Origin of the sequence: Novosphingobium sp. YAF33, from assembly GCF_052113265.1 — a bacterium.
In the GTDB taxonomy this organism is placed as follows: Bacteria; Pseudomonadota; Alphaproteobacteria; order Sphingomonadales; family Sphingomonadaceae; genus Novosphingobium.
The window spans coordinates 1-54,702 of record NZ_JBFRCW010000015.1 but is presented as its reverse complement, the minus strand read 5'-3'; the positions used below and the strand labels follow the sequence as shown (position 1 = coordinate 54,702).

At 65.8% G+C, this 54,702-nt stretch carries 55 protein-coding genes and 2 tRNA genes (1 of these 57 only partly in view); 25 read left to right on the top strand and 32 right to left on the bottom strand.

The annotated features are described in order from the left end of the window. Positions 1-603, top strand: the 3' portion of a protein-coding gene (locus AB4Z00_RS22745; RefSeq protein ID WP_442047348.1) for a hypothetical protein. The gene continues 231 nt to the left of window position 1, outside the view; only the last 603 of its 834 coding nucleotides appear in the window; the start codon falls outside the window, past its left edge; its stop codon occupies positions 601-603. Between the two features lie 159 nt (positions 604-762). Here the strand turns inward: AB4Z00_RS22745 and AB4Z00_RS22740 are convergent, their stop codons facing one another. The 4 genes from AB4Z00_RS22740 to AB4Z00_RS22725 all read right to left on the bottom strand — a co-directional run bounded on the left by AB4Z00_RS22740 (position 763) and on the right by AB4Z00_RS22725 (position 3,525). Continuing rightward, a complete protein-coding gene (locus AB4Z00_RS22740; RefSeq protein WP_132263636.1) occupies positions 763-1,035 on the bottom strand; it encodes an HU family DNA-binding protein in 273 nt (90 codons plus the stop codon). A 399-nt stretch (positions 1,036-1,434) separates the two neighbouring features. Beyond that, complete coding sequence (gene rplS / locus AB4Z00_RS22735; protein ID WP_132263638.1) at positions 1,435-1,803, bottom strand: 50S ribosomal protein L19; 369 nt, start codon at positions 1,801-1,803, stop codon at positions 1,435-1,437. Further along, positions 1,800-2,546 carry a tRNA (guanosine(37)-N1)-methyltransferase TrmD gene (trmD, locus tag AB4Z00_RS22730; RefSeq protein WP_132263640.1) on the bottom strand — a complete coding sequence of 249 codons (747 nt, stop codon included), beginning with the start codon at positions 2,544-2,546 and terminating at the stop codon, positions 1,800-1,802. The genes rplS and trmD overlap by 4 nt, the downstream gene beginning before the upstream one ends. Positions 2,547-2,607: 61 nt before the next feature. After that, positions 2,608-3,525, bottom strand: coding sequence for a LysR substrate-binding domain-containing protein (locus AB4Z00_RS22725; RefSeq protein ID WP_442047347.1), 918 nt, complete (start codon positions 3,523-3,525; stop codon positions 2,608-2,610). Positions 3,526-3,626: 101 nt separating this feature from the next. Here AB4Z00_RS22725 and AB4Z00_RS22720 point away from each other — a divergent pair, with 101 nt between their 5' ends. Beyond that, the gene (locus AB4Z00_RS22720; RefSeq protein WP_442047346.1) at positions 3,627-3,926 is read left to right on the top strand and encodes a hypothetical protein; all 300 of its coding nucleotides are present in this window, start codon (positions 3,627-3,629) and stop codon (positions 3,924-3,926) included. A 63-nt stretch (positions 3,927-3,989) separates the two neighbouring features. On the opposite strand, the gene rimM is transcribed toward AB4Z00_RS22720, so the two are convergent. The 5 genes from rimM to AB4Z00_RS22695 form a co-directional block, all read right to left on the bottom strand. Then, positions 3,990-4,499 carry a ribosome maturation factor RimM gene (rimM, locus tag AB4Z00_RS22715; RefSeq protein WP_132263644.1) on the bottom strand — a complete coding sequence of 170 codons (510 nt, stop codon included), beginning with the start codon at positions 4,497-4,499 and terminating at the stop codon, positions 3,990-3,992. Between the two features lie 18 nt (positions 4,500-4,517). Then, complete coding sequence (gene rpsP, locus AB4Z00_RS22710; RefSeq protein ID WP_132263646.1) at positions 4,518-4,946, bottom strand: 30S ribosomal protein S16; 429 nt, start codon at positions 4,944-4,946, stop codon at positions 4,518-4,520. Between the two features lie 30 nt (positions 4,947-4,976). Beyond that, complete coding sequence (gene ffh / locus AB4Z00_RS22705; RefSeq protein ID WP_314464444.1) at positions 4,977-6,422, bottom strand: signal recognition particle protein; 1,446 nt, start codon at positions 6,420-6,422, stop codon at positions 4,977-4,979. Between the two features lie 190 nt (positions 6,423-6,612). Beyond that, positions 6,613-6,688 (bottom strand) — tRNA-Ala (locus AB4Z00_RS22700). A 376-nt stretch (positions 6,689-7,064) separates the two neighbouring features. Next, entirely contained in the window at positions 7,065-7,385 is a 321-nt protein-coding gene (locus tag AB4Z00_RS22695; protein WP_132263650.1) for a TIGR02300 family protein, read from the bottom strand. Between the two features lie 204 nt (positions 7,386-7,589). On the opposite strand from AB4Z00_RS22695, the gene aroA reads away from it, so the two are divergent. The 3 genes from aroA to AB4Z00_RS22680 all read left to right on the top strand — a co-directional run bounded on the left by aroA (position 7,590) and on the right by AB4Z00_RS22680 (position 9,981). Continuing rightward, positions 7,590-8,912, top strand: coding sequence for a 3-phosphoshikimate 1-carboxyvinyltransferase (aroA, locus tag AB4Z00_RS22690; protein ID WP_442047368.1), 1,323 nt, complete (start codon positions 7,590-7,592; stop codon positions 8,910-8,912). Positions 8,913-8,978: 66 nt separating this feature from the next. After that, complete coding sequence (locus tag AB4Z00_RS22685) at positions 8,979-9,272, top strand: CBU_0592 family membrane protein (protein ID WP_132263652.1); 294 nt, start codon at positions 8,979-8,981, stop codon at positions 9,270-9,272. A 73-nt stretch (positions 9,273-9,345) separates the two neighbouring features. Beyond that, complete coding sequence (locus AB4Z00_RS22680) at positions 9,346-9,981, top strand: (d)CMP kinase (protein ID WP_442047345.1); 636 nt, start codon at positions 9,346-9,348, stop codon at positions 9,979-9,981. Positions 9,982-10,008: 27 nt separating this feature from the next. Here AB4Z00_RS22680 and AB4Z00_RS22675 read toward each other — a convergent pair whose 3' ends face one another. Continuing rightward, positions 10,009-10,752, bottom strand: a complete 744-nt coding sequence (locus AB4Z00_RS22675; RefSeq protein WP_442047344.1) for an aspartyl/asparaginyl beta-hydroxylase domain-containing protein — start codon at positions 10,750-10,752, stop codon at positions 10,009-10,011. A gap of 409 nt (positions 10,753-11,161) precedes the next feature. Here AB4Z00_RS22675 and rpsA point away from each other — a divergent pair, with 409 nt between their 5' ends. Together rpsA and gloB are read left to right on the top strand one after the other, a co-directional pair. Further along, a complete protein-coding gene (gene rpsA / locus AB4Z00_RS22670) occupies positions 11,162-12,874 on the top strand; it encodes a 30S ribosomal protein S1 (protein WP_132263657.1) in 1,713 nt (570 codons plus the stop codon). A 164-nt stretch (positions 12,875-13,038) separates the two neighbouring features. After that, entirely contained in the window at positions 13,039-13,809 is a 771-nt protein-coding gene (gloB, locus tag AB4Z00_RS22665) for a hydroxyacylglutathione hydrolase (protein ID WP_442047343.1), read from the top strand. A gap of 44 nt (positions 13,810-13,853) precedes the next feature. On the opposite strand, the gene purT is transcribed toward gloB, so the two are convergent. From purT to AB4Z00_RS22615, 10 genes are all read right to left on the bottom strand, one after another. Beyond that, on the bottom strand, positions 13,854-15,020 hold the full coding sequence (gene purT, locus AB4Z00_RS22660) for a formate-dependent phosphoribosylglycinamide formyltransferase (protein WP_442047342.1): 1,167 nt from the start codon (positions 15,018-15,020) through the stop codon (positions 13,854-13,856). Between the two features lie 31 nt (positions 15,021-15,051). Then, positions 15,052-16,410 carry a magnesium transporter gene (gene mgtE / locus AB4Z00_RS22655; RefSeq protein WP_134095384.1) on the bottom strand — a complete coding sequence of 453 codons (1,359 nt, stop codon included), beginning with the start codon at positions 16,408-16,410 and terminating at the stop codon, positions 15,052-15,054. A gap of 281 nt (positions 16,411-16,691) precedes the next feature. After that, positions 16,692-17,300 carry a F0F1 ATP synthase subunit B family protein gene (locus AB4Z00_RS22650; protein ID WP_207912823.1) on the bottom strand — a complete coding sequence of 203 codons (609 nt, stop codon included), beginning with the start codon at positions 17,298-17,300 and terminating at the stop codon, positions 16,692-16,694. Then, positions 17,293-17,787 (bottom strand): F0F1 ATP synthase subunit B family protein, encoded by a 495-nt coding sequence (locus AB4Z00_RS22645; RefSeq protein WP_442047341.1) that lies wholly within the window; start codon positions 17,785-17,787, stop codon positions 17,293-17,295. The genes AB4Z00_RS22650 and AB4Z00_RS22645 overlap by 8 nt, the downstream gene beginning before the upstream one ends. Positions 17,788-17,885: 98 nt before the next feature. Continuing rightward, positions 17,886-18,110, bottom strand: coding sequence for a F0F1 ATP synthase subunit C (locus AB4Z00_RS22640; protein WP_007013775.1), 225 nt, complete (start codon positions 18,108-18,110; stop codon positions 17,886-17,888). A 40-nt stretch (positions 18,111-18,150) separates the two neighbouring features. Then, positions 18,151-18,936 (bottom strand): F0F1 ATP synthase subunit A, encoded by a 786-nt coding sequence (locus AB4Z00_RS22635; RefSeq protein ID WP_021233351.1) that lies wholly within the window; start codon positions 18,934-18,936, stop codon positions 18,151-18,153. A gap of 53 nt (positions 18,937-18,989) precedes the next feature. Continuing rightward, positions 18,990-19,310: an AtpZ/AtpI family protein gene (locus AB4Z00_RS22630; protein ID WP_134095383.1), complete on the bottom strand. Its 321-nt coding sequence runs from the start codon at positions 19,308-19,310 to the stop codon at positions 18,990-18,992. 409 nt (positions 19,311-19,719) lie between these two features. Further along, the gene (locus tag AB4Z00_RS22625) at positions 19,720-20,115 is read right to left on the bottom strand and encodes a YdbL family protein (RefSeq protein ID WP_431566726.1); all 396 of its coding nucleotides are present in this window, start codon (positions 20,113-20,115) and stop codon (positions 19,720-19,722) included. Next, positions 20,115-20,402: a YnbE family lipoprotein gene (locus tag AB4Z00_RS22620; RefSeq protein ID WP_442047340.1), complete on the bottom strand. Its 288-nt coding sequence runs from the start codon at positions 20,400-20,402 to the stop codon at positions 20,115-20,117. The genes AB4Z00_RS22625 and AB4Z00_RS22620 overlap by 1 nt, the downstream gene beginning before the upstream one ends. Further along, entirely contained in the window at positions 20,399-23,629 is a 3,231-nt protein-coding gene (locus AB4Z00_RS22615; protein ID WP_442047367.1) for an intermembrane phospholipid transport protein YdbH family protein, read from the bottom strand. The genes AB4Z00_RS22620 and AB4Z00_RS22615 overlap by 4 nt, the downstream gene beginning before the upstream one ends. Before the next feature lie 44 nt (positions 23,630-23,673). On the opposite strand from AB4Z00_RS22615, the gene radC reads away from it, so the two are divergent. From radC to AB4Z00_RS22600, 3 genes are all read left to right on the top strand, one after another. Then, positions 23,674-24,435 carry a RadC family protein gene (radC, locus tag AB4Z00_RS22610; RefSeq protein ID WP_442047366.1) on the top strand — a complete coding sequence of 254 codons (762 nt, stop codon included), beginning with the start codon at positions 23,674-23,676 and terminating at the stop codon, positions 24,433-24,435. Position 24,436: 1 nt separating this feature from the next. After that, positions 24,437-25,189 carry an NRDE family protein gene (locus AB4Z00_RS22605; RefSeq protein ID WP_442047339.1) on the top strand — a complete coding sequence of 251 codons (753 nt, stop codon included), beginning with the start codon at positions 24,437-24,439 and terminating at the stop codon, positions 25,187-25,189. Between the two features lie 128 nt (positions 25,190-25,317). Beyond that, positions 25,318-26,430 carry an endonuclease/exonuclease/phosphatase family protein gene (locus AB4Z00_RS22600; protein WP_442047338.1) on the top strand — a complete coding sequence of 371 codons (1,113 nt, stop codon included), beginning with the start codon at positions 25,318-25,320 and terminating at the stop codon, positions 26,428-26,430. Between the two features lie 21 nt (positions 26,431-26,451). Here AB4Z00_RS22600 and AB4Z00_RS22595 read toward each other — a convergent pair whose 3' ends face one another. Next, positions 26,452-27,537 carry an alpha/beta fold hydrolase gene (locus tag AB4Z00_RS22595; protein ID WP_442047337.1) on the bottom strand — a complete coding sequence of 362 codons (1,086 nt, stop codon included), beginning with the start codon at positions 27,535-27,537 and terminating at the stop codon, positions 26,452-26,454. A gap of 369 nt (positions 27,538-27,906) precedes the next feature. Here AB4Z00_RS22595 and purB point away from each other — a divergent pair, with 369 nt between their 5' ends. From purB to AB4Z00_RS22575, 4 genes are all read left to right on the top strand, one after another. Next, positions 27,907-29,220 (top strand): adenylosuccinate lyase, encoded by a 1,314-nt coding sequence (gene purB, locus AB4Z00_RS22590; RefSeq protein ID WP_134095376.1) that lies wholly within the window; start codon positions 27,907-27,909, stop codon positions 29,218-29,220. A 92-nt stretch (positions 29,221-29,312) separates the two neighbouring features. Next, positions 29,313-29,672, top strand: a complete 360-nt coding sequence (locus tag AB4Z00_RS22585) for a lipopolysaccharide assembly protein LapA domain-containing protein (RefSeq protein ID WP_134095375.1) — start codon at positions 29,313-29,315, stop codon at positions 29,670-29,672. 4 nt (positions 29,673-29,676) lie between these two features. Then, entirely contained in the window at positions 29,677-30,354 is a 678-nt protein-coding gene (gene pyrF / locus AB4Z00_RS22580) for an orotidine-5'-phosphate decarboxylase (protein WP_442047336.1), read from the top strand. A 263-nt stretch (positions 30,355-30,617) separates the two neighbouring features. Next, complete coding sequence (locus AB4Z00_RS22575; RefSeq protein ID WP_442047335.1) at positions 30,618-31,376, top strand: SIMPL domain-containing protein; 759 nt, start codon at positions 30,618-30,620, stop codon at positions 31,374-31,376. 22 nt (positions 31,377-31,398) lie between these two features. Here AB4Z00_RS22575 and AB4Z00_RS22570 read toward each other — a convergent pair whose 3' ends face one another. After that, positions 31,399-31,824, bottom strand: coding sequence for a DUF4019 domain-containing protein (locus AB4Z00_RS22570; protein ID WP_442047334.1), 426 nt, complete (start codon positions 31,822-31,824; stop codon positions 31,399-31,401). Positions 31,825-31,882: 58 nt separating this feature from the next. Between AB4Z00_RS22570 and AB4Z00_RS22565 the strand changes: the two genes are divergently transcribed. Continuing rightward, positions 31,883-32,524 (top strand): phosphoribosylanthranilate isomerase, encoded by a 642-nt coding sequence (locus AB4Z00_RS22565; protein ID WP_314464478.1) that lies wholly within the window; start codon positions 31,883-31,885, stop codon positions 32,522-32,524. A gap of 180 nt (positions 32,525-32,704) precedes the next feature. Here the strand turns inward: AB4Z00_RS22565 and AB4Z00_RS22560 are convergent, their stop codons facing one another. Further along, positions 32,705-33,172, bottom strand: a complete 468-nt coding sequence (locus tag AB4Z00_RS22560) for an outer membrane protein (protein WP_132263700.1) — start codon at positions 33,170-33,172, stop codon at positions 32,705-32,707. 244 nt (positions 33,173-33,416) lie between these two features. Here AB4Z00_RS22560 and trpB point away from each other — a divergent pair, with 244 nt between their 5' ends. The 3 genes from trpB to AB4Z00_RS22545 all read left to right on the top strand — a co-directional run bounded on the left by trpB (position 33,417) and on the right by AB4Z00_RS22545 (position 36,839). After that, positions 33,417-34,658, top strand: coding sequence for a tryptophan synthase subunit beta (gene trpB, locus AB4Z00_RS22555; protein ID WP_132263702.1), 1,242 nt, complete (start codon positions 33,417-33,419; stop codon positions 34,656-34,658). 2 nt (positions 34,659-34,660) lie between these two features. Further along, on the top strand, positions 34,661-35,440 hold the full coding sequence (gene trpA / locus AB4Z00_RS22550) for a tryptophan synthase subunit alpha (RefSeq protein ID WP_442047333.1): 780 nt from the start codon (positions 34,661-34,663) through the stop codon (positions 35,438-35,440). 103 nt (positions 35,441-35,543) lie between these two features. Then, positions 35,544-36,839, top strand: coding sequence for a bifunctional folylpolyglutamate synthase/dihydrofolate synthase (locus tag AB4Z00_RS22545; protein ID WP_442047332.1), 1,296 nt, complete (start codon positions 35,544-35,546; stop codon positions 36,837-36,839). Positions 36,840-36,842: 3 nt separating this feature from the next. Here the strand turns inward: AB4Z00_RS22545 and AB4Z00_RS22540 are convergent, their stop codons facing one another. Continuing rightward, positions 36,843-38,525 (bottom strand): AmpG family muropeptide MFS transporter, encoded by a 1,683-nt coding sequence (locus AB4Z00_RS22540; protein ID WP_442047331.1) that lies wholly within the window; start codon positions 38,523-38,525, stop codon positions 36,843-36,845. A 110-nt stretch (positions 38,526-38,635) separates the two neighbouring features. Between AB4Z00_RS22540 and AB4Z00_RS22535 the strand changes: the two genes are divergently transcribed. Then, the gene (locus AB4Z00_RS22535) at positions 38,636-40,111 is read left to right on the top strand and encodes a pseudouridine synthase (protein WP_442047330.1); all 1,476 of its coding nucleotides are present in this window, start codon (positions 38,636-38,638) and stop codon (positions 40,109-40,111) included. Positions 40,112-40,137: 26 nt separating this feature from the next. Continuing rightward, positions 40,138-40,695, top strand: a complete 558-nt coding sequence (rsmD, locus tag AB4Z00_RS22530; protein ID WP_243654103.1) for a 16S rRNA (guanine(966)-N(2))-methyltransferase RsmD — start codon at positions 40,138-40,140, stop codon at positions 40,693-40,695. Positions 40,696-40,740: 45 nt separating this feature from the next. On the opposite strand, the gene AB4Z00_RS22525 is transcribed toward rsmD, so the two are convergent. Beyond that, positions 40,741-41,415: a hypothetical protein gene (locus AB4Z00_RS22525; RefSeq protein WP_442047329.1), complete on the bottom strand. Its 675-nt coding sequence runs from the start codon at positions 41,413-41,415 to the stop codon at positions 40,741-40,743. Between the two features lie 134 nt (positions 41,416-41,549). On the opposite strand from AB4Z00_RS22525, the gene AB4Z00_RS22520 reads away from it, so the two are divergent. Next, positions 41,550-43,850 carry an ATP-dependent helicase gene (locus AB4Z00_RS22520; RefSeq protein WP_442047328.1) on the top strand — a complete coding sequence of 767 codons (2,301 nt, stop codon included), beginning with the start codon at positions 41,550-41,552 and terminating at the stop codon, positions 43,848-43,850. Between the two features lie 30 nt (positions 43,851-43,880). On the opposite strand, the gene AB4Z00_RS22515 is transcribed toward AB4Z00_RS22520, so the two are convergent. The 3 genes from AB4Z00_RS22515 to AB4Z00_RS22505 all read right to left on the bottom strand — a co-directional run bounded on the left by AB4Z00_RS22515 (position 43,881) and on the right by AB4Z00_RS22505 (position 47,824). Further along, a complete protein-coding gene (locus AB4Z00_RS22515) occupies positions 43,881-45,314 on the bottom strand; it encodes a carboxylesterase/lipase family protein (protein ID WP_442047327.1) in 1,434 nt (477 codons plus the stop codon). A 181-nt stretch (positions 45,315-45,495) separates the two neighbouring features. Then, positions 45,496-46,968: a DEAD/DEAH box helicase gene (locus AB4Z00_RS22510; RefSeq protein WP_442047326.1), complete on the bottom strand. Its 1,473-nt coding sequence runs from the start codon at positions 46,966-46,968 to the stop codon at positions 45,496-45,498. A 247-nt stretch (positions 46,969-47,215) separates the two neighbouring features. Then, positions 47,216-47,824, bottom strand: coding sequence for a hypothetical protein (locus AB4Z00_RS22505; RefSeq protein ID WP_132263716.1), 609 nt, complete (start codon positions 47,822-47,824; stop codon positions 47,216-47,218). 167 nt (positions 47,825-47,991) lie between these two features. Here AB4Z00_RS22505 and AB4Z00_RS22500 point away from each other — a divergent pair, with 167 nt between their 5' ends. Beyond that, a complete protein-coding gene (locus tag AB4Z00_RS22500; protein ID WP_442047325.1) occupies positions 47,992-49,413 on the top strand; it encodes an FAD-binding oxidoreductase in 1,422 nt (473 codons plus the stop codon). A 140-nt stretch (positions 49,414-49,553) separates the two neighbouring features. Further along, positions 49,554-50,324 (top strand): SapC family protein, encoded by a 771-nt coding sequence (locus AB4Z00_RS22495; RefSeq protein ID WP_132263719.1) that lies wholly within the window; start codon positions 49,554-49,556, stop codon positions 50,322-50,324. Between the two features lie 343 nt (positions 50,325-50,667). Here AB4Z00_RS22495 and AB4Z00_RS22490 read toward each other — a convergent pair whose 3' ends face one another. Beyond that, the gene (locus AB4Z00_RS22490; protein WP_442047324.1) at positions 50,668-51,618 is read right to left on the bottom strand and encodes an N-formylglutamate amidohydrolase; all 951 of its coding nucleotides are present in this window, start codon (positions 51,616-51,618) and stop codon (positions 50,668-50,670) included. 177 nt (positions 51,619-51,795) lie between these two features. Between AB4Z00_RS22490 and cpdR the strand changes: the two genes are divergently transcribed. Further along, positions 51,796-52,170 carry a cell cycle two-component system response regulator CpdR gene (gene cpdR, locus AB4Z00_RS22485; RefSeq protein WP_134095451.1) on the top strand — a complete coding sequence of 125 codons (375 nt, stop codon included), beginning with the start codon at positions 51,796-51,798 and terminating at the stop codon, positions 52,168-52,170. Between the two features lie 136 nt (positions 52,171-52,306). Then, a tRNA-Val gene (locus AB4Z00_RS22480) sits at positions 52,307-52,381 on the top strand. A gap of 40 nt (positions 52,382-52,421) precedes the next feature. On the opposite strand, the gene AB4Z00_RS22475 is transcribed toward AB4Z00_RS22480, so the two are convergent. The 3 genes from AB4Z00_RS22475 to AB4Z00_RS22465 form a co-directional block, all read right to left on the bottom strand. Next, positions 52,422-53,741: a tyrosine-type recombinase/integrase gene (locus AB4Z00_RS22475; RefSeq protein ID WP_442047323.1), complete on the bottom strand. Its 1,320-nt coding sequence runs from the start codon at positions 53,739-53,741 to the stop codon at positions 52,422-52,424. A gap of 178 nt (positions 53,742-53,919) precedes the next feature. Then, the gene (locus AB4Z00_RS22470) at positions 53,920-54,291 is read right to left on the bottom strand and encodes a hypothetical protein (protein WP_442047322.1); all 372 of its coding nucleotides are present in this window, start codon (positions 54,289-54,291) and stop codon (positions 53,920-53,922) included. Then, positions 54,288-54,702, bottom strand: a 415-nt coding sequence (locus AB4Z00_RS22465) for a hypothetical protein (protein WP_442047321.1), incomplete at its 5' end; no start/stop codon positions are given. The genes AB4Z00_RS22465 and AB4Z00_RS22470, both read right to left, overlap by 4 nt.

Below are 54,702 nucleotides of genomic sequence, written 5' to 3'. Positions count from 1 at the left end.
GACTACAACGAGCACCCCTGCACCGAGGAGGAACTCGCCCAGCAGAAGACCGATTGGGAGAAGTCCAACGAGGACAAGAAGAAGAGCGATGCCCAGGCCGCGCAAATGCTGCTGGGCGGGCTGGATCCCAGCGACCCGAAAGCCGGGGAGCAAGTGGCCGAGAAGCTCCGCCGCCAGGTCGGTTGGAACAAGGCCGTCTACATGGGAGACGGCAAGTTCGATGTCGATTTCGCGATGACCGGCCGGCTCGACCATGATTTCGCATTCCCGACCATCGAGGGCTTTGCGATGAGCAATCGGTTCGTCCAGCTCTCGCTGCGCCGGGACGGCTCGGTGCGCGTGGATGCCCCCTCGTTCGGCCCCCAGGGCGGCGCGACGGGCATGGGCGCCATGATGAGCGGCCTGGCCAATGAAAAGGAGGGCGACGCCATGCCCGGCACCACCGAGGCCGACGGCACCTTCACCGTGACGACCGATGGCGAGATCCTGGCCAACAACACCGACGAAGGCCCTCAGGCGGCTGCCAATGGCAAGGCGCTCGTGTGGAAGATAGACCCCCGGACGCCCGCCGCACCGACGGCTCTGGTCAAACTGATGCCCTGAACCGGAGAGGGCCGGCGCCTCGGCGCAGGTCCTGCCTGGCCTGGGTCCCGGCGGCATCCTCCGGGAAACAGACCGCTACAACGAAAAACGCCGCGCCAACCCAAAGTTGGCGCGGCGTAATCTTTTCAGCCCGCGAGGCGTAGCAGGCTATAAGGATGCTTAGTTGACAGCGTCCTTGAGGCCCTTGCCGGCCTTGAACTTCGGCTGAGCCGAAGCCTTGATTTCCATCGGTTCGCCGGTGCGCGGGTTGCGGCCGGTCGAGGCCTTGCGCTTGGCAACCGAGAAAGTGCCGAAGCCAACGAGGCGAACTTCGTCGCCGGACTTCAGCGCGCCGGAGATGGCGTCGAACACGCTTTCGACGGCCTTGGTGGCATCGGTACGGGTAAGACCGCTCGAGTCTGCTACGGCGCTGATAAGATCGTTCTTGTTCATTATGGGTACCCCCTAACCTTTCTGTTGAATCGGATGTGTCGGGATATTCGGACTCGCCTCTAAACGCGACGGAATTGAGCGGTTTTTGCGCGCGGTGTCAAAGGCTAAACAAAGCCAAAACTGGCACTTTATCGCGTTTTTCCGCCATTCAGATGACGATTCCTGAATTGTGCAACGCAGCATGATCGACCGTGCGACGCCTGCCCTCTTTCCGAAAGGCGTTGCGTCGAACARCAGAAGGGCCGCGCGGGTTCATTTTGCCGGCGTGGACTGATTCGCTTCGCGGAATCAAGTCGATAACCGTAATTGTCATCCAGGCGGAGACACAAAAAAGGCGGTTCGAAACCGAACCGCCTTTCAAGTTGTCCAGCCTGCAAGAGGCGGACACGATGCCGGAGCTTAGCCCTGGACGTCGTTGATGCGACGCTCGGCGATGCGAGCGCGCTTGCCGGTACGACCGCGCAGGTAGTACAGCTTGGCACGACGCACGACGCCGCGGCGAACCACGGTGATCGAGTCGATGTTCGGCGAGTAGAGCGGGAATACGCGCTCGACGCCTTCGCCGAAGCTCATCTTGCGAACGGTGAAGTTCGAACCCATGCCACGGTTCGAGCGCGCGATGCACACGCCCTCGTAAGCCTGGACGCGGGTACGGGTACCTTCGACAACCTTCACGCCGACGCGGACGGTGTCGCCCGGACGGAAGGTCGGGATTTCCTTGGCGGCCTTGGCAATTTCCTCGGCCTCGATCTGCTGAATCAGGTTCATGAACCTAAGTCCTCGTTTTTGCGCCGCGCACCAGAGGCAGACTGGCCCCGAACGTCACTGCGACGTTCCCAAAGGTCCGGCCTGCGTGACCGTGTATCTTCCTCCGCCTGTTGTTTCCGCCAGGCGGCGATCTTCGCATGATCCCCCGATCGCAGCACTTCAGGGATCGTGCGCCCTTCCCACTCGGTGGGTCGGGTATATTGCGGGTATTCGAGAAGACCGTCCTCAAACGATTCCTCGGTCCCGCTGGAAGCCGCGCCCATTACGCCGGGAAGCAGGCGAATGCAAGCGTCGAGAAGCAGGATCGCCGCGGGTTCGCCGCCGGAAAGCACCGCATCGCCGACCGACATCTCCTCGACGTCGCGGCCCTCGAAAATGCGCTCGTCGAAACCTTCGAACCGGCCGCACAGGATGGTGACGCCGGAGCCCTCCGCCAATTCGCGCACACGGGCCTGCGAGATCGGCTTGCCGCGCGGTGTCATGGCGATGACCGGCGCGGCCGGATTGATGCTGCGGGCATGGTCGATGGCCGCCGCCAGCACATCCACCTTGAGCACCATTCCCGCACCGCCGCCTGCGGGGGTGTCGTCCACGGTGCGATGCTTGTCGGCCGCGAAATCGCGGACATGCACGGGGTTCATGGCCCATTTGCCCTCGGCAAGCGCCCTGCCCGCCAGGCTGACGCCGAGCGAGCCAGGAAACATCTCCGGATAGAGGGTGAGAACGGTGGCGTTGAAAGTCATGCTGTCGCGCAAAGCCCAATTCGGCGGCGGCGACAAGAGGCCGGGCGGGATTTTGTGCCGCTCAGAAGGGTTCCCATACTTCTGGCGGCAGGAAATCCCGGTCGCGCATCACTTCGTCGCGCAGCCATTCCCGAAAGCGTTCCAGCTTGCGGACGCCCACGCGCTGTTCCGGGTGGACCAGCCAATGGCCGGTGCCGGGCAGGAACATCGTCGCGAACGGCTGGACCAGACGCCCCGCCGCCAGGTCCTCGCGCCAGATCAGTGGTGTCATCAGGGCTATGCCGAAGCCTTCGCGGGCCGCGCTGCCTTCCTGGAGCTGGTTGTCGAACATGAAGCCTCGCCGGGACGGCGGCGGCGGCGTTCCCACGCCGGCGGCCGCGAACCAGGCCGCCCACCAAGGATCGTTGGGGGCGAAGCGCTCCACCGCCAGCAAGTCTTCCGGCCGCGTGATCTTGTGGCGCTCCAGGAAATTCGGTGCACAGATCGGCGAATAGTGCTGCCGGAACAGGAATTCGCTGCGCAGCCCCTCCCAACGTCCCGCGCCGCCCCGGATCGCGGCATCGTAGTTCGAAGTCGCGAAATCGATCACTTCGTTCGAAAGCGACATGCGGACGGCAATGTCGGGATGGCGGAGCTGAAAGCGGCCGATGCGCGTGCTGAGCCAGCTTGCGCCAAGCGATACCGAGGCATTGATCGCCAGCACGTCCTCTTCTTCGCTGCGAACGGCGGCGAAAGCATCCGTCATCGCGGCAAACGCACCGGACAGCGCGGGCAACAGCCTGCGCCCGACATCCGATAGCCGCGCCCGGCCCTTCTCCCGCACGAACAGCGGCTTGCCGACCCGGTCTTCCAACTGCTTGATCTGATAGGAAATGGCCGCCTGACTCATGCCCAGTTCCTCGGCGGCACGGGAGAAATTCTCGTGCCGGCCCGCGGCTTCGAATGCGCGAACGGCGGTCAGGGGCGGCAGGCGGTCCATGGCCCGACGATAAGGCAGCCTTATGGCTGCTACCAGAGGGTTTGTTGGCAAAGAGGCGCTGCGACGCGCAGATTCCGGATATCCGAAGGAGGAACCGGACAATGCAGGACGAACATTTCATGCGCCAATGGAACGCCGGCCATGCCCGGTTTTCCGAAGATGCGGATCGCGGCCTCGTAACGCTCGCCGCCAAGGCCAAGCGCCTGCCCGGCTGGATCGGGCGCAAGGCGCGGCTGGAAACTGCGCTGGCACGGAAGGCGAGGCTGACGACCATCGCCATTCTAGCAGGCGTATTGGCCGGCTCCAGTCTGGCGGCCGTAACGCCGCTGATCGCCCCGACTGATGGCAATCAGGCCCCGCGGCAAGCCGCACAGCCCTGCACCGACCCCGCGCTCGCCTGAGGAACCCTCGCCTGAGGAACCAAGGCCCCTGACGCAGAAAGGCCGCCCGGAGGCGGCCTTTCCTTATTCTTCCGCAAAGGCGGCGTTGACCACCACCCGTTCGTGATCCCATTCGGGCACGGCGGCCGGGCTCATCGGCACCATGAAGCGGCGCCGCTTGCCGTCCTCGCCTGCCGGACGCTCGATCTCGATCACGTCGCCGGCGCCGAAGTTTTCGACCGCTATGCAAGTGCCCAGTTCGTCACCCGCGTCGGAAACGGCGCGCAGGCCCAGCAGGTCGGCGTGGTAATACTCGCCTTCCGCCAGTTCCGGCATCTGCGAGCGCGGAACGGTGAGCGCGGTACCGCGCAGCTTTTCCGCCGCGTTACGATCGAGCACTTCTTCGAAGCGGGCGATCGCGCCGCCCTTGCCGTCATCGCGCACTTTGGTGAGCGTGAGCGTGGAATCGGTGAAGGCGCGGTAGCGCTTGAGCGCCGCCACGCCTTCACCGAACAGCTTGAGGCGAACCTCGCCCGTCACGCCGTGCGCGCCGGTTACGGCAGCAAGCGTGACGGGGCGGTCTTGACCAGCCATCTGGATTCAACCTGAAGCTTAGGCTTCGGTCGATTCCTCGGCAGCTGCTTCGGCAGGCGCTTCTTCAGCGGCCGGAGCGGCTGCAGCAGCAGCGGCAGCTTCTTCAGCTTCACGCAGCTTCTCGGCCTTTTCCTCGGCGCGGTCCTTGGCCTTCTGGCCGGGCTCGCCCTTCTGGGCGTTCACGGTTGCGGCGCGTTCCTTGATGCCGGCCTTGTCGAGCAGACGGGCAACGCGGTCGGTCGGCTGGGCGCCAACGCCGAGCCAGTAACGCACGCGGTCTTCGACCAGGCGCACGCGGTTCTCGTCTTCCTTGGGGAGGACCGGGTTGTAGGTGCCGACCTGCTCAAGATACTTGCCGTCGCGCGGAGCGCGCGAGTTGGAGACGACGATCTTGTAATAAGGACGCTTCTTCGCGCCACCGCGCGACAGACGGATCGAAACGGACATTGCTCTACCTTTCCTTCAAATCTTCGAGAATTACTTTTTCAGAAACTTGCTGAGATCGGGACCACCGAGGCCCGGCATGCCGCCGGCGCCCCCACCCATGCCGCCGCCAAGCCCGGGCATGGCAGCATCGAGGCCGCCTTTTCCGAACATCGCGGCAAGGCCCTTGAGGCCGCCCATCTTCTTGATCTGCTTCATGGCCTTGGACATCTCCTGGTGCATTTTCAGGAGCTTGTTGACGTCCTGCACCTGGGTGCCCGAGCCATTGGCGACGCGAATCTTGCGCTTGGCGTTGAGCAGCGCGGGATTGACGCGCTCCTTCTGCGTCATCGAGCCGATGATCGCATCCATGCGCAGCAACACGCGATCATCCATGCCCGAAGCCTGCATCGCCGCCTTGGCCTTCTTCATGCCCGGCATCATGCCGGCCAGCGCGCCAAGGCCGCCCATCTTCTGCATCTGGCCCAGCTGCATGCGCAGGTCGTTCATGTCGAACTTGCCCTGCTCCATGCGCTTGGCCAGCGCTTCGGCGTCCTCGACCTTGACCGCTTCGGCGGCCTTCTCGACGATGGAGACGATGTCGCCCATGCCGAGAATGCGGTTGGCGACGCGGCTGGGGTGGAAGACCTCGAGGGCCTCCATCTTCTCGCCGGTGCCTGCGAACTTGATCGGCTTGCCGGTGACGGCGCGCATCGACAGCGCCGCACCGCCGCGCGCATCACCGTCCATACGGGTGAGCACGACGCCGGTGAGATCGACTTCGCCGGAGAACGACTGCGCGACGTTGACCGCGTCCTGACCCGTCAGCGAGTCGACCACGAGCAGCGTCTCACGCGGAGTCGCGATGGCGGCAACCGCCTTCATCTCGTCCATGAGCTGCTGGTCGACGTGGAGGCGACCCGCCGTGTCGAGCATCAGCACGTCGACGGCCTGGAGCCTGGCCGACTGCATCGCGCGGGTGGCGATCTCGGTCGGCTGCTGGCCCGGGATGATCGGCAGCGTGGCGACGCCGACCTGCTCGCCCAGGACGCGAAGCTGTTCCTGCGCGGCCGGACGGTTGACGTCCAGCGAGGCCATCAGGACCTTCTTGCCCTGCTTCTCACGAAGGAGGCGGGCGATCTTGGCCGTGCTGGTGGTCTTGCCCGAGCCCTGGAGGCCGACCATCATGATGACGACCGGGGGCGCGGCATTGAGGTCGAGTTCAGCGGTCTCTTCGCCGCCAAGCATCTCGATCAGGGCATCGTTGACGATCTTGACGACCTGCTGGCCGGGCGTGACCGAGCGCAGCACCGAGTGGCCCACGGCCTTCTCGGTAACCTGGTCGATGAAGCGGCGCACGACGGGAAGCGCGACATCGGCTTCGAGCAGCGCGATGCGCACTTCGCGCATGGCATCGCGAACGTCCTGCTCCTTGAGCGCGCCGCGACCGCGCAGCTTGTCGAAAACGCCACCAAGACGATCCGAAAGGGAGTCAAACATTCTCGCTCCTAACGTCACTCGCGGCGAACATGCCAAAATTCCTCATCGACGGGTCGAACCGCCAGAACGCCAAAAACGCCGGTGGGCGAAACCTCGCTGACCGGCGTGACGGGACGTTATGCGAAAAACGCCGGCGGACGAAACCTCGTCAGCCAGCGTGTCGCGTTCCCGCGAAACTGCAATGTTGAAATGGTGGAGCCTAGCGGGATCGAACCGCTGACCTCCTGCATGCCATGCAGGCGCTCTCCCAGCTGAGCTAAGGCCCCAATCATTTCATCGGATCGATCCTGGGAGGTCCGATCCGTTTCCGTCACGGCGACTTGCGCCTCCGCTTGGGAGGCCGCCCTCTAGATTGGGTTCACCGGACTGGCAAGAGGAATTTTTCACGGGCCTGTCATTTTCCGGAAAGCGGCCCGAAAGCGCACCCCCGCCCCTCTGCAGTGTCCTTCGCTTCCCGGCCTTTGCCCTTCGTCATTGAGAGGAGGTGAAGCCGATGAAGCAATCCAGAGCGGTGTAGGGTGCCCCTGGATTGCTTCGCCATGCTCGCAATGACGAAGGATGGAATCGAATCTGGCGGACCAAAACGAGAAAGGGCGCGACCGCCGAAGCGCCGCGCCCTTTTCCTTGAACTCGATCCGAGGATTACTCGTCGCGGTCGCCGTCGTCGTCGCCGGCACCGATGCCGAGATCGTCGTCACCGCCGAGGTCGACGTCGTTGTCCGGCGAATCGCCGTCGTCGTCGATATCCAGATCTTCTTCGGCCAGATCCGAATCTTCGGTCTCGACCACTTCCTTCTTCTGGATTTCCTCATAGGGAATCGGCTGCTTGGACTTCAGCACCGGCTCCGGGTGCCACGAATGGCCGCACTCGATGCAGGTGACCGGGTCGTCCTTGCCCAGGTCGTAGAAGCGGGTGCCGCATTTCGGGCAGCCGTGCTTGGCGCCCCACTCAGGCTTTGCCATGAAATGTCCTCATATTGCCCGCTCGAAAGGAACGGGCGTGAATTTCGTATCTTGATGGGAGGGCCGGCGCGCAAAATCAAGCGTCCCGGCACCATCAGGGCGCGCGCCTTGCCATAGGCCGCACCCGCTGTCAAAAGCCCGGCGATTTTGCGCCCCTCCAGTATCGAGAGAAGCACGCCCGTGAGCCACGACGACACCACCCCCATGCGCCCCCGCCGTTTCCTGCCCGCAGGACCGCTCAAGGGCAAGATCCGCGTGCCGGGTGACAAGTCGATCAGCCACCGCTCGATCATGCTGGGCGCACTGGCCGTGGGCGAAACGCGCGTGACCGGCCTGCTGGAAGGCGAGGACGTGCTGGCCACCGCCGCCGCCATGCGCGCCATGGGCGCCACGGTGGAACGCGTGGGAGACGGCGAATGGCGGGTGAGCGGCGTGGGCGTGGGCGCCCTGCTCCAGCCCGAAGGCCCGCTCGACATGGGCAACTCCGGCACCTCGACCCGCCTGCTCATGGGCCTGGTCGCCAGCCACCCCATCACTGTCAGCTTCACGGGCGACGGCTCGCTCTCCAAGCGCCCGATGGGCCGCGTGATCGATCCGCTCTCCGAAATGGGCGCAAGTTTCGAAGCCAGCGAAGGAGGCCGCCTCCCGCTGATCGTGCGCGGCGCATCGCCGGCCGTGCCGATCACTTACCGCCTGCCCGTCGCCTCTGCACAAGTGAAGAGCGCGATCCTGCTCGCCGGCCTCAACACCCCCGGCACCACCACCGTGATCGAGCCGGTGCCGACGCGCGACCACTCCGAGCGCATGCTCAAGGGCTTCGGCGCCGACCTCGATGTGACCGTGGAAGCCGACGGCACCCGCGTCATCACCATCAAGGGCGAGGCGGAACTGAAGCCGCAAGTCATCGACGTACCGGGTGACCCCTCCTCCGCCGCTTTCTTCATCGTCGCCGCGCTGGTCACGCCGGGCAGCGAAGTCGTGATCGAGAACGTCGGCCTCAACCCGACGCGCGCGGGCCTTGTCGAAGTGCTGCGCCAGATGGGCGGCAGCATCGCGTTCCTGAACGAGCGCGAAGTCGGCGGAGAGCCGGTGGCGGACCTTCTGGTCAAGCATTCGCAGCTCAAGGGCATCGAAGTCGATCCCGCCATCGCGCCTGCCATGATCGATGAATTCCCCGTGCTCTTCGTGGCGGCGTCGCTTGCCGAGGGCGTCACCGTCACCAGCGGTCTCGACGAACTGCGCGTCAAGGAATCGGATCGCCTCACCGCCATGGCCGTCGCCCTGACGCTGGCCGGCGCGCAGATCGAGGAGCGCGAGGACGGCCTCGTCATCACCGGCACCGGCGGCAAGCCCCTGCCCGCCACGGACAGCGACGCGCAAGTCGTCACCCACCTCGACCACCGCATTGCCATGTCGATGGCGATTGCCGGCCTCGTCAGCAGCGGCGGCGTGGAAGTGGACGACACGCGCCCGATCGCCACCAGCTTCCCCAATTTCGAGGACCTGCTGGCCACGCTGGCCGGATAAGGGCATTCTTGCAGGCTGGCGGCGCCGCGTCCTTCCACGCGGGCGCCCCGCCTGACAGGAGTGTGCATGATCCTCGACCTGCCGCAGTGGCTCAGCAACATCCTCGGCTTCGTGGGCACCGTGTGCTGCGTGATCGCCTATGCCTATGTGACGTACGAGAACAATCCGAACCGCTACCTTCAGCACGGACTGAACTTCGTCGGGGCCGTGCTCCTGCTCATTTCGTTGATGGTCAACGTCAACCTCCCCTCCATCGCGATGGAGGGGCTTTGGGCGATCATCGCCGGCTGGGGCCTGCTGAAGGCCCTGCGATCACGGCGCAGCGCGGACCGGCCATCCGACGAAGCCCGCCTGCCTTGACCTTCGCCCAAACCTACAGCGCCGGCTCGACCAGCCCCTTGCCTTGGCCGCGCCAAGCCGCCAAGAGCCCGCGATGATCATCGCCGTCGACGGACCCACCGCATCGGGCAAAGGCACTATCGCCAAGGCCCTCGCAGAGCATTACGGCCTGCCCCACCTCGATACCGGACTGCTTTACCGCGCCGTCGGCCGCCAGTGCTTCCTCGACGGCGGCAATCCCGACGATCCGGTGGCCGCCCTTGCCGCATGTGCCTTTCCGGACGCATTCCTGAACGACCCGGAACTCCGTTCGGAAGCGAGCGGCGGCCTTGCAAGCCGCGTCTCGATCCACCCCGCGGTGCGGCAGGCCCTGTTCGAACGCCAGCGCAGCTTCGCCACGCAGGCCGGCGGTGCCGTGCTCGACGGGCGAGACATCGGCACGGTGATCGCGCCCGAGGCGGAGGCCAAGCTCTTCGTGACCGCTTCGGTGGAAGCCCGCGCCCAGCGCCGCCATCTCGAAATGGAGGCGCAGGGCCGCGATGTCTCGCTGGATGAGATCGCCGCCGACTTGTCCGCCCGCGACGCCCGCGACCGCGGCCGCAAGGACGCCCCGCTGGTGGCGGCAGATGACGCCGTGCTGCTCGATACGTCCGACCTCGGCCGCGACGCAGCAATCGCCGCGGCCATCGCCGCGGTCGAAGCGCGCGCGCGCCGATCGCCAGCTCTTTGACATCGAGGGCCTCTGGAAGGCGGGCCTTCAATCCCGCGCGCGGTTGCGCCAGCGCTCGACCCCGGCCCGGGCGTCCTGCACGAAGCGCGAACGCCGCACGCCTTCCAGGAACAGGTTGCCCACGATCCACCCTACGGGACCGACCGGGCGCTTGAACTGCACGAGCAGGACGATGCGCGTTTCTTCGCTGTCATTCCTCACTTCGTGGTTGAAGACATCATCGAAAACCAGACACTTGCCTTCCTGCCACTCCAGCCAATCGTCGACCACGCGCATCCGGCACTCCCCGGATTCGCGCGGCACCTGGATGCCGAGGTGGCACGTCAGGAACGCCTTCGAGACGCCGGTGTGGGCCGGCAGGTGCGTCCCTGGAACGAGCACGGAAAAGAATGCCGAATTCAGGCCGGGTATGCGCGAAATCAACTCGGCCGTACGCGGACAGGCCCGGCAATTGGGCTCGTCCCGGTAGCGATAGCCGACCAGGAAGTAGGACCGCCAGCGCCCGGCCGGAGCGATGCGCCGATGGTCGGGTGAAATCGTCGCCAGTGGTGGAACTTCCTCCAGGTCCTGGAGCACGGCCGCAGCTTCCTCGCGGATGGCCTCCCAGTTGTCTTCCAGCAGGCCGGTCCAGCGGAAATTCGCCGGATCGTGAACCGGCACGTCCGGTGCGCGCGAACTGCGGGCAATCCAGCGGTTCGTCCTGGGCTGCATCCATTTCCCGAAACGCAGGATCCAGTTCGGCTTCGGGACCAGCGCCTTGCTGGGGGCCATCGTTGCATCGAGTCTGTCTGGGATCGGTGACGTAGCGTGCTCGGCCATGAAGGCTCCTCGAACGAAGTGTCCCGCGCTCCCCCATATCTCAGGCCGAAGGTCAGGACAGGGCGGGACAATGGCGCTTTTCCGAGGCGGCCACAAGACGGCCGCCCTGCCCGGTTCCGACGGACCGCCGCGATCCGTCGGCGAACCGGGCGGGCCGGCATTTTCCTTGCATTTTGGCGCCCCGGCGCGTAGGGGCCGCCGGTCTGGAAAGCCCTTGCGCTGAAAGGACGCTGCGGCAGGCATCCGGCCCCCGTGGCAGTACGGCCCTTTTGGCCCGCCGCCCGCATGGTGCGGACGCGCGGAGGAAAGACCGGCGGATTCAACCGCCTGGCCGGAAATACGTGAACAGGAAAGACCTTTAATGGCTAGTTCTGCCAATCCGACTCGCGACGATTTCGCGAAAATGCTCGACGACCAGCTCGGCGGCGTCGCCGACGACGGCTTTGAAGGCCGCGTGGTCAAGGGCACCATCACCGCCATCGAAAACGACAAGGCCGTCATCGACGTTGGCCTCAAGAGCGAAGGCCGCGTGCCGCTGCGCGAATTCGCGCGCGGTGAAGGCGAGCATGGCCTGAAGGTCGGTGACGAAGTCGAAGTCTACGTCGACCGCGTCGAGAACGCCGACGGCGAAGCGATGCTGTCGCGCGACCGCGCCCGCCGCGAAGCCGCGTGGGACAAGCTCGAAAACGAATTCGGTGAAGGCAAGCGCGTCGAAGGCGTGATCTTCGGCCGCGTCAAGGGCGGCTTCACCGTCGACCTCGACGGCGCCGTTGCCTTCCTCCCCGGCTCGCAGGTCGACATCCGCCCCGTGCGCGACGTCACCCCGCTGATGGACGTGCCGCAGCCCTTCCAGATCCTGAAGATGGACCGTCGCCGCGGCAATATCGTCGTGTCGCGCCGTGCCGTCCTCGAAGAAACGCGCGCCGAACAGCGCAGCGAGCTGATCGACAAGCTGAGCGAAGGCCAGGTCATCGAAGGCGTCGTCAAGAACATCACCGACTACGGTGCGTTCGTTGACCTCGGCGGCATCGACGGCTTGCTCCATGTCACCGACATGAGCTACAAGCGCGTCAACCACCCGAGCGAAGTGATCGCCATCGGCGACACCGTGAAGGTGCAGATCATCCGCATCAACCAGGACACCCAGCGCATCAGCCTCGGCATGAAGCAGCTGGAAAGCGATCCGTGGGAAGGCGCAGCCGTCAAGTACCCCGTGGGCGCCAAGCTCACCGGCACCGTCACGAACATCACCGAATACGGTGCCTTCGTGGAACTGGAAGCCGGCATCGAGGGCCTTGTCCACGTTTCGGAAATGTCCTGGACCAAGAAGAACGTCCACCCCGGCAAGATCGTCTCGACCTCGCAGGAAGTCGAAGTGGTCGTTCTCGAAGTCGATTCGGACAAGCGCCGCATCTCGCTCGGCCTCAAGCAGGCTCAGCAGAACCCCTGGGAAGCCTTCGCTGAGAAGCACCCCGTCGGTTCGCAGGTTGAAGGCGAAGTCAAGAACGCCACTGAATTCGGCCTGTTCATCGGTCTCGACGGCGACGTCGACGGCATGGTCCACATGTCGGACATCGCCTGGGGCATCTCGGGCGAAGACGCGCTGGCTCTGCACCGCAAGGGCGAGCAGGTTTCGGCCGTTGTTCTCGACGTCGACGTCGAGAAGGAACGCATCAGCCTCGGCATGAAGCAGCTTGAGCGTGGCGCTCCGGCCGCTGGCGGCGTTGCCGCAACCGGCGGCAGCTCGCTGCGTCGTAGCGAAGTCGTCACCGTCACCGTTCTCGAAGTTCGCGACGGCGGCCTGGAAGTCCAGGCTGGCGACGATGGCGCCACCGGCTTCATCAAGCGTTCGGACCTCGGCCGCGACCGCGACGAGCAGCGCCCCGACCGCTTCCAGGTCGGCCAGAAGCTCGACGCCATGGTCACCGGTTTCGATCGTTCGAAGAAGCCGAACTTCTCGGTCAAGGCCCGCCAGCTGGCCGAAGAGAAGGAAGCCGTGGAACAGTACGGTTCGTCGGACTCGGGCGCTTCGCTCGGCGACATCCTCGGCGAAGCCCTCAAGAACCGTTCGTAAGAACGCTTCCGGGCTTCACCGCAAGGTGAACCATCAAAGGCCCGTCCGGAGCAATCCGGGCGGGCTTTTGCTTTTCCGGCGGTCGCCATCGCGCGCGCCCTTTGCTTCCAGGCTCTTTCGCGCACCGCTTCGAAGGCTTACATCGCCCGGCAAGGAGACGCCCGATGCTCGAAGTTCACCAGTTCCCCTGCCTCAGCGACAATTACGGCTATCTGCTGCACGATCCCGTCAGCGGGGAAACCGCCTGCATCGATACGCCCGATGCCGATGAGTACCTCCGCCAGGCCGGGCACAAGGGCTGGCAGATCACGCAGATCTGGAACACGCACTGGCATCCCGACCACGCCGGCGGCAATGCGGCGATCAAGGCCTGCACCAATTGCACGATCACCGCTCCGCTGGACGATGCCGGGAAGATCGAAGGCGTCGACCGGACCGTGTCTCAGGGAGAAGTCGTCACGCTGGGCAACTGGAAGGCCCATGTCATCGACGTAGGCGGCCATACCATGGGCCATTGCGCCTACTACCTACCCGAGGCGCAGATCGCTTTCGTCGGCGATTCCGTCTTTGCGCTGGGCTGCGGGCGCATGTTCGAAGGTCAGCCCGCGCAGTTCTGGGCGAGCCTCCAGCGCATCAAGGCGCTGCCGGTCGACACGATGCTCTACTGTGCCCACGAATATACCGCGGCGAATGCCCGCTTCGCGCTCCATGCCGATCCGGACAATGCCGAGTTGGCCGCTTATGCCGAAGACATCGCGCGCGCGCGCGCGGCGGGCCTGCCCACGGTCCCCACCAAGCTAGGCCGCGAGCTGCTGACGAACCCGTTCCTGCGCGCAGACGCCCCCGCTATCCAGGCGCGGTGGGCGCCGGAGGGCGAGGCCGGGGATGCCGTGGCGACCTTTGCCGCGCTGCGCGAGGCCAAGAACACCTTCTAGCGGCTGTTTCGCGGAGGCAGGGATTTCCCCTGCCCCGCATAGTGCTATTCGTAGACGATCCGCAGTTTCGCGGCGGCTTCCGCAGCGATCCGCCGCGCTTCATCGGTGTCGCTTGCCAGCGCCAGGGCAACACCCATGCGGCGATAGGGCCGCGTCGTGGGCTTGGCGAAGACCCGCAGGTCCACCTCGCCGCCCGGCGTCCCCAGGACATCCGCCATTCCCTCGTAGGCGAAAACCTCGGCCTCGCGGTCGGCCAGGATCACGGCCGAGGCGCTCGGGCCGCGAAGGGTGACTTCGGGGACTGGAAGGCCCAGGATGGCCCGCGCGTGCAGATCGAACTCCGAAAGGTTCTGCGAGATCAGCGTGACCATGCCGGTGTCGTGCGGGCGCGGCGAGAGTTCGGAGAAGATCACGTCTTCGCCTTTCACGAAGAACTCCACGCCGAAGATGCCGTAGCCGCCAAGATCGTCCACGACCTTGCGCGCCATGTCCTGTGCCGCGGCGATCGCCGCGGGCGCCATGGGCGTCGGCTGCCAGGATTCCTGGTAGTCGCCGCGTTCCTGCCGGTGGCCGATCGGCGGGCAGAACGACACGCCCTCGCGGCTGCGCACGGTCAGCAGGGTGATCTCGTAATCGAAATCGACGAACTCCTCGACGATCACCCGGGCCCGGTCGCCGCGCATGTTGGCGACGGCATAGTCCCAGGCCTTCTCCAGATCGGCCGCATCGCGCACGGTGCTCTGGCCCTTGCCCGAAGAGGACATGACCGGCTTGATCACGCAAGGCAGCCCCGTGTGCTCGGCGCCGGACAAGACTTCGCCCAGGTTCTCGGCATAGCGATAGCGCGAGGTGCGCAATCCGAGTTCGGTCGCGGCCACTTCGCGGATGCGGTCGCGGTTCATGGTCATCTGCGTTGCCCGCGCCGATGGCACCACGCAGAAGCCTTCCGCCTCCACTTCCGCCAGCACTTCGGTGCGGATGGCCTCGACTTCGGGCACGATGAAGTCCGGCCGGTGCTTCTCGATGGCGGCGCGCAGCCGCTCCCCGTCAAGCATCGAGAAGACTTCGAAAGCATCGGCCACCTGCATCGCCGGCGCGCCCTCGTAAGCATCGCAGGCCACGACCTCGCAGCCGAGCCGCTTGGCCGAGATCACGAATTCGCGCCCCAGTTCGCCCGAACCGAGCAGCAGGATCTTCGCGGTGAATGGCATGGCGGCCGGTCCTTTCGTTTGGCTTTGCGCCCTAGAGCAGCGTCCCGGAGAGAATCGCAAGAGCGATGGTGAAATAGATCACCAGCCCCGTGACATCGACCAGGGTCGCGACGAACGGTGCGGAGGCGCTGGCCGGATCGAAACCGAGCCTTTGCAACAGGAACGGCAGCATGGATCCGGCCAAGGAGCCGAAAGTGACGATCCCCACCAACCCCGCCGAAACGGTCGTGGCGATCAGCATCCAGTGGCTGCCATAATCATAGAACCCGAGCGCCTGCCAGGCCGCGATCCGGGCGAAGCCGACCGCACCGAGGATCGCACCCAGCACTAGCCCTGCAGGGAGTTCGCGCAAGGCGACGCGCCACCAGTCGCGCAGGCGGACCTGCCCCATGGCGAGCGCCCGGATGATGAGCGACGTCGCCTGGCTGCCGCTGTTACCGCCCGAACTCATGATGAGCGGAATGAACAGCGTGAGCACGACCGCGCGCGCCAGTTCGTCCTCGAAATGCTGCATCGCGCTGGCCGTGAGCATTTCCGAAAGGAACAGCACACTGAGCCACCCTGCCCGCTTGCGGATCATCTCGAAGAACCCGGTCTCCAGATAGGCCCGGTCCAGCGCCTCGACGCCGCCGAATTTCTGCACATCCTCGGTATGTTCGGCGACGAGTGCGTCAAGCACGTCGTCCACGGTGACGATGCCCAGAGGTCGTCCGGCATCGTCGACCACCGGCAGCGCCAGCAGGTCATGACGGCGGATCAGATCGGCCACGACCTCGCGGTCGGTGTCGGGCGTGACGGTGACCGGCTCGCGGTCGCGGGCAAGGTCGATCGCGGGCGAATCGGGCGCCGCGGCGATCAGGCGGCGCAGCGAGATCGTGGCTTCGAGGCGGCCGGCCTCGTCCATGAGGAACACCGAGTAGACGGTCTCTCGGCTGCGTTCGACCGTGCGGATGAGATCGAGCACATCGGCCACGCTGGCCGAAGCCCGCGCCGCGACGAACTCCGTCGTCATCATGCCGCCTGCGCTGTCCTCGGGCCATGCCAGGAGGCTGCGCAGCGACGAGCGCACTTCCGGGGCCAGTGCCGCCAGGATCTGCGCGGCCACGCCCTCATCCATCTCGGCCAGGACGTCCGCCGCGCGGTCCTCGGCCATTTGCGCCACCAGATGAACCGCACGCGGCAGCGGCAGCAAGGCCAGAGCTTCGGCAGCGCCGGTGAATTCGGGGCGGTCGAGCGTCGCCACGGCGCGCACGTCGGCCATGCGGCCAAGCTTGGCGGCGGCCGCCTCGGGCGGCAGCGCCTGAAGCATCTCGACGATATCGGCAATATAGAGCCCGCGCTTGGCGGGACGGGCACCGGCAGTCACGCCGGCGAGGAGGTCGTTCACCATCATCACACCTTTCGTCCGCACGACCCGGGCGGACGACGGCCAGCGAGAACTAGCGGACGACCTCCGGGCGTGCGGTCCTACTGGAACTGTCGCTTGACATGTCCTCGCTTCCTGAAACACCGCAGCAACATTGGCTGCGCGGTCGTCGCTCTGATCCCAAATGCGCGGGGCGTCAACTGCCGATCGGCGCCATGCCGCCCCTAACGTGACCGCAATCGGGACACAAAAAAGCCCCCGCGCAGCGCGCGGAGGCTTTTTTGTTCGATAGCGAACCGGCGGTATCAGATACCGGCGATCGCCTGGTCGACCAGCGCCTTGTCGGCATCGACCGAGTGGTTGGCGCGGATCAGCCCGCTGGCGGCAGCCGCCGCAGCAGCAGCAGCCTGCTGGCGCAGTTCGGTAACGGCCGCGCGTTCGACGGCGCCGATCTTGTCCTGCGCCATCTTTTCGCGGCGGGCGATCACGTCCGTCGTGTCGGCCTGGGCCTTGGCGACGATCGTTTCCGCCTCATGACGGGCATGCTCGAGCAGAGCCGCGGCGTCCTTTTCGGCACCGGCGATCTTGTCGGCATATTCCTTGCGCAGGGCTTCCGCCTCGGCGCGAAGGGTCTTGGCCTCTTCGAGCTGCGCCTTGATCTCGGCGATCTTGCCGTCGAGACCGCCCGAAATCATCTTGGGCAGGCCCTTCCAGACCATGATCGCCAGGAGCACCAGCATCGAGGCGCTGACGACCGCGACCGGCGGGGCGACGCCCAGCAGCAGCGGTTCGGCATGATGCTCGACGCCCTCGTGGGTCTCGGCACCCTGGGTTCCGGCCATCTCGGCAGCCTCGTGCGAGGTGCCTTCGGCAACGACGGTGTCCGTGGTGGACAGCTGCGTGTTGTCAGCCATGGACCAGGTTCTCCTTCACGGCGGAACGAACCGCGCCATCGTCGAGAGTCAGGCCGGCGATGCGGCTGACGATCTCGCGCGTGGCGTCGGCGGCGACGTCCTCGATCTCCGCGGCAGCCGAACGGCGAGCCTGGGAAATGCGGGTTTCGGCTTCGGCGAGCGTGGCGTCGATTGCAACCTGTGCGGTCGCGAGACGCTCCGTCGTGACGGCAGCGGCCTTGGCGCGGGCTTCCGCGATAAGGGTCTGCGCCTCGGCGCGGTTGGCGTTCTCACGCTTGCGCCAGGCTTCCTCCTCCGCATCGGCCTGAGCGCGAGCGCGTTCGGCGGCGGCGAGGTCGTCGGCAATCTGCTTGTCGCGCTGCGCAACCGTATCCATGACCTTGGGAACCATTCCCCGTCCGACGACGAAGAACGTGAAGCCGAAGAAGATCAGCATCCAGAAGATCTGGCTGGAATAGGTCGCGGCTAGCTGTGCGATCTGAGGCATGGGTCAGCCCTGTCTCGAAGTGGCCGGTAGAATTCTTGCGTCCTCTCCGGCCGCCGTACCAAAGGGTTCGGGCAGCCGGAGGGGATCAGTGCGCGCGATCAGGCGAAGATCAGCAGCGCGGCAACGACGAACGACAGCAGGCCGAGAAGTTCGGCGCCGGCGAAGCCGATGAAGAGGCGGCCCTGCTGGGCGTCCGCGGCGCCCGGATTGCGCAGTGCGCCTTCGAGGAACTTGGCGAAAACGCTACCCACGCCGATCGAGGCGAGGCCGCAACCGATAGCAGCGAGACCGGCACCAAGCAGCTTTGCAGCTTCTGCGTCCATTTCAAAAACTCCCTTTGGAAAACTCGAGTGAGACTGAAAATCAGTGAAGGTTCTCTGCGTCGTTCAGATAGACGCAAGTGAGAAGAGCGAAAACGTAGGCCTGGATGCCGGCGACGAGCAGCTCGAGAGCGCAGATGCCGACCATCAGGATGAAGCTGGGCAGCCCGGCGATGGCGAAGAGGCCGATACCGGCATTGCCCGAGCTGATGACGAAGCTCGAAAGAACCTCAAGAAGGACGTGGCCGGCCATCATCGCAACAAAGAGACGCAGGCCGAGGCTGAACGGGCGCACCAGGAAGGAGATCAGTTCCACGCAGAAGATCAGCGGGATCATGATGACCGGAGTGCCGTGCGGCACGAACAGCGAGAAGAAGTGCAGCTTGTGCTTCGCGAAACCGACGATCAGGACGATTGCGAAGGAAAGCACCGCGAGAACGCCCGTGGCCGAGAAGTGGCTGGTGAACGTAAAGGCATGGAGGCCGATCACGCCCAGCGGCAGCAGGCCGAGGAAGTTCGCGAAAAGAATGAACATGAAGAGCGAGAAGATGTACGGAACGTACTTCTTGCCGCCGGGGCCGACGTTGGCAGCCAGCATGCCGTCGATGAAGCCGGTGAAGCTTTCGACTGCCATCTGCCAGCGGCCGGGAACGAGCTGGCGCTTCATGCCGCCAGCGACGAAGAACGCCAGCGTCACGGCGGCGATCGCCATCCACAGCGTGCTGTTGGTGAAGGCGATGTTGTAACCGGCGATGCTCCAGCCTTCCGAGCCGAACAACGGCTGGATGCTGAACTGGTGCATCGGATCGACCTTCGCTTCGGCTGCCACGCGAATATCCCTGTCGCCAATGAACGACAGCGCCCTTACTCACCCCCCTTGGGTCAATCCGGGCGCCGGTTCGAATTCCTGATAATATTCCTGAAGGCGACGAATATTCCTGCGAACATCATCACCATCAGACCCCAGGGCGATGTTCCGGCGAAGTGATCGATCACCCAACCAAGGAACAGACCACCGGCAACCCCGCCGAGCAAGTCGGCCAGGACGCGGTTTCCGGCACGATAGGCATCGTCCGTTTCCGCACCCGCGACCGGCTTTTGACGCTTCACCTCGCGCTCACGAAGGGCTTTCAGCCGATCGTCCAGCGTATCGAGGCGCGCATCTTCGCCAACAGGTTCCCGTGCGGACGGCTCGTCGTTCATGTCAGGTTCCTCCTCCAGGAAAGGATGACGCGTTCAACGGCTGCCCGCCGAGGGCGCCGACCCCTTAGGGTGGGGCTATTCCCGAGTCAACCATGGCGGGACGCGCACGGCAACAGTTGTTCACACGGATACCCGTATGCCCAAGTGCCGAACAGGGCTGGAAAATGGGGCTGGGCCGGCAATACCGCAAGGACGATACCGAAGAAATTCCTCGCAAAAACCACAGCCGCGTCCCGCCCCGGTCAAGCGGCGCGGCGACTTGTCGGTTCAGCGTCGCAGCGCCGTCGTGAAAGAGACACACGAAAAAGGGCGGCTGGATGTCCAACCGCCCTGTCGGGTTCTGCTTTTGGGCCTTCGGCCATGCTCGCTTTCGCCCGGCGCCATTCGGAGGCCGCGCAGGCGCCGCCGATCACGGGCAGCGGGCGTCGCGCTCGGGCGCTCCGGCGCCGCGGGTTTTCCACGATCCGTCGGGCGCCTGGTACTTCTCGCCAGGCTGGGTCTGCGAGATCAGACGGCACGCGGTGGCGAAGGCATATTCCTCGATGGTGCTCTTGCCCGCCGCCTTTTCCGTGTAGATGGCGCGGCGCTTGTTGTTCAGGTCGCGTACCATCGCCTGGACCGCGGCGGACTGGCCGCCGATGACGCCCAGATAGCCGTCCTTCTGCTCACCGACCTGGCCCGCAGAGCGCGCTGCCGCATATGCGGGATCGCGGCCTTCCTGCGCCAGCGCCATGCTGCCGCCGCCAAGAGCCAGGGCCATTGCGCCGATCAGGCCGACGGGTCTGCTGAAAACGGTCTTGCTCATCAGAATACGCCTTCGTTTTCCTTGATCGTGTTCTCCGCATCCTGGGAGAGACGATAGATCACTTCCTGCCTGATGTTGATGTTGAGCTCTATCACGATCGGCTTGTCGGGCGCCGTCACGTTGACGCAGCCGGCAAGGGCCGATCCCAGGCCCATCATCATCATCACGGCGCATGCGGCGCGCCGGCCGGACCGGGAAGCAAGCTGCTGCGCGAAATATCGTACCGGACTCATCATCGCCGGGCTTGTCGCAGCCGGAGTGCTTCCGGTCAATTCCAGGGCCTTCATGGATTATTCTCGCTGACTGGAGGCTGAATGGTGGCTGGCGCGGGACGAATCGAGTTCGGGTCGTTCGAGAGCTGGCCCTGCACCGGAAGCTGGTTGGGGATTCCCAGGGTGCGTGGATCGGTCAGGTAGGTCGGATCGTAAAGCGAGCGCATCGAGCCGAAGAGGCTGAAGAACGGCGCCTTGATCTTGACGATGAACCGGATCGGCAGCTTCGCCACCTGCCGCGTGAGGAAATTCTTGTCTGCAGACGAGCCCTGGCTGAGCCCGTCGAAAGCGATGCGCGTCAGGATGTCACCCGAGATCGAGCCGTTCAGGCCGATCTCCATGTGCTTGTAGTCGACCGACTTGAGCGCGCCGAAGGCGAAGTTGCCCATGGCCGACAGGTCCTTGTAGGTCAGCGCGCCGAGATAACTGACATTGCCGCCCGGATCGCGCGAGGCCAGGTAGCCGTCGACGATGCGGCCACCCTGCTCGTCGAAGACGATCGGCACTTCGCCGTCGAAGACGCCGCTGGCGTTGATATTCGTCAGTTCGAGATGCTGCACGAACGTCGCGGCGTCGAGGCCGCGGACGTTGAGCTTGTAGTGCCGCGTCTCGGAGGCACCGATTCGCATCGTCGCCGGATCGAGCGTGAGCGTGCCCGACATGAAAGGCCACTTGGCGCCGTTGATCCGCAGCAGATAGCCCGGCTCCATCTGGAAGCCGACGACACCGTCATTGACTTCGATGCCCGGGTTGACCGAGGCGATCCTGAGCTGCTGGTCCGGCGCGGTGACGAAACCGAGCAGGTCGCTGAAAACCACGTCGCCGCTGAGGCCCTTCACCGGGCCGAAGGCGGCGGCGAAGTCCAGGCCGTCCGAGGAGAACCGGCCGGTGCTGGTAACGCCGCGCTCGTTCCAGTCAATCCGACCCGTGCCATGGAGCGAACCGCGCAAGTCCGAAACGATGCCGAGCAGCAGCGGAGAGAGCGCTTCGGCCTGAAGGTCCTTGTCGAAAGTGATGCCAGCCACGCTCAGATCGGCATGGCCGCTGGTCTTGCCGAGGTCGTGGACAATGTCGGCGCGAACCACCTCGTGGTCGCTGCTGGGCTCACGCATGACGGCCTGCGCGGTGATGACATTCTTTTCCAGCCGCAGGCTGCCGTCACGGGCGATCAGCGGCTGGAAGCGCGGCACCGCCTGGCGGTCCACCAGAGTGAAGCGTGCCTGGTCGATCGCGAGGATACCCCCGGCATAGCGCCAGTTGCCCGCGGTCTGCCGCAGATCGAGCGGAACGGCCGCGAGCCCGATGTCCGCTTCGTCGAAAGTGCCGCCGATATCCTTGCCCACTTGCGCATCGAGGCGGGCGAGCTTGAAACGCGACGGCGCATCTGCAGGACCGAGAGCGACATCGATGCCCTTGGCGGTCAGCGCGCCGGGCCGACCCGCCAGCTGCGCATAGCCCAGCGGCCCGCTGGCGATCCGGATCGGCGTCTGGCCGAGCCGGCCCGACACGTCGAGATTTGGGACGCCTAGCGCAATGTCGAGCCCGCTGCCCCGGTTGCGCAGGATCGCGCCGCCGGGCGCGGGGCAGACTTGCAGGCTGCGCCGCTCCAGCGTCAGGTTCGCAAAGGCGAGGCTGTCGAAACCGATTTTCGTGCAGGCGTTCCAGACCGCCAGCGCGCCGTCGGCGCCCCAGCGCCCGTCGATGGGCAGGACGAGACCTTTCGCGGCGCCGCCCGGCAGGGCGCCGGAGAGCCGCGCCTCGCCGGCAAAGCGCATGGCGCCGTCGGGCGATTGGGTGAGCGCGAGGTGCGGCATGGCCAGGCGCGAATCGCCGGCGGCATATTCGGGCATGGCCACCTGCAGCGCGAGGCGTCCGCGCGCATCGCTTTCCATGCGCCCGGAGATCTGCGGCAGGCCCTGCCCGCCGCTCGCGAAATTGCCGGTCACGACCGGGCGGCGGCCGCTGTCGGTCTCGGCGCCGAACTGCGCCTGCACGCGTGAGAGCGTCAGCAGCGAGGCACCGCTGGTGCCGTGCAGGTTGCCGCGCGGCACCACCAGGGTCAGGCCATCCTGCCCACGGCGCAGCACCAGGTTGGCGGAGAGCGTGCTGGCGCGGGTTTCGCGTGCCAGGGCGGTGCGGAATTGCCGGGCCAGTGGCGCGGCCAGCGTGCCCTCCCCGGACTGGACTGCCTTGGCGAGCAGCGAATCGACCGATTCGCCGATCGCCAGCCGCTTGCCGCCAATGTCACCCTCCAGATCGAAGCGGGCGAGACCGTGGCTGGAACGCATCCGGCCATCGAATCCCAGCTCTCCGATTCGCGCCTGCGCAGTGGCGACATCGCGCGCGGCGGCCTTGAAATTCGCGTTGAGTGCCTCGCCCCGATATGTGAAGCGGCCCGATCCGGTGAGCGCGGCGAGGCGATTTCCCGCCATCCGCAGGGCGCCGCCTTCAAGGCCGAGGCGGCCCTCCCCACCGTCCAGCCGCCGGTCGAGCACGACATCGAGCTGCATCCCGCTGGCGGCGAGTTGCAAGTCGCGCGCGCGGCAGGTCACGCCGCCGGTTCGCAGCGGCCCCTTGAAGCGCGGACGCTCGCCGGAGATGGACAGCTTGCCGTAAAGCGTGGCGCGCCCGGTCTCGCAGCCCTCGACCGCGAGGCGGGGGGACACCACCGCCAATTCGCCGCCGAAACCGCCGCGCAGTCCGCCCGCGCCGGTCAATTTCGCGGCCAGGCGGCCATAGTCGCTTTCGATCAGCGCGCGCCCGTCCACCACGGCCACGTCGAGGTCGGGCAAAGGGTGGTCCTTGTCACCGCCGCCGCTTGCCAGCGCCTTGTCGAGCGCGCCCAGGCTCAGCTTGCCCTGATGGAGCGCACCGAACAGACGCGGGCGAACGACGGTGATCCGGCCGATGCCCGGCCAGCCCCAGGTCAGCCGGGTGGCGACGCGCAGTTCCTCGATCGTGAGGTCCGGATGCTTCGGATCGCCGATCACGAGATTGCGAATCACCTGCTCCGAAGGGCCGATGCGAACGATCCGGTAAGTGGCCGGCAGGCCGAGCTTGTGCAGCTGGTCGGCAATGATGTCGTCGGCGATGTCCTTGCGCCAGGCCCAGGCGCCCGCAAGTCCTGCCCCCACCACGGCCAGCATGCCCAGCGCCGCCACGCGCCGCCCGAGGCGACGGGCCGGCTGCGGCAAATCCGCCGGTACGGTAGGTTGGTCCTGCTGCTGCGACATCCGGTCCATCACTTGCGCTTGCCTTCCGGGAAAGGCAATTGTCTGTACGCGTTATGCCCGAGCAAGACCGTCTCTTCGATGAACCTGTAGCCCCGGCGGGCCGCGATTCCGCGTCCGTCGTCGCGGCGGTCGGCCCCGATGCCGGGAACGACCCCAGCGGTCACCGCGCAAGGCTGAGAAAGCGGTTGGTCGAAGGCGGGGCGGAAGCTTTGGGCGATCACGAGGTGATAGAACTCCTGCTGATGCAGGCCGTTCCCCGCCGCGACATGAAGCCTCTGGCCCGCAGCCTGATCCATCGCTTCGGCTCGCTCGCGGCCGTGCTTCAGGCCGATCCGCGCACGTTGGGCGGCCATCCGGGCATGGGTGAGGCCAGCGTGGCCGCGCTGCGCGTGGTGACCGTGGCGGCCACCCGCCTCGCGCGGCAGACAGTGCGCGAGAAGCCGGTTATCGGCTCGTGGCAGGCGCTGATCGACTATCTGACGATCGACATGGCGCACCTGACGCTGGAACGCGTTCGCGTGCTTTATCTCAATGCCAAGAACATGCTGATCCTCGACGACCTGGTGGGCGACGGCTCGATCGACGAAGCGGCGATTCACCCGCGCGAAGTGATTCGCCGCGCGCTGGACATCGGCGCCACCGCCCTCATCCTCGTGCATAATCATCCCTCGGGTTCCCCCCAACCCAGCCGCGCGGACATCGAAGTCACCAACCGCATCGCCGAAGCCGGAAGGCTGCTGGGGGTCTCGGTGCACGATCATGTCATCATCGGCCGCGAAGGCCATGTCAGCCTGCGCGCCAAGGGCCTGATCTGAAATGTGTGTCGCCGCCGTCGCTTGGCAGGCCCATCCGGACTGGCCGCTCGTGGTCGCCGGCAATCGCGACGAATTCCACGCACGCCCCTCGGCGCCGCTTTCGCCCTGGCAGGACGGCAGCGGAATCCTGGCCGGTGCCGACTTGCTGGGCGGCGGGACATGGCTGGGCGTGACGCCATCGGCGCGCATGGTGCTCGTCACCAATTACCGAGTGCCGGAAGGCTCGGTTCCGGGCCGTCCTTCGCGCGGCAAACTCGTCACCGACCTGCTGGAAGACCGCGAGCCGGAACCCGTCGAGACGATGAACCCGTTCAATCTCGTCGAAGTGAACGGCACCAATGCCCGGTTCCTGACCAATTATCCGCAGCGCGAATCGCGGCCTCTCGCCCCCGGCATTCATGGTCTGTCCAATGGCGGCTTCGACCGGCCCTGGCCCAAGACCCTGCAAGTGGCGCAGGCGGTTTCCGCATGGCTGGCAGACGGGCAAGCCGATCCCTCCCCCCTGCTCGGCGCCTTGCAGGCGGAGACCCCGGGCATGGCCCCCGGCCATGCCGAAAACGGCCCCGAGCCGCGCTTCGCCCCGGTCTTCATCCGCGATCCGCTCTACGGCACCCGCTGCTCCACGGTCATCGCCGTGAACCGCACCGGCGCCGGCATGATCGTGGAGCGCAGCTTCCACCCGGACGGTTCGGCCTCGGGCGAAGTCCGTATCGATTTCGACTGGTCGCCGGTGCTCTCGCAAGGCCCGAACTAGGCAAGGGCCCCGGGCAATCCCGCGCCCGCCGATCGTCGCCGCATCATGGACTTACTGGCGCCTTTTGCATAAGTTGGGCCGGTCTCCGGCGGTTCGGCGATCGATTGCGACAGGGATTATCCAACCGCATGACGCTTCAATGTCCGGTTCTGCTGCGCGCCCTGCCCTTTTGCGCGGCGCTGCTGGCGAGCGGCTGCAACACGATGGCACCCCCCGTGGCGCAAGTGGCTTGCACGGCCACGCAGCAGCCCCGCGTCGTCCTGTCCGCCGATGGACGGAGCGCCACCACCACGCTCTCGGTGCTCACTTTCAATATCGAAGGGCTGTCCTGGCCCGCGCGCAGCGGGCGCAAGCCTTCGCTTGAGGAGATCGGCAGGCATCTGGCCAGGATGCGCGCCGCCGGCACCGCGCCCGACGTGGTGCTGTTCCAGGAGATGTTCAGCGACGCCGCCAAGCGCGCAGTGGCCTCTGCCGGCTATCCCGCGCTCGATTCCGGCCCGCGCCGGACCACCCGCGCACGCGGTTCCACCAAGGAACGGCTGCCCGGCAATTCCAGCCTCAAGCGCGGCGAGATCGGCATCCACGTCTTCGGCAGCGGCCTTGCCATCGCCTCGCGCTACGCGATCGTCGATACCGAGCGCCGGGCCTATGGTCGCAAGTCTTGCGCCGGGTTCGACTGCCTGTCGAACAAGGGCATCGCGCTCGCAAGGATCGACGTGCCGGGCGTGCCCACCCTGATCGACGTCTACGACACGCACATGAACTCGCGCGGCGCTTCCGGCGCGCCCGCGGCGCGCAACCTGGCCGCGCACGACCGGCAGGCCCTGGAAGCCTCGGAATTCATCGACCGCACCCATGACGATGCGACGCCGGTGATCTTCGGCGGCGACTTCAACATGCGCCACTCCGAACCGCGCTGGGAGAATTTCTCGCGCTATCAGTCGCTGAACCTCGTGCACCGCACCTGCTCGCACCCTGGCTCGGGCTGCGATGTGCAGATGTCGTGGGACGGGGACGAACCCTGGATGGATACGCAGGACCTGCAGTTCTACTGGAACGGACAAGCCGTGGAGATCCGCCCCATCCGGGTGCAGGCCCTGTTCGACGGGCGTCCGGACAGCCCGCAGCTGTCCGACCATGACGCCTTCCTGGTCACTTACGAACTGCGCTGGAAGGCTTCCGAGACCCGCGCGCCGGGCTGCCGGACGATCCCCGGCGCGCTGGCTCCGAATCCCCGATAGGACCTTCGCGCCAGCTCTTCTTCAGGGTGCCGGCGAAGACAGGATCTCCAGCAGCCTGGCCCCGAACACGTCCGGCGCTTCTACCTGCGGAGAATGCCCGTAGTCGGGGAATTCGACGATCCGCGCGGAAGGCATGGCCGCCGCCGCCTGTGCCGCGATCTGCGGGATGGGTTTCAGCTTGGCCTTGATCTCGGCCGGGGCCTGACCCTTGCCGAAGACCGTCGTGTCACGCATGCCGATCATCAGCGTCACGGGAACGCCGAGACGACCGAACTCGTGGCTCACCGGCTGGGTCAGGATCATCTCGGAGGTCTTGGCCTGCGCCAGTTCCGCCGCATCCTGGTCAGGCGTGGCATATTGCCCCGCCAGCATCTTCACCCACCGATCATAGCGCGGGTTCCAGTCGCCATGATAATACGTGTCGAGCTGATACTGGCGCATTTCGGCATAGCCCTTGGCGCGCTCGCTGGCCAAGAGCTTGTCCAGCGGTGCGTAAGGCACGCCTTCCGCCATGCGGTCGACGAGGCCCAGCGGATTGACCAGCACCAGCCGCTCCACCGCCTGCGGGTACATCAGGGCAAAGCGCATCCCCAGCATGCCGCCGGTCGAGTGCCCCAGCACGATGGCCTTTTCCAGGCCCACTTTCTCCATGAGCCGGTGCGTGGTGTTCGCCATCATCGCGAAACTGTATTGCGCGGAGGCCGGCTTGGAGGACTTGCAGAAACCGAGCTGGTCGGGGATCAGCACCCGGTATCCCGCCGCCAGCAGCGTTCGCGCGGTGTCTTCCCAGGTCGCGCCGCAGAAATTCTTGCCGTGCAGGAGGACCACGGCGTGGCCGTTGGCCTTGTCGGGCTGCACGTCCATATAGGCCATGGCGGCTTCTTCGGCGCCCAGATTCAGCTCCATGGTCTCGACTTTCCAGGGATAGGGAAAGCGTTCGAGATTGGCGCCGAATTCCTCCAGCTTGATGTCCTGGGTGCTCAGGACCGGCGCGGCCAGCGCCGAGGGCACGGCTTTCGGGTCGGCGGCGTCCTGGGCATGGCCCGCGCCGATGCCGGCGCCGAAGAAACAGGCCGCGGCAAAAATCGTCGAGAGCGCGCGAGGCATCGCTGGTCCTTTCGTGATCGACAGGGTGCCGCATGAAACCGATGCGACCATAGCGCCTGACGGATCGGATGGCTCCTGAGAAATCGGAAAACCGTGGTTCTACAATCGCTCCGCCGCCAAACTTATCGTCTGCGGGATGCCGCTTCGCCTTGCCGGCTTTCGATTCGTGCAAGCGGCGGTACCGTTCGCAGTATTGCCTCCCTGGTTCCCGCAACGCCCCGAATTCCGCCAGCTTCGCCGTCCGGCCCGGCGGATTCTTTCGGCCTTTCCCGGCCGCGCACCCTTGCCTTTGTCGCAAGCCCGCCGTAGCGGCACCGCCATGAGGCCGGGTCAGCGCCGGGTCGAGTCAGGTCACTCAAGGAGTCGAACATGGTCCCCCGTTACGCCCGCCCCGCAATGACCGCGATCTGGGAACCCGAAGCCCGCTATCGCATCTGGTTCGAGATCGAAGCCCACGCCGCCGTGAAAATGGGCGAGATGGGCACCGTGCCGGAAAGCGCCGGCAAGGCGCTGTGGGACTGGTGGGCCACCAATCCCGTGATCGACGTTGCCGCCATCGACGCCATCGAGGCCGTGACCAAGCACGACGTCATCGCCTTCCTCGACTGGGTTGCCCAGCAGGTCGGCCCTGAAGCCCGCTTCATGCACCAGGGCATGACCAGCTCCGACGTGCTCGACACCACGCTGAACGTGCAGCTGGTCAAGGCCGCCGACATCCTGCTGGCGGACCTCGACGCCCTGCTCGCCGCGATCAAGCGCCGCGCCGAAGAGCACAAGTATACCCCCACCATCGGCCGCAGCCACGGCATCCACGCCGAGCCGGTGACGTTCGGCCTCAAGATGGCCGAAGCCTATGCCGAATTCGCGCGCTGCAAGACGCGCCTGATCGCCGCCCGCGAGGAAGTCGCCACTTGCGCGATCTCGGGCGCCGTCGGTACGTTCGCCAATGTCGATCCCGCCGTCGAAGACTATGTTGCCGACAAGCTCGGCCTCGCGGTCGAGCCGGTCTCCACCCAGGTCATCCCGCGCGACCGCCACGCCATGTTCTTCGCGGTGCTGGGCGTGATCGCAAGCTCGATCGAACGCCTTTCCATCGAAGTGCGCCACCTTCAGCGCACCGAAGTTCTGGAAGCCGAGGAATACTTCTCGCCCGGCCAGAAGGGCTCGTCGGCCATGCCGCACAAGCGCAACCCGGTGCTGACCGAGAACCTCACCGGCCTGTCCCGCGTCGTGCGTTCGGCCGTGGTTCCGGCCATGGAAAACGTGGCGCTCTGGCACGAGCGCGACATTTCGCACTCTTCGGTCGAGCGCTTCATCGGCCCCGACGCGACGATCACCCTCGACTTCGCACTGGCGCGCCTCACCGGCGTGATCGACAAGCTGCTCGTCTATCCCGAGCGCATGCAGAAGAACCTCGACCGCATGGGCGGCCTCGTCCACTCGCAGCGCGTGCTTCTCGCCCTCACCCAGGCCGGCCTCAGCCGCGACCAGTCGTACCGCCTGGTGCAGCGCAACGCGATGAAGGTGTGGGAATCGGACGGCCAGCTCTCGCTGCTCGAACTGCTCAAGGCCGATGACGAAGTCACCGCCGCGCTTCCGGTCGAAGTGATCGAGGACAAGTTCAACCTCGACTATCACTTCAAGCACGTAGACACGATCTTCGCGCGCGTTTTCGGGAACTAAGCTTCCAGCCGACACTTCCCATGCCTCGCAATCGCGCTTAAGCATCCAGCGCGATTGCGAAAGGTCTTGGTGCACGAATTGCCGGAGGGAACATGAACATAGTCCGCACGGTGCTGTGGATCGCGATCACCGCGATCCTGGTCGCTTTCATCGCCATGAACTGGACCAGGGTGCCGGTGAACTTCTGGCCGCTGGACGATGCCAACTACGTCCATTTCGAATGGCCGGTCGGCGTTGTCGCACTCGTCTTCTTCGTGCTGGGGATGGCCCCCGTCTGGCTGTACCTGCGCGCCGTGCGCTGGCGCCTCCAGCGCCGCATCGCCAGCCTCGAAAACTCCCTTCGGGCCAACAGCGTGCCTTCCACGGTTCCGGCCGTCCCGGAATCGGCACAGGGCGCGCATCTTTTCACGCCCGAGCCCACCTCACCTTCCAAATCCTCTCCGGAACTCTGAGATCATGAACAGCAATCCCGTCTACCTCGCCCTCGACCTGCCCCACCTCGACGCCGCCGAGGCGCTGGCGCGAAAGGTCGCCGGGCATATCGGCGGGATCAAGCTGGGTCTCGAATTCTTCTGCGCGCACGGTCATCATGGCGTTCACGAGCTGCACAAGCTCGGCCTGCCGATCTTCCTCGACCTCAAGCTGCACGACATCCCCAACACCGTGGCCGGCGCCATGCAGGCGATCCACGTCCTGGAGCCTTCCATCGTCACCATCCACGCCGCCGGCGGCCGTGCCATGATGGAAGACGCCAAGGCCGCCGCGGGCGAGAACTGCAAGGTCGTGGCCGTCACCGTACTGACCAGCCTGGACGGCGGCGACCTCAATGCCATCGGCGTGAACGCGGAACCGCACGAGCAGGCGCTTCGCCTGGCGGACCTGGCCCATTCGGCAGGGCTCGACGGCATCGTCTGCTCGGGCCATGAAGTGGGCGCGGTCCACCAGCAATGGAAGGACGGCTTCTTCGTCGTCCCCGGCCTTCGTCCCGACGATGGCCGCAACGGCGACCAGAAGCGCATCATGACCCCGCGCGCGGCGCGCGATGCGGGCGCCAGCGTGCTCGTCATAGGCCGCCCGATCAGCCGCGCCGAAGATCCCCTCGCCGCCGCGATCGCGATCGAAGCGACGCTCTGATGCAGGAGCGGTGCGGCCCGTCGAATGCCGCACCGCACCTGACCCAGCCGGACACCGACAAGAACTGACTTGGCCCGTCAGCCCGCTTCTGCGGAAGTACGGAAAGACAAGGCCGTGTCCGTTGCACACCGGGATCGCAAGCCACCGGCGCGGCACACCTCCTGCTCGAAACCTTTCACGGCGCAAAATGCACGGTTCAGCGCCGGGCAACCTCCCTCCCTCCAGATCGTTGAACCGATCAATTGGACGGAGAGTGCGACCTCATGAAATCCCTGAACCTGCTTGCCGTAACGACTGCCGCGCTGGCCTCGGCCGTGGCTGTGCCCGCCATGGCCCAGGACACGGGCCTCGTGCCTGCCATCGCCGCGGGCCATACCCTGCTGACCGTCAACGCGCAGGGTTCCTCCACCCGCACGCCCGACATGGCCGGCTTCTCGGCCGGGGTGACCACGCAAGGCGCCACGGCCAGCGAGGCGCTCAATGGCAATTCCACGCGGATGAACCAGGTCATCGCCTCGCTGAAGCGCGCGGGCGTGGCGGACAAGGACATCCAGACCAGCAATCTCAGCGTCAATCCGGTCTACGCCCAGCCCAAGCGCCAGCCCGACGGCAGCTATGTCGACGGCCCGCGCGAGATCGTCGGCTATGAGGCCAGCAACACCGTGGGCGTGCGCCAGCGCAAGCTCGACGACATGGGCAAAGTGATCGACGCGCTCGTCAAGGCCGGCGCCAACCAGGTCAACGGCCCCAATTTCTCGCTGTCGCAGCCCGATGCCGCGCAGAACGAGGCGCGCGTCGCGGCCATCAAGGAAGCCCGTGCCCGCGCCGAACTCTATGCCGGTGCTGCGGGCATGCATGTCACCCGCATCGTCTCGATCAGCGAGAGCGGCGGCTATTCGCCCGCCCCGGTGATGTACCGCGCAAAGGCGGCGATGGACTCGCTGGCCTCCGCGCCCCCCGTCGCGGCCGGAGAGCTGGAAACCAACGTCAACGTCACCGTACAGTTCGAACTGGCGCCCTGATTCGCAGAGGCGCCTGCCCGGCTCAGTTGAGCATCATGTCCTGCGACTGGATGTTGTAGCCGGTCAGCGCCACCTGGCCTTCGTCACTCTTGCGATAGACGAACTGTTCGACGCCCGACCCGCGTTCGAACTGCGTCTCGTACGTCAGGGTGACGAAGGTGCCGCCAGTGGTGGCATTGGCGTTCCAGCCCACCTGCTTGGTCCCCTTCACTTTGCCGAGCTTGCGCTGCACGGCTTCCAGCGCCTTGGCGAGCTGGTCGTGCTCCGGACCCTTGCGCAGCGCCGGATCGGTCTGACGCCAGATCGGCTGCAGGTTTCCGGCGTCCATCGCCTGGTGGAATTTCGCCACTTCGGCTTCGGCGTCCTTGAACGACTCCTTCACGCCGCAGCCCGCCAGCATTGCGGCGGCGACAAATGGCACTAGATAGCGGCCGACCCGTCTCGACATTTGGCGGTTCATCCTGTCCCCCTTGGTTCCGGGACGCAATCTAGGCCGGAAAAACGACATGCCAACTGCCGCGATCAAGATCTGCGGGATAAGCACGCCCGACGCACTCGACGCAGCGATCCGCGCGCGCGCCGCCCATGCCGGCTTCGTGTTCTTTCCCAGGAGTCCGCGCAACGTCACGCCGGCGCAGGCAGCGCTCCTGTCGGAGCGGGCGGAAGGGCGGATCGGCCGGGTGGGCCTGTTCGTCGATGCCGACGATGCGACGATCGGCGAAGCCGTCGCCAGCGCACGGCTCGATGCCCTTCAGCTTCACGGCAGCGAAAGTCCCGCCCGCGCAGCGCAGCTTCGCGCGCAGTTCGGGATTGCGGTGTGGAAAGCGCTTTCGGTCGCCACGGCGGAAGATGCGGCCAGGGCCGCCATTTATGCCGGAGCCGTGGATCTCGTGCTGTTCGATGCCAAGACACCCAAGGGCAGCCTGCCCGGCGGCATGGGCCTGAGCTTCGACTGGAATCTCGTGGCGAACTGGAAAGGCCCCATCCCCTGGGGCCTGGCGGGCGGCCTGAACCCGGAAAACGTCGCAGAGGCCGTGCGGCTGACCGGCGCTCCGCTGGTGGACACCTCTTCGGGCGTCGAGAGCGCACCGGGCGTCAAGGACCTCGACCGGATCGCCGCTTTCGCGCGCGCCTTGCAGGCGTCCTGACCGCAACCTGCCGGATCGCGGCGCGGCCTGGCGCGGCGCGATCACGCGCGGAGGGCATGCAAAGAGAAAGGGCGGCCCCTCATAGACCGCCCTTCCCTGGCTTACGCTCCTTGCAGAGCGAATTCCCTGTGCCGGCTCCGGCCTGACGAACTCGGTAGCTGCGTCAGGCCGGAAATCCGATCAGAACTTTACGCCAACGCCAACCAGGCCGACGTCTGCGTCGGGGGTGTTGTCGCCAACCAGCAGGTGCTTGTATTCGACCTTGCCGTAGAAGCGGTCGTTGAGCGACTGCTCGAGACCACCGCCGACGGCAACGGCGCTGTTGCCGTACTTGGCGAACTTCGACTGCCAGGTCGAGTTGGCGTAGAGCTTGGTGGTCGGGGTGACCTTGAAGCCGGCGCGGCCGCCAACGCCCCACGAAACGCGGGTGTCGTCGGTCAGGATCTTGTCAGCCGAACCTTCGACGCCCACGAAGAACTTGTTGCCCAGGTCGTAGTCGTAGCCGACTGCGACGCCTGCAACTGCTTCGCTGTCGCTGCCGTCCCAGATGATGCCGGTGCGGGCTTCGACGCGCGCTTCGTTGGCGAGAGCGGGGGTGGCGGCGGCCACGGAAGCAACCGCAGCGAGCGAAACGAGTGCAATACGCATATTTTTAAACTCCAGAATGTCCCGGCCCTCACCGGGAGCCGCCCCGCTGCTCCCCCCAACCTTTCACCCAGATGAACGAAATAATTCATAATTGCCCCGAAACGTCACGAAACTGCCACTTACAGACATTATCTTGCCATTGCAGGTGCGCCTGTTGCATGATTTGCAATTGAAAACGGGTTGGCGCACCCCAAGGAAGCAAGGCGCTGGACTTGCAGGTCGCGCTCTGCCAATCGCCCGTTTCATGACCGCACCGACGCCCGTGAACAGTTTCCGCTCCCTGCCCGACGAAACCGGCCATTTCGGCCAGTTCGGCGGTCGCTACGTTGCCGAAACGCTGATGCCGCTGATCCTCGATCTCGAGAAGGAATACCGCAAGGCACAGCAGGATCCGGCGTTCTGGGCCGAGTTCGATGCGCTGATGAAGGACTTCGTCGGCCGCCCCAGCCCGCTCTACTACGCCCCGCGCATGACCGAGCATTTCCGCGGCCTCGCGCCGGCCGGAAAGGGCCCGAAGATCTACTTCAAGCGCGAAGAGCTGAACCACACCGGCGCGCACAAGATCAACAATTGCATCGGCCAGATCCTGCTGGCCATCCGCATGGGCAAGAAGAAGATCATCGCCGAGACAGGCGCCGGCCAGCACGGAGTCGCCACGGCCACCGTCGCCGCGCGCTTCGGCCTGCCCTGCAAGATCTTCATGGGCGCCAAGGATATCGAGCGCCAGAAGCCCAACGTGTTCCGCATGAAGCTGCTGGGCGCCGAAGTCGTCTCCTGCGAAAGCGGATCGCAGTCCCTCAAGGACTCGATGAACGACGCGCTGCGCTACTGGGTCGCGAACGTCCACGACACCTTCTACATCATCGGCACCGCCGCCGGCCCGCACCCCTATCCGGAACTGGTGCGCGATTTCCAGTCGATCATCGGCAAGGAAGCGCGCGAGCAGATGCTGGAGAAGGAAGGCCGCCTGCCCGACATGCTGGTGGCGGCCGTGGGCGGCGGATCGAACGCGATCGGCCTGTTCCACCCCTTCCTCGACGATCCCGAAGTCGCGATGACCGGCATCGAAGCCGCGGGCCACGGCATCGAGACCGACAAGCACGCCGCCTCGCTTACCGGCGGCAAGCCCGGCATCCTGCACGGCAACAAGACCTACCTGCTCCAGGACGAGGACGGCCAGATCACCGAGGCGCACTCGATCTCGGCCGGTCTCGACTATCCGGGCCTCGGGCCGGAGCACTCCTGGCTGCACGAGAGCGGCCGCGTGAACTACGTGCCGATCACGGATACCCAGGCGCTGGAAGCGTTCCAGCTCTGCTGCGAACTGGAAGGCATCATCCCGGCGCTCGAAAGCGCGCACGCCCTCGCCGCGCTGCCGCAGCTGACCGCCGAGATGGACGAGGACAAGCTGCTCGTCGTCAACGTCTCCGGCCGCGGTGACAAGGACATCTTCACCGTCGCCGAAGCGCTGGGCGTGGAACTCTGAACATGACCACGCGCTTCGAAACCGCATTCGCCAAGGGCCCGGCGCTCGTCTGCTTCATCACCGGGGGTGACGGCGACACCGCCGCCAATCTCGACGCGCTTGTCGAAGGCGGCGCCGACGTGATCGAACTCGGCATGCCCTTCACCGATCCCATGGCCGACGGTCCGGCGATCCAGGAAGCGAACATCCGCAGCCTCGATGCCGGCACCAAGACCGCCGACGTGTTCCGCATCGCCAGCGAATTCCGTGCGCGCCACAGCCAGGTGCCGCTGGTGCTGATGGGCTACGCGAACCCGATGATCGCCCGCGGCGCGGACTGGTTCGCCGGTGAATGCGCGAAAGCCGGTGTGGACGGCGTGATCTGCGTGGACATCCCGCCTGAGGAAGACGCCGAACTCGGCCCTGCCCTGCGCGACAAGAGCGTCTCGCTCATCCGCCTCGCCACGCCCACCACCGATGCGGCACGGCTTCCTGCCGTGCTCGAAGGCTCCTCGGGCTTCCTCTACTACGTCTCGGTCGCAGGCGTCACCGGCATGCAGCAGGCGGCCCAAGGCTCGATCGAGGATGCCGTGGCCAAGCTCAAGGCCGCCAGCACCATCCCCGTGGCGGTCGGTTTCGGCGTGCGCACCCCCGAACAGGCCAGCGCCATTGCCAGAGTGGCGGACGGCGTCGTCGTCGGCTCTGCACTGGTCGACCTGGTCAAGCAGCACGGCACCGACGCTCCTGCCCATCTGCGCGCCCTGACGGCCTCGCTGGCCGAAGCGGTCCACACCGCGCGCTGACCCTTCTGTTTTTCGTCATTGCCAATTGCATGACGACAACGCAATTCCAGCATCGCGGCGGCCTCTTGCAGGTTGCCGCGATGTGCTTTTCCGGACGGGTGCCATGAAAGACTTCGCCGTTTCCGAAGACCCCCGCGTCCAGGCCCAGCTCAACCGGCTGGAGGCGCTGTCGCTGCCGCAGGGGCGCTTCGGGCTGGAGACCATCCTGACCCTGCTCGACCGGGTCGGTAACCCGCAAAAGCGCCTGCCGCCGACCTTTCATGTGGCCGGCACGAACGGCAAAGGTTCGACCTGCACTTACCTTCGCTTCATGCTGGAAGCGCAGGGCCTGAAGGTCCACTCGGCCACCAAGCCGCACCTCGTGCGCTACAACGAGCGTATCCGCCTTGGCGGCAAGCTGATTTCCGACGGGATGCTGGCCGACCTGCTCGCCGAAGTTCTCGATGCGGGCGAGGATCTCCAGCCCAGCTTCTTCGAAGTGACGACGGCCGCGATCTTCCTCGCTTTCGCGCGGGAACCTGCGGATGCCTGCGTGGTCGAGGTCGGCCTCGGCGGGCGGCTCGATGCCACTAACGTGCTGGAACACCCGGCCGCCTGCGGTATCGTGACGCTGGGCATCGACCACGAGGCGTTCCTGCTCCGCCCGGAGCCTGGCGCGCCCGAGGACCCGCTCGCCCGCATCGCCTTCGAAAAGGCCGGGATCGTCCGCAGCCCTGCCCCCGTCGCCACCCTGGCCTATCCCGAAAGCGCAGCGCTGGAGATCGAGCGCGCCGCCATGACCGCCGGCGCCCCGCTGCACATGCGCGGGCGCGACTGGGACGCGGGCGTGGGCGACGTGATCGAATATTCGGACCGGCACGGCGAACTCACCCTGCCGCTGCCGAGCCTGCCCGGCCTGCACCAGGCGGAGAACGCCGCGCTGGCCGTCGCCATGCTGCGCCATCAGGACCGGGTGAGCGTCGCGCCAGAGGCCATGGCGGAGGGGATTCGCGCCGCACACTGGCCCGCGCGCCTGCAACGGCTCTCCCAAGGTCCGCTTACCCGTCATGCCGGAGGGCGCGCCGTCTGGCTGGACGGTGGCCACAACCCCGACGCCGGGCGCGCCATCGCCCGTCATTTCGCCGGGCAGCGGCTGCATCTCGTGATCGGCATGCTGGCCAACAAGGACCCGCGCGCGCTCACCCAGCCGCTGGCCGAAAGCATCGCCAGCATTCGCGCGGTGCCGGTGCCCGGCCACGACTGCCACGGCGCCGCGAGCTTCGGCCCGGGCGCGCTCGGCGCCGAAAGCGTGGCCGATGCGCTTGCCGCGCTGCCGGACGATGGCCTGCCGGTATTGATCGCCGGATCGCTCTATCTGTCCGGCGTGGTGCTCAAGGCCAACGACGAAGTGCCGGACTAGGCCTCAGGCCAGGCGCGCGCGCCGCGCCTGGCGGGCCACGCGCCACCATTCCAGCAGGCACAGGACGATGGCGATCGTGCCGATCCAGGTGACGAGCACGAACATCCGGTAATAGCCCTGCTGCTGGATGAGCTGTCCCAGCGCGCCGCGCCCCAGCGTTCCCACCAGCAAGGTCAGCGAGGAGAGCAGCGCATATTGCACCGCGCTGTAACCCTTGGAGACGATGGACGAGAGCCAGGCGATATAGGCCGCGCCGGCAATGCCCGTGGCCAGGTTCTCCGTGCCGATCGTGACCATCAGCGTGCCGAGGCGCGGCTCTCCGCCAAGCTGCTCGACCAGCCAGGTCACGCCCAGCATATCGCTCACCAAGGCCATGCGCGCGCCGCCGAGGGCGAGGTCCGCATAGAGCAGGTTGGTAACCGCAGCGAGGATCGCGCCAAGCGTCAGCGTGGCCATGCGGCCGATCACCGTCAGCAGCGTACCCCCGAGCGCGAGGCCCAGAACGATGGCGCCCACACCGAAGAACTTGGAGGCGATGGCCACTTCGTCCTTCGTGTACTTCAGTTCGCCCAGATAGAAGGGATAAGCGAAAGTGCCCCAGATCGAATCGCAGATGCGATACGTCAGCACCAGCGCCAGAGCGAGCACCAGGCCCCAGCCCATGCGCCCCACCAGTTCGGTAAGCGGCAGGATCAGGGCGCGGTAGAGGTGGTCCGCCACGCGCGAACCGGTCCCGTCGTGCGGCACGGCCTGCGTCAGGAGATGGCGTCCGCTGCGCTGCAGATAGACCAGCACCGCCGCGATGGAGGCAGGCAGGATGATGGTGGCGATGACGATGAGCGGGCCGGTGGTCGACACGAAATCGACGGCATCGGGCCGCGCACCCGGATCGCTGCCCAGCGAGCGGACCATGAAGATTCCCACGGTGACCAGCGCCCAGCCCCACAGCAGGCCCACCAGCGCCAGCGCAATCGTGCGCACGCGCGGGCTCAACTGCCCCGCCTCGCGCAGTTCCAGCAGTTCGTCCCGGTCTTCGGCGCTCGGCGCGGCAGCATCCGCATCGGGCGCGAAGAGGCAGATCACGCCCGCAGCCACGAGAATCAGCCCCATGACCAGGAACACCGAAGTCCAGCCGATCCGCTCGGCCAGGATCAGGGCCAATGCCCCGCCGACGAGCGCGGCGATGCGATAGCCCATCTGGAATACCGTGGAGAGCATGTCGATGGTCGCCACGTCGTCCGCCACGTCGACGCGCCAGGCGTCGATGGCGATGTCCTGCGTGGCCGAGGCGAAGGCGCCGATGCCCGCCAGCAGCGAAAACAGGCCCAGCGCCGCGACCGGATCGAGCTGCGACAGCGTCACCAGAATGATGCCGAGCAGGACCTGCGCCGTCACGATCCACTGCTTGCGGCGGCCAAGGCGGCGAAGGCCGGGCAGGTCGATGCGGTCGAGCGCGGGCGACCAGAGGAACTTGAACGCGTAAGCCAGCCCGATCAGCGAAAATACGCCCATCGTCTCCAGATCGACATGGGCATCGGACAGCCAGGCATAAAGCGTGCCGAGCAGGAGCGAGTACGGCAGACCGGCCGCAAACCCGAAGACCGCCATGAACCCGGTCTTCCGATTGCCCAAAGCGCGAATCACCGTCCCCAAGCCGGGCTTCGGGGCAGCAGAGGCTTCAGACATCCAGTATTCTCCGTTGGCAAACTCCGGGGACGGGCCCTGCGCGACCGTAACGCGTGGTTTCCCGAAGGGAAGGCTGGATGAAGCGGCGATCAACAGGTATGGGCGGGCGAATGTCCAAACCTCCTTTCAAATCCGGCGGCCCGAAGCGTGGCGGCTCTTCCCGCGATGGCGGCTCCTCGCGTGGCCCCTCGCGCACCACTTCAGGCACCTCGGGCCGGCGCGGCGCCGACCGGACGGCACGCGACGGCGCGACCCGGAGCGATGCGGGACGGGAAGAAGGCGGCCGGGGACGCGCATTTCGCGATGGCCCCGCACGGGATGCGCGCGATACGCGCAGCACCCGGGATTCGCGGGACGGCCGCAACCCCCGCGATACGCGATCGACGCGCGACGAACGCCCCGCCCGCGGCGGCCGCTCAGGCCGCGCCGGCCGTGACGAAAAGCTCTTCGGCCGTAACGAACGCCCCGTGCGCGATGAACGTCGTTCGCGCGATGATCGTCCGGCCCGCACCGAACGCCCTGATCGTGGCGACCGTCCCGTACGCGGTGACCGTCCCTTCCGCGAGGATCGGCCTTTCCGCGAGGATCGGCCATCGCGCGATGGCGCCCCGGCACGCGGCGAGCGCTCTGCCCGCACCACCGCTCCGGCGCGTGACGCCGCGCCGCGCCGCGGCCCCGGCGCTCGTTTCGGCGAGCAGGAATCGCGCGGCAGCGCTTATGCGCCGCGCGGTCCCCGTCCGTCGGATTCCGGCCGCTTCGACAGTGAACGCCCGCGTCGCAAGCCCCCCCGCTCGGCGCCCCAGGCGGCAGCGCCCACACCCAAGTCCGCCGGGTTGCCCGTGCGCGAGGGCGAACGCATCGCCAAGCTGCTGGCCCGTGCCGGCATCGCCAGCCGCCGCGAAGCCGAACGCCTGATCATCGAAGGCCGCGTGAAGCTGGGTGAAGACGTGATCGAGACCCCCTCGACCGTGCTCGCCAACCTCAAGGGCGTCACCGTGGACGGCAACCCGGTCCGCGAGGCCGAGGAAACCCGCCTCTTCGCCTTCCACAAGCCCGCCGGCCTGCTCACCGCCGAGCGTGATCCCGCCGGCCGGCCGACGATCTACACCGCCTTGCGCAATGCCCTGCCCGAAGGCAGCGGCAGGGTGATGCCGATAGGCCGTCTCGATCTCAGTACCGAGGGCCTGCTGCTGCTGACCAATGACGGCGAGTTCAAGCGCGAGCTGGAACTGCCCGCCACCGGCGTGCCCCGCACTTATCGCGCCCGTACTTTCGGCGACATCAGCCAGGGACAGCTCGAAGACCTGATCGAAGGCATCGAGATCGAAGGCGTGGTCTACGGCAAGATCGACGCCAACATGGAGCGCCGCACCGGGCGCAACCAGTGGATCGAGATGACTTTGACGGAAGGTAAGAACCGCGAAGTCCGCCGTGTTCTCGAACACCTCGGCCTGCAGGTCAGCCGCCTGATTCGCACGTCTTACGGACCTTTCCGCCTGCTCGACCTGCCCAAGGGCATGGCCTTCGAGGTCACTCAGCGCGATCTCGAAAACTTCCGCAAGACCCTGCCGAGCATCAAGTCGTGAAGGGGCCCGCGGCCAGGGGCACAGCCGTGAAGACGGGCCTGCGCATCGTCGCGGGCGAATGGCGAGGCCGCAAGCTGGCAGCGCCCGAAGGCGATACCACCCGGCCGACGGCGGACCGCACGCGAGAGACGCTGTTCTCGATGCTGGCCAGCCGGCTCGGCACATTCGAGGGTCTGAAAGTCGCGGATCTCTTCGCGGGATCGGGTGCGCTGGGCCTTGAGGCGCTGTCGCGCGGTGCGGCCCATTGCCTCTTCGTCGACCAGGACCCGGCAGCGGTTCGCGCGATTCGCGCCAATATCGCCAATCTTCAGGCCCAGGGCCGGAGCGACGTCCGCGCCGGGTCGGTCATGGCGCTCGGCCCCGCCAAGGGAACACTCGACCTCGTACTGCTCGACCCACCTTACGAGACGGGCGCCGGCGCAGTCGCGATCGACAAGCTCGCGCGGCTCGGCTGGATCGGCGAACAGACCTGGGTCAGCCTGGAGACCGCCAAGACGGAAGCCGTTTCCATCAAGGGCTTCGAACTCGAAAGCTCGCGCGATGTCGGCAAGGCCCGCCTGCATCTGCTGCGGCCCGTCGGCTAAAAGGCAGCACCGTCCCGGACAAGGTTCGGGACGGTCTCGCCCGGCTTACTTGCCGCCGCGATTGCGACAGCCGTCCTTCACGGTCTTGCTGCAGACCGGATAATCCTTGTTCATCGCGGTCGCAGGCGGCGGGGTCATTGCGCCCTTGTAGGGACCGCCCTGATAGGTCTGGTCGGCCGGCATGGCCGGGCGCACCGTCTGGTCGGCATATTGCGGATCGGGAACGCCGGTCGTCGGCATGCCTTCACCCGGAGGGTTCGCCTGTGCCGGGGGCGTCGTCGGTGTCTTGCCGGCCATCTGCTGCGATATCGAGTTCCATGCGATCGCCTGCTGCTCCGGGGTCATCTTGTAGATTTGCCCGCGCTGGTCCGGGGTGAGCGCCCAGTAGCCCTTCTGCTGCGGCGCCGTGAGGCTCCAGTAATAGGCTTGATACTCCGGCGTCCACGAGTCGTAATCCGCGCGCTGGGCGGCCGGCCAGGCGTCGTACATGGACTTCTGGTCCGGTGTCATGGTCGAGGAGGTGATGGGCTTGGCCCCGGCCATGCCCGAGGGCATGCTCGAATCGGAAGGAGTTGCGGGCGGCGGCGGGGCTTCAGACACAGGGGGCATCTCGCCGGCAGTGTCCGTCGTGGTAGCCCCAGCGGTGTCTTGGGCCTGGACGGCGCCGGACATGCTCAGGATGGCCAGGGCTGCCGCACCCGAAAGGAGATATTTGTGCATGACTCACTCTCCATCTGCTCGTGTTTCTGGTTATTCTTTTCCGTGACTAGGCGACTCCCGGCGCCGGGGGATTGTTCCGGGGCTGCGACGAACCGGCCTTGCGCCACGACATCCCGTTCCCTAGATGTTCACGGGTGAACGATCTGCAATCCTCCCTGCCCGAAGCCTCCTCGGACCCCCTGCTGGAAGGGCTCAATCCGCCGCAGCGAGAGGCCGTGCTGACCACCGAAGGCGCGGTGCTGATGCTGGCCGGGGCCGGCACGGGCAAGACGGCGGCGCTCACCCGCCGCCTGGCGCATCTGGTGCGCAGCCGCCTCGCCTGGCCGAGCGAGATTCTCTGCGTCACGTTCACCAACAAGGCCGCCCGCGAAATGCGCGAGCGCGTGGGGCACCTGATCGGCCCGGCCGTGGAAGGCATGCCCTGGCTGGGCACGTTCCACGCCATCGCCGCCAAGATGCTGCGCCGCCATGCCGAACTGGTAGGGCTGCAACCCAACTACACGATCATCGATACCGACGATCAGTTGCGCCTGCTCAAGCAGCTCATCCAGGCCGAAGGGCTGGACGAAAAGCGCTGGCCCGCCCGCCAGCTTGCAGGTTGCATCGATCGCTGGAAGAATCGCGGCCTCAACCCGGCCGACCTCGATGCAGGCGAGAACGAGGCCTATGCCAATGGCCGCGGGCAGAAGTTCTACCAGCTCTATCAGGACCGCCTGAAGGCCGTGAACGCCTGCGATTTCGGCGACCTCCTACTGCACATGCTCAACATTCTGCGCACTCACCGCGAGGTGCTGGAACAGTACCAGCAGCGGTTCAAATACGTGATGGTGGATGAGTATCAAGACACCAACCAGGTCCAGTACCTGTGGCTCCGGCTCATCGCGCAGGAGCGCAAGAACATCTGCGTGGTGGGAGACGACGACCAGTCGATCTATTCCTGGCGCGGCGCCGAAGTGGCGAATATCCTCAAGTTCGAAAAGGATTTTCCGGGCGCCAAGGTGATCCGGCTGGAGCAGAACTATCGCTCCACCCCGCAGATCCTCGCCGCCGCTTCGGGCCTGATCGGCGAGAATACCCAGCGCCTCGGCAAGACGCTGTGGACCGAGCGCCATCCCGGCGACAAGGTCCGCGTGATCGGCGTCTGGGATGCCCCCGAAGAAGCGCGCCGCGTGGGCGACGAGATCGAGCGGCTGGAGCGCGAAGGCGCCCCGCTCGACCAGGTGGCCATCCTCGTGCGCGCACAGTACCAGACCCGCGAATTCGAAGACCGGTTCATCTCGATCGGCATGAAATATCGCATCGTCGGCGGCTTCCGCTTCTACGAACGCGCCGAAATCCGCGATGCCCTCGCCTATCTGCGCGTGATCGCGCAGCCGGCGGACGACCTTGCCTTCGAGCGCATCTACAATGCCCCCAAGCGCGGCCTGGGCGCCAAGGCGCTGGAGGCGCTGCACACGCTCGCTCGGCGCCGGAACATCCCGCTTGCCATGGCCGCGATCGAGATCGCCGACAGCGACGAATTGCCGGCCCGCCCGCGCAGCACGTTCCTGTCGCTGATGCGCGACTTCGCGCGGTGGCGGGACCTTTCCGGCACCGAGAACCCAGCCGATCTCATGCGCACCGTCTTGGATGAGAGCGGCTATACGGACGCGCTCCAGGCCGAGAAGACGCCCGAAGCCAGCGGACGCCTCGAAAACCTCGTCGAACTGGCGCGGGCCATGGAGGAATACGAAACGCTCGGCGATTTCCTCGAGCACGTCAGCCTCGTGATGGACAACGACGCCGCCTCCGACGAGGAAAAGGTCACGATCATGACCATGCATGCGGCCAAGGGACTCGAGTTCGAGCATGTGTTCCTGCCCGGCTGGGAGGAAGGCGTGTTCCCCTCGCAGCGGGCGATGGACGAAGGCGGATTGGCCAGCCTGGAGGAAGAGCGCCGGCTCGCCTACGTCGCGATCACCCGCGCGCGGCGCAAGTGCACGATCCTGCACGCGGCCAATCGGCGGATCTACGGCCAGTGGACCAGTTCGATCCCCTCGCGCTTCATTGCCGAACTTCCGGACGATCACGTCGAGAGCGAAACCACGCTGACCGGCGGCGCTTCGCTCTGGCGGGCGCAGTGGTCCGAAATGGCGGATCCCTTTGCCGAAGTGGCCCGCGCCCAGCCCGCCCGCACGGTGACGCGCGGCCCGGGGTGGCAGCGCGCCGCAGCCCGGGAATTCGATACCACGCCGCGCAAGATCGCCGAATCGACGCGCAGTGCCGCCAGCTTCGCGGCCAAACCGCGCACCGACATCGAAATCGGCAGCCGCGTGTTTCATGAGAAGTTCGGCTACGGCGCGGTGATCTCCCAGGAAGGCAACAAGCTGGAGATCGAATTCGAACAGGCCGGGCTCAAGCGCGTGCTCGACAGTTTCGTCAAACCGGCAGGCTGACGCGGGCCAACCTGCCAGCTTGATGCAATTTCAGAGGCCGGTCTTTACCGGCGCCGCGCGAATCTGCTCGATCCACGGATCGCGCTCGAAGCGCGCCGTGCCATCGGCTGCAAAGTCGAGAAGATCCCCGCCCTCCCCGGCGCGCGGCGACCACTTCGGCAAGGAGGCGCCGTTGGGATCGCCGGTCCGCGCGAAATTCACGAGATAGGCGCTGACGATCCGGCCCATCGCCTTGTCCCGCGCACTGGTCCGGTCTCCATATTTCACCGCCTGGGTATCGAGGAAGAACGGGATGTCGGTAGCGTGGCCGGCACCCTTGCCGCCGCCTTCCAGCGAGGACGCAACGTAGGAGAAGCGGTACTCGTAGACCGGAACGCCCGCCTTGGCGACAAGGCCGGAGATCTGCCGCGCGCCGGCTACCATGCCGCCACTGACGCCGCCGATGTCGTCGCTGGTCGCGCCGATCATCATCGGAACGTGGTGGAAACGGTTGGTTTCATAAGCCTTGCGCTGGTCCACCGCTATGCGGCCATCGGAGAAGGGACTGGCGAAGGTCCGCAAGCCCCCGGGCGGCGTGAACAGCGCCGCGAGATTGAGGCCGTCGATCACTTGCTCGGCCTTCAATCCGCGCAATTTCGCCAGGGCCTCCGGGTCGCCCGGAGCGATGCCCTTGGACTGCCCGAAGCGGCCACCGATCTCTTCGGTCGCGGCAAGATCCGGATTGGCCAGGCTCGTGCCGTTCCCGCCCGACATCACGACCGCTTTGTGAAATAGGCCATCGGCCTCGGGCGAGGTCACGAGATTGTTCACCGACATGCCGCCGGCGCTCTCGCCGATGATGGTGACATTGGCCGGATCGCCCCCGAAAGCCGCGATGTTGCGCTGAACCCAGCGCAGCGCGGCCAGCTGGTCCATGTAGCCGTAGTTGCCCCCCATGCCGCCGTCCTCCGCCGCCCGGGTAAGCGCCGGATGCGCGAAAGTCCCGAAGCGACCGATGCGGTAGTTGAAGCTGAAGAACAGGACGCCCTGCCGCGCCAGTTCCGCGCCGGAATAGGTCGGCGGAGACGCGCCCCCGTTCACGAAGCCGCCGCCGTAGATCCACACGACCACCGGCAGCTTGCCCTTGGCTGCGGCAGGACGCCAGACATTGGCGTAGAGGCAATCCTCGGCAGGCGGCGTGCCGAGCGGCGCCGCGTCTCCCTCGAAGGGCTTCTGCATGCAGTCATGGCCATAAGTCGTGGCCTCGCGGGTTCCCTGCCAGGCGGCGGCGGGTTGCGGCGCGCGCCAGCGCAAGGGACCGATCGGCGGCGCGGCGAAAGGAATGCCCTTCCAGCTGGCCACGCCGTTCTCAACGCGGCCAGCCAGCTTGCCGCCCTCGACGACCGCTTCCGGCCGGGGACCGGCCTGCGCGCCGCAGGAAGCCGCAAACACGCCTACGAACGCCAGCATGTACCTGTATTTCATCGGATCCCCGCAGCAGACAGCCTCTTCGAAAGCAGTCTGGCATGCGGCTGTGCAGCCACGCAAGCGAGATCACCCGCGCTCAGGCGCAACGCAAAAACGCCCCGCTTCCTCCGAAGAAAAAGCGGGGCGTCTTGGAATTATCTGGAAAAACACCCCTTAGGGCATTTTTCCGACCGTGCGCTCAGGCGAGCGCCGAAACGTGGAGGAATTCCGGGATCGGGCCGTTCCAGCCGTCGTCAGCCGGCTCCTGATCGCGGCGGCGCGACCGGTTGCCATCCGAACGGCGCTCGCGGCGCTGCTCTTCCCCGCGGCTTTCGCGGCGCGGCGCACGCTCTTCGCGGGCCGGGCGCTCTTCGCGAACCGGCGCGCGCTCTTCACTGGCGACTCGCTCTTCGCGCACCGGGCGCTCTTCACGGGCCGCACGCTCTTCGCGCACCGGGCGCTCTTCACGGGCCGCACGCTCTTCGCGGGCCGAAGACCGCTCACGCTTTTCACGGCGGGGCTTCTCTTCACGGGCCGGAGCCTCAGGGGCCTCCTCGGCCGCCATCTGATAGACCGGGATCTTCCCGCCAGTGAGCTTTTCGACATTGTCGATCGCCTCGGCATCTTCCGGGGTCACGAACGTGAAAGCACGGCCCGATGCGCCGCCACGGCCCGTGCGGCCGATGCGGTGCACATAGTCGTCCGGGTGCCAGGGCGTATCGAAGTTGAAGACGTGGCTTACGCCCTTCACGTCCAGGCCGCGGGCAGCAACGTCGGACGCGACGAGGATGTTCACCGCACCATCCTTGAACCGTTGCAGCTCTGCCAGACGGGCGGGCTGGTCCATGTCGCCATGGATTTCGCCGGCCGCGAAACCGTGCTGTTTCAGGCTCTTGGCCAGTTCGCGAACGGTAGTCTTCCGGTTGGCGAAGACGATCGCGGTAGAGACGTTGTCAGTGCGCAGCAGGTCGCGCAGCACTTCGCGCTTCTTGCGCGACTGCACCGCCACCTTGTGCTGGACGATATTGGTGTTCGCCGTCGCCGGGCGGGCGACTTCGATATATTTCGGGCTCGACAGGAAGCGGTCTGCCAGCTTCTTGATCACGGGCGGCATGGTCGCCGAGAACAGCAGCGTCTGCCGGTTGGTCGGCAGCTTGGAGCAGATCGTCTCGATGTCGGGGATGAAGCCCATGTCGAGCATGCGGTCGGCTTCGTCGATGACCAGCAGTTCGCAGCCCGTCAGCAGGATCTTGCCCCGCTCGAACAGGTCCATCAGGCGGCCCGGCGTGGCGATCAGCACGTCGACACCGTCCTGCAGCGCCTTGATCTGGTCGCCCATCTGTACGCCGCCGATCAGCAGCGCCATCTTCAGATCGTGGTTCTTGCCGTACTTCTCGAAGTTTTCGGCGACCTGCGCAGCGAGTTCGCGCGTCGGCTCGAGAATCAGCGAACGCGGCATCAGCGCGCGGCGTCGGCCATGCGCGAGAATGTCGATCATCGGCAGCACGAAGCTGGCCGTCTTGCCGGTCCCGGTCTGGGCGATGCCGATAAGGTCCTTCATCATCAGGACCGGCGGGATGGCTTGCGCCTGAATGGGAGTCGGCTCGCTATAGCCAGCGGTTTCAACCGCTTGCAGCAGTTCGTCAGACAGGCCGAGATCGGCAAAGTTCATAGACAGACAGGTCTCATAGGCAGGAGTCTTGCGAGAATGCAGGGTACTTCGATTATGTCGCGGCGCGGCAGCGAGACCCGAATCATATGATTCACGCGCATGCCAATCGTACACCTGCGCGCCGCCTAGGCGGGAAATACCGCAGAAGTCAAGGAAATCCACGCCCTGCCCGCTTCAGGCCGCAAGATTCGCCTTCGCAAAAGCCGCGCGAAACGCATCTGCCGCCCCGTGCGTGTTCCGTGACAGCCTATCTCGCCACCACCAGCTGACGGATGCGCGACAGCTTGCAGGTCGTGCCGCTGCGCGAAAGCAACTCGTCGCGATCGATGCAAAGCTGGCCGTCGGACGTGCGGGAAAGCAGGAAACCCGAGTAGAATGCGCCTGCCCGGCACCCGCGCTCGAGGTCCGCGCCCACCACGCGGCGATCGCGCATGAACAGCAGCAGGCGGCTCTGACCGTCGGGCTGGACCCCGGCAATCCCGGACATCGGCAGGCACTTGCCGATCTTGCGTTCCGAATAACGCGGCCGATCGTCCTCGCGGCCCGGCATGCCCATGAGCATTTCCGGCGGAGCGGGCATCTGCGCGCGCGGGCTGATTCGGATGGTCATGCGCTGCTCGATTCGCACCTGCCAGGCACTGTCCGGCTCGACATGCTCGAAAGCCTCGGCGGCGAAGCGCCAGGCGCTGGGCGAATCGGGCAGTTCTTCCGGCCAGACGTAGCCCTGCTCAGCCGGCGCGGCCGTGGCAGCGGGCGTTTCCGGACGATCTTCGTGCTTCGCGCGCCCACCTCCGCCCAGGCCGACTGCGGGAAGCAGCAGCGCAAACGGATAGAGCAGGACGGAAGCGAGATTCATGAAAAGGAACGGTCCCCGGGCGCGCTTTAACCGTCGCCATAGCGCAGGAGCTTGAACCAGCGCTTAACTCGGCGCAACGCCAACCGCCTTCCTATCCCGCGAAGAGTGCTGCCTATCTTGCGAAGAGTGCTGGTGAAACCTGTTCGCGCCTGTGCCATATCGCCCCCATGACCCATACCGACAGCTTTCTCGCCGAAGCCGCCGACCTGCTCGGTCCGCGTGGATTCACCACCGATGCGGAACTCGTCACGCCCTGGCTGACCGATTGGCRCGGCCGTTATACCGGCGCGGCCGTGGCGCTCGCCTCGCCGGCCGATGCCGAGGAAGTCTCCGCGCTTCTACAGCTCTGCTCGAAGCACGGCGTGCCGATCGTACCGCAGGGTGGCAACAGCGGCATGTCCGGTGGCGCGACCCCGGACGCCAGCGGTTCGGCGTTGCTCCTGTCGCTGCGCCGGATGAACGCGATTCGCGCGCTCGACGCCGAAGCCCGGCAAGTGACCTGCGAGGCGGGAGTCGTTCTCCAGACGCTTCACGAAGCCGCCGAAGCGCAGGACTTGCGCTTCCCCCTCTCGCTCGGCGGCAAGGGCTCCGCCACGGTCGGCGGCCTGATCTCGACCAATGCCGGCGGCACCCAGGTGCTGCGCCATGGTTCGATGCGGGCCTTGGTGCTGGGGTTGGAAGCCGTCATGGCCGATGGCCGGATCTTCTCGATGCTGACGCCGCTCAAGAAGGACAACCGCGGTTTCGATCTCAAGCAAATGTTGATCGGGTCCGAAGGGACGATGGGCGTGGTCACCGCCGCGACGCTCGCCCTGCTCCCGGCTGTCGCCGAACGCGTGGTCATCTGGGCAGGTGTTCCCTCGCTGGGCGCGGCGCGAAAGCTCCTGCTTCACTGCGAGGCGGCGGCCGGAGAGGCGCTCGAAGGCTTCGAAGTGCTGCCGCAGGCCTGCCTCGAAGCCGTCCTCGACCACTTGCCCGATGCGCGCGCGCCGCTTGCAGACGCGCATGCCTGGCACGTCCTGATCGAAGTGGTGGCGGACCGCTCGGCAGCCGCGACCCTGCGGGACCGCTGCGAAGCGATGATGGCTGATGCCTTCGAGGCAGAACTGGTGGAGGACGCCGCCATGTCCGCCAGCGAAGCCCAGGCCGAGGCCATGTGGCTCCTGCGCGAATCGATCTCGCCCGCCGAGCGGGCCCGCGGTCCGGCGGTCCAGCACGACATTTCGGTGCCGGTCGAGAAGATGCCCGACTTCGTGGAAACGACCATCCCGATGATCGAGGCGAAATGGCCCGGCACCGAGGCCATCGCTTTCGGACACCTGGGAGACGGCAATGTGCATTACCACGTCATCGCCCCCAGCGTGACCGACGGCCCCGCCTGGCAGGCCGGCGAGGGCAAGGCGATCAGCCGCTACGTCCACGACCTCGTCACCGAATGGGGCGGCTCGATCTCGGCCGAGCACGGRATCGGCCAGCTCAAGCGCGACGAACTGGCGCGCCTCGGCGATCCGGTGGCCCTGTCCATCCTGCGCGCGGTGAAACAGGCACTCGACCCGCAAGGGCTGCTCAATCCCGGCAAGCTGATCTGACAGGATAATATCGCCGAACACGCCGCCAAAAGCCGACTCGCGCAATATCCCCGTTCCGGCGGGGCCGGCGCTTGCGCCCGCCCCGCGCAGCCCCTAAAGCGACGCCTTCAAAATTTCCCTGTCTTGCGGAGAGTATCGCAATGGCCACCGCGCCGCAGAATCCTGCCCTGCCCCTGTTCTACAAGGACCTCGTGCCGCTCAATTCGCAGCAGCACACCACCTGGAAGACCCGCTCGACCGACAAGGCGACCTGGCTCGTCGGCGTGAATTCGATTCCGCTGACCGTCGAGGAATTCCCGCAGGCGCAGCGCAACTTCCCGATCATCTTCACGGCAGGCGAAAATCCGGTCCCGCTGGTGCTGATGGGCATGAACGAAGGCGTGAACGTCTACGTCGACGAAGACGGCACCGTGAACACCCCGGTCTACATCCCGGCCTACGCGCGCCGCTATCCCTTCATGCTGGCACGCCTGCGTCCCGACGCCGAAGAACTGTCGCTCTGCATCGATCCGACCAGCGACCTGGTGGGTGAAGGCGACGAGGGCGAAGCCCTGTTCAACGGCACCGAGCCGACCGAAGCCACGACCAACATGCTCAAGTTCTGCGAGAACTTCGAGATCGCCGGCACCAAGACCGCCAACTTCATGGCGGAACTGGCCAAGCACAACCTGCTGATGGACGGCGAGTTGAACATCGACATCGGCACCGGCCAGCCCTTCACGTATCGCGGCTTCCAGATGGTCGACGAGAACAAGCTGCGCGAAATGCGCGGTGACGTTCTGCGCCAGTGGAACCAGAACGGCATGCTGCCGCTGATCTACGCCCACCTCTTCTCGCTCGACCTCGTACGCGAGATCTTCGGCCGCCAGGTTTCGCAGGGCAAGGGCCCGCAGATCCTGCCGAGCGCCTGAGAACCAGCGACTAAACCCGCTCGGAGCGGAGGTTTATGACAAATTTGTCACACCTCCGCTCCATTATGCGACGCTATCCAAACGCGCTCTTGCAAAACATATGTTGCGTACCCCATTCTAGGGGTTGAATGTGCGATCAGGCTTGCTATGTTAGGGCTACCTGATCGGCGCTACCCTCATGGCCCGGTCAGGCTGGTGCACATCGTGCACCTCCTCCCTGAACCTTGGCCACCTCGCGCATTGCGCGAGGTGGTTTTTTATGGGCTCAAGCGGTTCTGACGACCGTATCGCCTGCGGGCATTTTCCAGATCCCAGATATACGCGGTTTCGGGCGGCGCCCGGGCTATTCGGCCGCCTGCGCCATACCCCTGCCCGAATCCTGCGCCAGCTCGCAGACGGTCGCAGCCAGCTGGCGTACCAGCCCTGACAGCAGTTCTATCATCGCCTCCATGCCCGGACCCGGCTCCAGCAGACGCGAATCGAGGTAGCAGCTGCGGTCGATCTCCAACTGCATGGCATGGATCGCCTCGGCAGGCCGCCCATGTCGCTCCAGCACATATCCGCCCGCGTAAGGACGATTGTGCGACGCCTCCCACCCATGATGCGCAAAGTGCGAGAAACAGGCTCCCACAAGGCTACCGTGGCAACTGGCACCGAACTTGTCCCCCACCACGAAACGCACAGGCTCGGAGCCAAGCCGCGTCGCCAGCGGGGGCATGGAGTGAAGGTCGAGCAGCAACGCCGCCCCCCAGCGCTCACGCAGGCCGCTCAAGGCGCTCGCCAGGGCCGCATGGTAAGGTTCATGCACCCCGTCGATCCGAGCCCTGAGATCGCTCTCCTCGAGCCGGCCGCGCCAGATCTCCCCGACACCGGGAAGGCGGCGGGGTATCAGCCCCAGTCCGCTTCGCACCCGCCGACTCGGCAATCCGCGATGCCCGGCAGGGCGCGACGCGCGCGAAAACATGTCCCAATCGACATCGTCGGGCGCGCGGTTGAGATCGATCATCGCGCGCGGCGCCTGGGCGAACAGCAGCGAAGCACCCGTCGCCCGCGCCACGCCCTTGGCGATGCGGTCGACAAGGCGATCCTCCAGCCTGATCGAGACGGTTTCCGGCTGCCGCATGTCCTTGAGAAGCGACGAAGGATAGGCCCGCCCCGCATGAGGCGCCGCGATCAGGACGGGAATGGCCGAAGGTTCGGGCGCCGATAGGACGAAAGCGGGAATGCCGGGAGCGCCGGGAATGCGGCCTCCGGCACCTTGTTGCGAATCATTCGCGCCCAATGGATCGATCATGCCCACTACGCTGGCCCTTTCCAGTCCCGCTGTCAAAGCGTCCCGATCCCGATCACTTCGTAATCCTAGCGAGAATTTTAACCAGACAGGGGTTATGGCTTGGAGCATAAGAGCGTGCGACGCGCCACCCGACGAATCTGGCCGTGGTTTGGCCCCGAATCTGGATATGAAAACGCGATGATCCGCATCCTGCTTGCCGAAGACGACCAGGCCATGCGCACTTATCTTGCCCGCGCGCTGGAAAACGCCGGCTATGATGTGCTGGCCGTCGATCGCGGCACCGAGGCCCTGCCTTATTTGGAAAGAGAACACTTCGACCTTCTGCTTTCGGACATCGTCATGCCCGAAATGGACGGAATCGAACTGGCGCAGCGCTGCGCCGAAGTTTCTCCGATGACCAAGGTGATGTTCATCACCGGCTTCGCCGCCGTGTCCCTGCGCGCCAGCCGTGAGGCGCCGCACGCCAAGGTCCTGTCCAAGCCTTTCCATCTGCGTGATATCGTTATGGAAGTTCAGCGCGTATTCGGCCTTTCGGAGCACGCGCGGCTCTGATCGAAACTATCCACAGGGCTATCGACAGGCCCAAAGAAGTTTTTTGAAAAAACCGGTTGCCAACCCTCGGGACCACCGTTAGAGGGCCACTCCACCGAGCGGCACACAATGCCGCAACGGACCGACCGAATGGTGTGGGCGTATAGCTCAGTGGTAGAGCACTATGTTGACATCGTAGGGGTCGCAAGTTCAATCCTTGCTACGCCCACCATTCGGAAGTCCTCCTAAAAGCTGGATTTCGAAAGCCTCGCCTAAGCGCGAAGCACTGCGACATTCTCATGTTTTTGCGTGAGTTTTGCGTGAAGAGCCGGACCTGCCATCCTCGTCAGATCTGAAACTACGTCGTCGATCCCGTCTCGCACCGTCGCGAGATAGTCCGGATCGAACACGATGTAGTGCCCCGAGGTCTTCTTGATGGCCCGGTGACCCAGTGCGATTTCCAACTCGACCAGATCCACACGGCGGTTCGCGAGGATGCTCGCCATGGAGTGGCGCAGCAGCTTCGGCCCCCACCCTGCCGGGATGCCGATCTGCTCTCGCGCCGAGTCCCAGGCTGAGCGCACAGCTGCGACCTTGTACTGAGTCGTGATGTCCTTCTGCAGCTTGGCGTCGAACGCGGTTCGCTCGTTGCAGACGAACCAGTCATCCGTTGCCAGCAGCCATGAGTGCATCAGATCCACCACAGGGAGGGTCGGACGGACCTTGCGCGTCTGGATGCGGCCAGCCGGATTGAGGAAGAGCAGTCGCTCATCCTGCATCCACTGCTCTCGTTCCGGCTGGACGCTGATGTCGAAAATCGCGTCCGGACGCGCGAGAGTGCAGATAGCGGCGATCAGGTACCTCCGGAGGGGCAACAGCCTGTCGGCATGCCCAGCATAGTTCCCAGCGCCCTGCATCGTGTAGTCGAGCAGCTCGCCGATCGCTTCCACCGACAGACGGAACGTCCGTGCCGAGGTCACTTGCTCGCGCGTCTTGTGCCGCAGGGGCGGGACATACCGGGTCCGGCGCTCCTTGAAGGCATAATTCAGCGCGGCCTTGAGCTTGATGACGCTCTCCTCGACCGTCGATGCCGACCGGGGCCGCGACTTGCCGTCGATCCAGTTGCCCTTGGCATCCTTCTTCCTCGCGACGATGGGGTCTGCCACACCCCACTTTCGGAAGCGGGTCAGCAGCTTGTCGTCCAGGTGATCCGGCATGATCGGCGCAGCCAGGCGGCCGGCCGTCTGCTCGATCTCAAAGAATCGGGTCAGCAGCTTGAACTGGGCCTTTGTGGCGGGCGCGCTCGGCAGGTGCTGGCCGTGCTCGATCCAGTAGTCCGCGATCGCGTCTTCGACGCCGTAAGCCTCTTGCTCGGCAACGGTCGGGCGATGGCTGGCCAGGAAATGCTCGTCGAGCTTGTCGCAGGCTAACCGAACATCCGACGTGCGCGTGCTGCGCCGCTGCTGGCGCCCTGCGGCGGTGTCGTACCACCAGATGTAGAACCGATCGCTGGCCGGCTTACCATCCGCCCCGCGGACGAAGTCGAGCCAGAAAGGCCCTCGTTGGTAGACACCACCTTTAACCGTCGACACCGCGCCTGTTCCTCCAATGCTTGCGCTTTCGCCTTCGCCACGTTGCTGAGCATGCCCAGCGTGGCGAGAAGGTCGAGATCGTCTGCGGAGAGCTTCACCCCTCCCCTGTTGTTCACTGCCCGCGAGAGCTTCCGGTCGAGCTTAACCAGCGATTCGCAGGACGTTTCTTCATGCTGGATCATACCGCCCACCTCCTCGCAGGCTCGGGATAGTCGCACCCCTCAAGTGAAATATGCAGGCGCCCAGCGGCGACAGGGTGATTTGCAACCAACCAGGCGCGTTCGATGGGTTCGCCCTCCATGGCTTGCCACAGCCAGAAGTAATCCTCATCGCAGCTATTCCGCTGCCCCCAAGGTCCACGCTGCTTGTTCCAAACTGCCTCCGCCTCGCGGCATTCCGGGTGGGAGCGCCAGGCAAAGAATTCGCCATCCTGGATCGTCGTCGCATAAGTAGCTGGCAGGCCCGGCTGGATAGTCCTTCCGCAGGCCTTGCACTGATGAGGCTTGCGCACGGCGCGGATGAGCCGCTCGCCGAGAAACTCGTAGCTCATGCAGCCCTCACCGTGCTGTTGCGCTGGAAATCTCCAAACGTCAGGTCGGGCCTGACGTCGCTGACTGACAGCCACTTGGAGTAGCGCGCCCTTCCTCTCGTGGTAGCGACGACCTCCATCTGATAGCCGTCGTAAGAGACGATCCAGCGCCGATGCTTATCGCCGATGGCCTTGAGGTGAGCTGCAAGCGCGGCCCGCCCCTCGGCGGTGACCGAGAAATATTCTCCATCACCCGTCTCGCCGTCGCTCTGCCAGTTGTCAACGGCGGCGCAAAAGTCGGCCACGGGGCGGAGTAAAACCAGGCCAGTGTGGCGGCCGCCCGGGGAAGTGGCGTGAGGGCGTAGCCCGAGGGCCACTTCCCCGGGCGTTGGCCTGATTTCAGGGGTTGGTTTTGGGCTTTCGGGCTCGGGC

Excerpts from the sequence above, each read along its gene's own strand:
- AB4Z00_RS22740 (WP_132263636.1), bottom strand. The coding sequence starts at position 1,035 with ATGAACAAGAACGATCTTATCAGCGCCGTAGCAGACTCGAGCGGTCTT.
- rplS (WP_132263638.1), bottom strand. The coding sequence starts at position 1,803 with ATGAACCTGATTCAGCAGATCGAGGCCGAGGAAATTGCCAAGGCCGCC.
- trmD (WP_132263640.1), bottom strand. The coding sequence starts at position 2,546 with ATGACTTTCAACGCCACCGTTCTCACCCTCTATCCGGAGATGTTTCCT.
- AB4Z00_RS22725 (WP_442047347.1), bottom strand. The coding sequence starts at position 3,525 with ATGGACCGCCTGCCGCCCCTGACCGCCGTTCGCGCATTCGAAGCCGCG.
- AB4Z00_RS22720 (WP_442047346.1), top strand. The coding sequence starts at position 3,627 with ATGCAGGACGAACATTTCATGCGCCAATGGAACGCCGGCCATGCCCGG.
- rimM (WP_132263644.1), bottom strand. The coding sequence starts at position 4,499 with ATGGCTGGTCAAGACCGCCCCGTCACGCTTGCTGCCGTAACCGGCGCG.
- rpsP (WP_132263646.1), bottom strand. The coding sequence starts at position 4,946 with ATGTCCGTTTCGATCCGTCTGTCGCGCGGTGGCGCGAAGAAGCGTCCT.
- ffh (WP_314464444.1), bottom strand. The coding sequence starts at position 6,422 with ATGTTTGACTCCCTTTCGGATCGTCTTGGTGGCGTTTTCGACAAGCTG.
- AB4Z00_RS22695 (WP_132263650.1), bottom strand. The coding sequence starts at position 7,385 with ATGGCAAAGCCTGAGTGGGGCGCCAAGCACGGCTGCCCGAAATGCGGC.
- aroA (WP_442047368.1), top strand. The coding sequence starts at position 7,590 with ATGCGCCCCCGCCGTTTCCTGCCCGCAGGACCGCTCAAGGGCAAGATC.
- AB4Z00_RS22685 (WP_132263652.1), top strand. The coding sequence starts at position 8,979 with ATGATCCTCGACCTGCCGCAGTGGCTCAGCAACATCCTCGGCTTCGTG.
- AB4Z00_RS22680 (WP_442047345.1), top strand. The coding sequence starts at position 9,346 with ATGATCATCGCCGTCGACGGACCCACCGCATCGGGCAAAGGCACTATC.
- AB4Z00_RS22675 (WP_442047344.1), bottom strand. The coding sequence starts at position 10,752 with ATGGCCCCCAGCAAGGCGCTGGTCCCGAAGCCGAACTGGATCCTGCGT.
- rpsA (WP_132263657.1), top strand. The coding sequence starts at position 11,162 with ATGGCTAGTTCTGCCAATCCGACTCGCGACGATTTCGCGAAAATGCTC.
- gloB (WP_442047343.1), top strand. The coding sequence starts at position 13,039 with ATGCTCGAAGTTCACCAGTTCCCCTGCCTCAGCGACAATTACGGCTAT.
- purT (WP_442047342.1), bottom strand. The coding sequence starts at position 15,020 with ATGCCATTCACCGCGAAGATCCTGCTGCTCGGTTCGGGCGAACTGGGG.
- mgtE (WP_134095384.1), bottom strand. The coding sequence starts at position 16,410 with ATGGTGAACGACCTCCTCGCCGGCGTGACTGCCGGTGCCCGTCCCGCC.
- AB4Z00_RS22650 (WP_207912823.1), bottom strand. The coding sequence starts at position 17,300 with ATGGCTGACAACACGCAGCTGTCCACCACGGACACCGTCGTTGCCGAA.
- AB4Z00_RS22645 (WP_442047341.1), bottom strand. The coding sequence starts at position 17,787 with ATGCCTCAGATCGCACAGCTAGCCGCGACCTATTCCAGCCAGATCTTC.
- AB4Z00_RS22640 (WP_007013775.1), bottom strand. The coding sequence starts at position 18,110 with ATGGACGCAGAAGCTGCAAAGCTGCTTGGTGCCGGTCTCGCTGCTATC.
- AB4Z00_RS22630 (WP_134095383.1), bottom strand. The coding sequence starts at position 19,310 with ATGAACGACGAGCCGTCCGCACGGGAACCTGTTGGCGAAGATGCGCGC.
- AB4Z00_RS22625 (WP_431566726.1), bottom strand. The coding sequence starts at position 20,115 with ATGAGCAAGACCGTTTTCAGCAGACCCGTCGGCCTGATCGGCGCAATG.
- AB4Z00_RS22620 (WP_442047340.1), bottom strand. The coding sequence starts at position 20,402 with ATGAAGGCCCTGGAATTGACCGGAAGCACTCCGGCTGCGACAAGCCCG.
- AB4Z00_RS22615 (WP_442047367.1), bottom strand. The coding sequence starts at position 23,629 with ATGGACCGGATGTCGCAGCAGCAGGACCAACCTACCGTACCGGCGGAT.
- radC (WP_442047366.1), top strand. The coding sequence starts at position 23,674 with ATGCCCGAGCAAGACCGTCTCTTCGATGAACCTGTAGCCCCGGCGGGC.
- AB4Z00_RS22605 (WP_442047339.1), top strand. The coding sequence starts at position 24,437 with ATGTGTGTCGCCGCCGTCGCTTGGCAGGCCCATCCGGACTGGCCGCTC.
- AB4Z00_RS22600 (WP_442047338.1), top strand. The coding sequence starts at position 25,318 with ATGACGCTTCAATGTCCGGTTCTGCTGCGCGCCCTGCCCTTTTGCGCG.
- AB4Z00_RS22595 (WP_442047337.1), bottom strand. The coding sequence starts at position 27,537 with ATGCCTCGCGCGCTCTCGACGATTTTTGCCGCGGCCTGTTTCTTCGGC.
- purB (WP_134095376.1), top strand. The coding sequence starts at position 27,907 with ATGGTCCCCCGTTACGCCCGCCCCGCAATGACCGCGATCTGGGAACCC.
- AB4Z00_RS22585 (WP_134095375.1), top strand. The coding sequence starts at position 29,313 with ATGAACATAGTCCGCACGGTGCTGTGGATCGCGATCACCGCGATCCTG.
- pyrF (WP_442047336.1), top strand. The coding sequence starts at position 29,677 with ATGAACAGCAATCCCGTCTACCTCGCCCTCGACCTGCCCCACCTCGAC.
- AB4Z00_RS22575 (WP_442047335.1), top strand. The coding sequence starts at position 30,618 with ATGAAATCCCTGAACCTGCTTGCCGTAACGACTGCCGCGCTGGCCTCG.
- AB4Z00_RS22570 (WP_442047334.1), bottom strand. The coding sequence starts at position 31,824 with ATGTCGAGACGGGTCGGCCGCTATCTAGTGCCATTTGTCGCCGCCGCA.
- AB4Z00_RS22565 (WP_314464478.1), top strand. The coding sequence starts at position 31,883 with ATGCCAACTGCCGCGATCAAGATCTGCGGGATAAGCACGCCCGACGCA.
- AB4Z00_RS22560 (WP_132263700.1), bottom strand. The coding sequence starts at position 33,172 with ATGCGTATTGCACTCGTTTCGCTCGCTGCGGTTGCTTCCGTGGCCGCC.
- trpB (WP_132263702.1), top strand. The coding sequence starts at position 33,417 with ATGACCGCACCGACGCCCGTGAACAGTTTCCGCTCCCTGCCCGACGAA.
- trpA (WP_442047333.1), top strand. The coding sequence starts at position 34,661 with ATGACCACGCGCTTCGAAACCGCATTCGCCAAGGGCCCGGCGCTCGTC.
- AB4Z00_RS22545 (WP_442047332.1), top strand. The coding sequence starts at position 35,544 with ATGAAAGACTTCGCCGTTTCCGAAGACCCCCGCGTCCAGGCCCAGCTC.
- AB4Z00_RS22540 (WP_442047331.1), bottom strand. The coding sequence starts at position 38,525 with ATGTCTGAAGCCTCTGCTGCCCCGAAGCCCGGCTTGGGGACGGTGATT.
- AB4Z00_RS22535 (WP_442047330.1), top strand. The coding sequence starts at position 38,636 with ATGTCCAAACCTCCTTTCAAATCCGGCGGCCCGAAGCGTGGCGGCTCT.
- AB4Z00_RS22525 (WP_442047329.1), bottom strand. The coding sequence starts at position 41,415 with ATGCACAAATATCTCCTTTCGGGTGCGGCAGCCCTGGCCATCCTGAGC.
- AB4Z00_RS22515 (WP_442047327.1), bottom strand. The coding sequence starts at position 45,314 with ATGAAATACAGGTACATGCTGGCGTTCGTAGGCGTGTTTGCGGCTTCC.
- AB4Z00_RS22510 (WP_442047326.1), bottom strand. The coding sequence starts at position 46,968 with ATGAACTTTGCCGATCTCGGCCTGTCTGACGAACTGCTGCAAGCGGTT.
- AB4Z00_RS22505 (WP_132263716.1), bottom strand. The coding sequence starts at position 47,824 with ATGAATCTCGCTTCCGTCCTGCTCTATCCGTTTGCGCTGCTGCTTCCC.
- AB4Z00_RS22495 (WP_132263719.1), top strand. The coding sequence starts at position 49,554 with ATGGCCACCGCGCCGCAGAATCCTGCCCTGCCCCTGTTCTACAAGGAC.
- AB4Z00_RS22490 (WP_442047324.1), bottom strand. The coding sequence starts at position 51,618 with ATGATCGATCCATTGGGCGCGAATGATTCGCAACAAGGTGCCGGAGGC.
- cpdR (WP_134095451.1), top strand. The coding sequence starts at position 51,796 with ATGATCCGCATCCTGCTTGCCGAAGACGACCAGGCCATGCGCACTTAT.
- AB4Z00_RS22470 (WP_442047322.1), bottom strand. The coding sequence starts at position 54,291 with ATGAGCTACGAGTTTCTCGGCGAGCGGCTCATCCGCGCCGTGCGCAAG.